Raw genomic sequence first — 57,671 nt, forward strand, 5'->3', positions numbered from 1 at the left:
GGCGCCGCCGGGCCCGCAAGCGCGGGCGAGCCAGGTCAACGACAAGCTCTATGACCTGCGCACGCGCATGCAACTGACGCCGGAGCAGGGCAAGCTCTGGGACAGCATGTCGGACCAGATCTGGGACATGACCGTGCACGCCGGCCCGGCACGCGCACCGGCAGAAGACGACGCGCAGTCCGCGCTGCTGGCCGTGCAACGACGCGCCGCCGACGCACAGGACCGCGCCACACGCCTGCAGAAGCTGGGCGACACGATCGGCAAGCTGTATTCGGCCCTGACGCCCGAGCAGCAACGCATATCGGACCAGTCCCTGCCGGCCCTGATCCCCTGAAGCTCAGGGCCGCGTGAATTCGTAGTTGAGCCCGACGAAGAAGGAATGCACACGGTCCGATCCGGTGCCGATGCGTGCCGCCGTGACATCGAGGCTGATCAGGGGCGTGAAGCTGTAGCGCACGCCGCCGCGCGTGGTCCACAGGTTGAAAGCCCGGTTGTGCTCGGCAATCACGGACCAGGCGGGGTTGAGCGCGTATTCGATCTGCGCACCACCGCGCGCGGTTGGCTTGCCCGTGATGGGCGCCCAGTCCATGCCAAGGTTGAAGTGAAACTGCAAGGGCTCCGTGACACGCCAGGTCACGGGCAACAGGACTTGGCCGCCGGTGCGCGCACCATCCGTCACGTCGAAGACCAGGTTGCCCTCCAAGGCGGCGCTCAGCGGCGCATCGGCCGCCTGGCCGTAGTACGTCCATTTCACCTGCGGCCCGGCGAACACCTGGCTGCGATCGCCGGAGCGTGCAAAGCGGTCCAGGTTCAGCCCCACCTCGACCGGGCCGACCCGGCAGGCCGGCCCCAGGTGCTGGCCGTTGAGCGCCGGGCTGGTGTCGGTGTGGCTGGCCCAGACCTCGACCAGGCATTGGCCAGGGTCCAAGGTGCCGGCGTCGTCCACGTCGAAGTGGCCGCCGGCCTGTACATGGCTCGCCAGCAATACACCCCCGCCAACCAGGAGAGCCCCGCCTCGGATCATCGTGCGCTTGTAGTTAATCTTCGCCTCCGTTTTTTTTCATTCTAGGGAGGAAGGATTGCAGAGCGATGAAAGGCGGCGCGTCCTGCGGAGCCGATTCCGCGTGCGCTCGAACGGGCCGCGCGGCAAGCTTGCGCGAGGTCATGCGCATCAAACCGGGCGCTGCCGACGGGGATCGGCCGGAGCAACGGCCTGCCCCGCGTCAGTCCGACAGAGTTCCCCTTAATCCGCCTTGATCTTCGCCCGTTCGATGACGGGCTTCCAGCGCTTCTTCTCGCTCTCGATGAAGCGGGCGAACTCGGCGGCCGTGCTGCCCACCGGAATGGCCGCTTCGGACTCCAGAAGCTTCTGCGCAGCCGGCTCCTTCATGGCTTGCGCGGCGGCGGTGGAGAGCTTGTGCGCGTGAGCCTGGGGCAGCGAAGCCGGCGCCAGCAGGCCGTACCACTGCGTCATCTCGAAACCGGGAAAGCCCTGCTCGGCGACCGTCGGCACGTCCGGCAGTTGCGCCAGCCGCTGGCTGGTGCCGGTGGCGATGCAACGCAGCTTGCCGGCCTTGATGAAGGCCATCACGGCCGGTGCGCCGACCGAAGCGGCGTCGACGCGGCCGCCCATCAGGTCGGCGAGTTGCGGACCGGTGCCGCGGTAAGGCACGTGCAGGAGGAAGGTGTTGCTCACCATCTTCAGGTATTCGAAGGCGAGGTGTCCCGCGCTGCCGTTGCCGGCGGAGCCATAGTTGAGCGTGCCCGGTTTGGCCTTGGCGAGCGCGATGAACTCGGTGAGGTTCCTGGCGGGGAGGTCGTTGCGCACGACGTAGAGGCTGGGCACTTTGGACAGCAGCGAGATCGGACGGAAGGCCTTGTCCGGGTCGTAGGGCAGCTTGGCGAAGATGAACGGGTTCACGGCGATGGTGCCGATGTGCCCCAGCACCATCGTGTGCTGGTCTTCGGCCCGCGCCACCTCGCTCATCGCGACGTTGCCCGCGCCGCCGGGCTTGTTGTCGACGTAGACGCTCTGGCCGAGCAGCTTGCTCATCTCGCTCGCCGCGGCGCGGGCCACGATCTCCGAACTGCCGCCCGGCGCGAAGGGCACCACGAGGCGGATCGACTTGGCGGGCCAGGCGGCCTGCGCCCTGGCCGCCAGCGGCAGCATCGACGCGGCGGGCAGTGCGACACCCACGCGCACGGCGCTGCGGCGGGTCATGGTGAAAGTGTTCAATGCATTTCTCCCTGGGTTGGTTTTCTTCAAGCGACGCTGGACGACGTCGCGGCGGGCAAGGGCATGGCAGGTGCCGCTGCGGCGTCTCGGGACTGGCTGCGTCCCATCCACGGGACGATAACCGCGCCCAGCCCCGTCAGGAGCGCCAGCGGCAACAGGGCGAGCGGATAACTGCCGGTCGCGTCCTTGATGGCGCCCAGCATCCATGTCGCGCCGGAGGTGCCGATGTGGGCCAGCATGTTGATGGCTGCGATGCCTGCGGCGGCGGTGCTGGCCGACAGCCATTCGGTCGACAGGGCCCAGAACGGCCCCTTGATCGAATAGGTACCGACGAGGATGAAGGTCAGCAGCACCATGGTGAATGCGAGCGAGCCGCCGACCAGTTGGGTCGCGAGCAGGCAGCCGGAAGTCAGCGCCAGCGGCAATGCCGTGTTCCAGATGCGCTCGCCCGACTTGTCGGCGCGGCGGCCCCACAGCACCATGACGATGGACGCGATGGCAAAGGGAATGCCGTTCATGAGGCCGGTCTCCATGGTGGTGAGCCCCAGCGACTTCAGGATCTGCGGCTGCCACAGCGACAGCGCATTGCTGGTCGCAGAACTGCCGGCATACACGACGGCGAGCGCCAGCACGTACTTGTTCTTCAGGATCTGCAGGACCGACATGTGGGCCACCGGGCCGGCCTGCCGCGCTTCGGCTTCGAGGCGCTGCTTGAGCCAGTCGCGTTGCTCGGGGGTCAGCCACCTGGCGTTGTCCGGGCGGTTCGGCAGGATGAAGAACACCGCCACACCGAGCACCACCGCGGGAATCGCCTCCAGGATGAAGAGCCATTGCCAGCCGCGCAGGCCGAGCCAGCCATCCGTGCCGAGCAGCGCAGCGGAGATCGGCGAACCGAGCAGGCTGGAGATCGGGATCGCGACCATGAACGTGGCCACGATGCGGCCGCGGTACGCCTTGGGAAACCAGTAGGTCAGGTACAGGATGACGCCCGGGAAGAAGCCCGCCTCGGCGGCGCCGAGCAGGAAGCGCCCCAGGTAGTAGCTGTACGGTCCGACCGCAAAGGCCGCCAATCCGCCCACCACGCCCCAGGTGACCATGATGCGGGCGATCCACAGCCGTGCGCCGAACTTCTGCATCGCCAGGTTGCTGGGTATCTCGAACAGGATGTAGGCGATGAAGAACAGGCTGCCGCCCAGTCCGAACATGGCTTGCGACAAGCCGAGGTCATGGTTCATCTGCAGGGCCGCGAAGCCGGCGTTCACGCGGTCCACGTACGCGATGAAGTAGCACAGCATCAGGAAGGGCAAGGTGCGCCAGGCGACCTTCCGCATCGTGGCTTTTTCGAGCGCCGACTTTTCAGCAGGCTGCGCGGAGGGAGTGGAAGGGGTGTTCATCGAAGTCTCCAGACAATCAGGAATCGGTCACATCACGAAGGAACACGACGCCTCGGGCGTGCGCGTGTCCATGTTCCGGCCACGGTTGAGGTGGTCGTCGATCTCGGCGGCGGCGCCGATCATTCGGCCGTAGAGGAAGACCGTGAAGGCAGCAGCCTCCAGGTCGCGCTCGGTCAGCGCGCCGGCCTTGTAGTCCTTCCACAGCAGCGCCAGCAACAGCGCCGCGATGACCGCGTCGACGTTGACGCAGAAGACGTAGGGCGTGGCGCCGCAGGCATGCAGCGCCTGTACCAGTTCGAGGTAGTAGGCGTGGAAGATGTTGTAGTCGCCACGCTTGGCCATGTAGCTCGCGATGAAGCGTTCGCGCGGGTCGTGGTTGACCGGCTTGCCCTTGAACACGGGGTGGTGCACGCCCGGCAAGGCGGGCGTCTCGCTGCCCAGTTCCTTCGCGGCGCGCTTGTCGGCCTTGTACGACCTGGCGAAGGCCGCCGCCATGGCCTTCAGGTCGATGCCGTGCGAGGCATCGGTCGGGTCGGTCAGCCCGCTGTCCTTGAACTGCTTCAACAGGAAGGCCATGCCTTCGAAGCCGTTGCCACCGTGGCTGTAGCCGGTGTGCGTGAGGAAGCCGGCCATGGCCTTGTTGATCTGCACGCGGCTCGGTGTCTGCGGACCGTCCGCGGCCACTGCACACTTGGCGCCCTGCGCGGAGATGGAGCCCGGGCCGTTGGAGATCAGCAAGCCGATCAGCATCTGCAAGGGCCGCGATTCGTCCTCGGTCGGCTTCTTGCCGGTGATGGCCAGGAAGCACAGGTCGGCCATGGTCCAGCGGCCGAAGCGTTCCTCGCGCGAGATGCCGCAGAGCGACCCGGCCTGGTGCTGTTCGCCCGGGATCGAGGCACCGACCATCACGCCATAGAGGCGCAGGTACCACGGCAAGGTTTCCGCCGTGAGGCGGCTGATGCGCTTGCGCACCAGCGGGCCCCAGGCGATGGTCGTGGCGATGGCGGCCAGCAGCGCATCGCGCGAGGGACGTCCGCCCAGCGACTGCACGAAGCGCAGGAAGGCCGACTTGGCGCCGCGCTGTCGAACGGCTTGCAGCATTGCCTCGGGACGCGGGTCGTCGGCCTCCTCTGGTCCGGCCATGAACAACTCGCGCACGGCCGCATCGACTTTCAGCTGGCCGATGTCGAAGCCCTCGTCGTTGCCATCCTTCAGGCCCGAGCCGGCGAACAGGTCGATCAGCGCGCGACTGCATGCGAGCGTGCGCTGCACGCGGCGCGGTCCGACGATGGCCACCGCCGCCGCCATGACGGTGTTGGGCGAATTGCCGCCGTCGCGCGCCGCATCGGCAGCCACCAGGATCGGGTCGCCCACCAGGTTCACTTCGGCCGCGACGGCAATGTCGAGCAGGGCCCGCTCATTCGGCCCCGCGACCTCGTGCACCAGCGGCAGCGCGAAGTTGGCCTGCAGCGGCTCCAGTGCGAGTTCGAGCACCGAGCGGCCATGCACCGAGGTCACCTGCGTCTTCGCATCCATCACCGACGCGCCGGACCGGTCCTTCATGTTCTGCCGCGCGATCACCGCGCCCACCTGCGCGCCGATGTCGGCGATCTGCGCGGCATAGGGCGCGGGCGCGGTGACGGGCTTGAGGGCCAGCGCTTCGGGCAGCGTGATGCCCTGGTCATTGGCCATCCACGGCTTCAGGGCCAGGCTGCCGCGCCGCGCGAAATCGGGTTGCGCGCCGTTGAGCTTCATCACCGCCGTCAACGCGGCGGGGATGTGCGCGATGTTGGTCACCACCGCGCCCTTGCCCGAGACGACCGGGTTCTCCGGCGTGTAGAGGCCATCGACACCGAAGGCGTCCATGAACCAGCGCTCCTTGTCTTCCGCGCGATCGCCCGAACCGGCCATGGCGCCGGCATGGCCGACGGCGCGGCTCAGCCTGGACTTCCAGCGGCCGACGACGCAGGCCACCACGGGCTTGCCGAAGTCGATGTCGTGCTCGTAGTAGCCACCCGGCTCGGCGTACAGCACGGCGGCGCGCGAGCGGCCGTCGTTGCGGAAGGCATGGGCGAAATCGCGCGCGGCATAGTGGATGTAGACATCCTTGCCGGAGGAGACCAGCGTGGTCGTCCCCCACCCTTCGGTGCTGAGGTACTGCGCGATGGTGCTGGTGAAGCCGCCCGAGTTCGAGAAGATGGCGACCGTGCCCTGCACCAGCGATTCGTCGGGATGGTCGCCGCCGAGCGCGCCGCCGATGCGGGTGCGGCTCCAGGAGTCGGCTACGCCAAGGCAGTTGCCGCCGATGATGTCCACGCCGCGCTGCTGCGCCATGGCGCGGATCTCGCGCGCATCGTGCACGGAGATCTTCTCGGTGATGATCACGACCTTCTTCAAGTCCGGATTCACCCGGATCAGCTCGGCCACGCCATCGCGCACGCCCGAGGGCGGCAGGTAGACCACGCCGGTGTTGAAGCTGTGCCCGGCGTCCAGCCCTTCGCGCACGTTGTTGAACACGGGGATGTTGCCGACCGGCGTCTTGAGCGACTGGCCGCTGCGCCCGGGCGAAGTGCCGAACACGACGTTGCCGCCAGAGAAGGCATGGCTGGTGGGCGTGACCTGGCGCGACTCGCCGCCAAGGATGTTGAGCACGCAGACGCGATCGCCGCGCGTGGCGAGGTCGGCGAGGGAGTGGATGCCGAGGTAGTACGGGGATGCGGTGGTGGTTTGGGTTTGCATGGTGTCGTGTCTCTCAGACTGGGGCGTAGGCGGCGGGCTGGGTGATGGCACGGGCAGCGTGGTGTTCGGTGGCCTCGTCGGCGGCTTGGGTGGCGTGGTGGGCGACGGTCTGGCCCGTGGCTTGGACAGTGGCGTGCGCGGTGGCAGGCGCCGGCGTGGCAATGCCGAGGTGCGCGGCGATCTGCGCGCGTCCTTCCGCACGCATCCATTCGTCGACCTTCTTCGCATAGTTCACGACCTCGGAGATCGCGCTGTCGAAGCCGAAGAAGCGATAGGGCACGCCGAGCGCGTCACAGGCCTCGGCCAGCGCGCCGAAGCCGCGCACCAGGTTCGGCCCGCCACGGCCCACGACAACGTAGAGGGGCGTCGGCCCGTGCTGCGAGAAGTGCTCGCGCAAGGCATCGCCCATGGCGCGCAAGGTCTCGTGGATGTCGGTGTTGTTCGACTTGCCGCCGATGATGAACAGCACGTTCGACTGCTTGAGGAAGTGGCGATAGCAGATGCGCGCAACCTCCTTCATCTTTTCGTAGGGCGGGTTGCCGCCGAAGTCGGAGGAGATGCTGGCCGCTTCGCCCAGCACTTCGGTCACCAGGCTGTTCGCGCCGCCGCCGAAGGTCGGGGCGAGGATGGTGCCCTTCTCGTTGATGACGAACACGTCCGACTGGCCCTGGTGCGTGCGCAGTTCGTTCACTTCCTGTTCGAAGGCGGAGACGTCGGCCGCGAACAGGTGGTCGGGCAGGTTCAGGCGCGCGACGCGCGGGTCGTCGCGGTCGAAGCCGCACTTGAAGTCACAGGCCACCGGCGTGAGGCGGCCGTTCTTGTCGGCGCGCATGCGGATCGGGTTGAGCTCCAGCGTGGTCATGCCGTAGTGGTGCATCAGCTCCCACAGCTTGGGCAGGTGCTGCACCAGCGGAGAGATGATTTCGCGGGGCGCGCCGATGTCGGTGAGCGCGTTGGCGATGACGAAGGCCTTCAGGCCAGTGAGCGCATCGAAGGGCACGGTGCGGATGTCATCCTTTCCAAGCTCCTCGATGTCGACGCCGCCCTTGTGCGTGATGGTGATCGTCGGTGCGCGAAAGCGCGTGTCGTCGGTGATCGAGAAATAGATCTCGTGCTCGGCCGGCACACCGCCTTCGAAGGTCACGCCGTTGGCCTTGGCCGTCACGTTGCCATGCCTGTGTTCCGCGAAGTAGAGGCGCTCCTTCTCGGCCAGCGCGGTCTTCAGGTCGCCGGCCTTGCCGATGAGGCCCGACTTGCCCTTCTTGCCCACGCCGCCGCGAAACAGCGGCTTGATGAAGACCTGGCCATGGCGCTTGATGAGGTCCTGGATCTGGCCTTCGGAGGCCTCGGGGCCGAGCACTTCGGACGTCGGGAACTCCACGTGTTCGAGCAGCTTGGCGCCGTGCAGCATGCCGGTGAGTTGCATGAAAAATCTCCTTTGAAGTTGAAAAGACAAGGCTTCGCCCGGGCGGGTGCAAGGCGCACCTGCCAGTGGCAATCAGGGGTGGGTCGAGTGGCGGCCGCCGTCTATCGCGGGGCGACCTTGAGGCCGAATTCCTCGGCCACCTTGCGATAGCCGTCGACGCTGCGCTTCACATACGCTTCGAGCTCGGCGCCGGTCATCGCGAAGGCGTACAGCCCGCGTTCGTTGCGCAATCGCTCGTAGTCCTTGGTGGCCAGCATGCGGGCGAACAAATCGCTCCAGGCCTTGTAGTCCGCGTCGCTGACCTTCGGCCCGACATAGAAGCCGCGGATGATCGGCCACACCAGGTCGAAGCCGGCTTCGCGCGCCGTCGGCACCTGCGCCAGCGGACCCGGCAGGCGCTGCTCCGACATCACGGCCAGCACGCGCACCGGTGCGCCATCCTTCAGCTGCGTCCCCGTCTCGGAGGCATCGCCGGTGTAGACCTGCACATGGTTGCCCTGCAAGGCCCGCAGCGCCTCGCCCCCGCCCTCGAAGGCGACCAGGCGCATGTTGCGGTGATGCACGCCGGCCGCCCGCGCCGTCATCGCGGCCTTGATCCAGTCCTGGCTGCCGACGGTGCCGCCGGCGCCGAACACGACCTTGGAAGGGTCGGCCTTGATGGCAGCCATCAGCTCGTTCAGCGTTTTGAAGGGCGAGTTCGCTGCCACCACGATCACGCCGTAGTCGGCAGCCACGCCCGCGACCCAGCGCACGCCGGCTTCGTCATGCGGGCCGAACTTGCCTTGCGCGATGTTCAGCAACGAACCGCTGGAGAAAGCCACCAGCGTCTGCGCCTCGGCCGGCCGCTGCGTTGCGAAGGCGTTGTAGGCCAGTGCACCGATGCCGCCGGGCAGGTAGCTGATGCGCATCGGCGCGGGAAGGTACTTGCCTTCCAGCAGGCCGGCCTGCGCCAGCTTGCAGGTCAGGTCGAAGCCGCCACCGGGCTTGGCGCCCGCCACGCACTGGGTCTTGTCGAACTCGACGGCGAGTGCCGGCGCAGGGCCTGCGCACAGCGCGATCAGCAGTAGCAGCAGGTGTCTCATGGGGCCTCGTGTTCCGGCGTTGTCTCGGGGTGTGAGCCCACTGTAGCCAGCGGCGGCTGTCAGGGCGCTTTCAGGGAATCGGCCAAAACCTCAGGGAAAACCCGTGTCAGAACCGCGTCAGGAAACCAGCGGCAGTTCGATCGAGACGACAAGCCCCCGACCGCCCCCGCCCGCCGCGAGGCGCATGCCGCCACCGTGGCGCTGCGCAATCGAGCGCACGATCGCAAGGCCGAGGCCGGAGCCCGGCAGCGTCATGTTGCTGGCCCGGAAGAAGCGCTCGCCGGCGCGCGGCATTTCGTCTGCGGGGATGCCCGGTCCGGCGTCGATGACATCGATACACGCGATGGCATCCATGCTCCGCACGGCCACGGTGACTTGCCCGCCGCGGGGCGTGTAGCGGATCGCGTTGTGCAGCAGGTTCGACATCGCCTCGCGCAGCAGCGCCGCATGCGCGGGCAACTCGAGTTGTTCCAGGCCGCTGTCGAAGCCGAGGTCGATGCCGCTGTCGCGCGCGGCGGGCCACCAGTCCCGCGTGACCTGTCTGGCCAGCGCCACCAGGTCGATGCGCTCCAGTTCCAGTTCGGCCGCGTCCGTGCGCGCCAGGGACAGCATCTGGTTGGTCTGCCGCACGGCCTCGTCCAGTTGCGTCTTGACGGCAGACAAGGCGTCGCGCATGCGCCCGGCGTCGGGCTCGCGCAGCGCATAGCCGACCTGCGTCGCCAGCGTGGCCAGCGGCGTGCGCAGCTGGTGCGAGGCATCGTCGATGAAGCGCCGTCGCGCCTCGGTGAGCGCGCGATTGCGCACCACGTGGTGATTGATGGCGTCGACCAGCGGCCGCACGTCGGCCGGGATGCGCTCGGTGTCCAGCGGCGCGAGATCCTGCGGCGCCCGTGAGCGCACCTCGTCATGCAGGCGTCGCAGCGGCTTCAACGCCCAGCCGATGGCCGCGGCAAGCAGCACGCTCGCCAGCAGGATCAGGAGCAGGTCGCGCTGCACCGACTGCCACACGAGGCTGCGGGTGAAGGCATTGCGTGAGCCTAATGTCTCGGCCACCTGGATGATCACGCGCTGGTCACGCTGGCTGCCGCCGATGCGTTCGGCGAGGAGCCGGGCATAGGTGCCGACGCGCACCGGCTCGTCGAAGTACAGCGAGTCCGAGAAGCGCGGCTGGCCAGTCACCAGCGTGCCGGCCGGCGCGGGCAAGTCCGCGTTGCCGATCTCGACCAGCGCGTCGTCGGTCGCGACGCGGTAGTAGACCTGTCCGCTGGCGGTGAGCTCGAAGAACTCGAGCATGCGGTAGGGCAACTCGACCGACAGGCCGCCGCTCTCGGTGGAGATGTTGGCATCGATGGCCTTGATCGCGCCGAGCAGGGATCGGTCATAGGCCGCATTCGCGGCATCGAGCGAGGTGCGCCAGGTGAGCCACAACTCGGCCACCACCAGCAGCAGCATGCCGGGCAGCAGGACCATCAGCAGCGTGCGCCGCAGGCTGGCCCGGTGCCATGCGTCGAACCTCATGGCGTGGATTCGAGCACGTAGCCCAGGCCGCGCAGCGTGGTGATGCGCACCGGGCTGGCCTCGAGGCGCTTGCGCAGGCGGTACACCAGCACCTCGATCGCGTCCGGGCTCACGTCCTGTTCATCGGAAAAGACCCGTTCGACGATCTCCTGCTTGGACAGCGGCTGGCCGCTGTGCTGGATCAGCGTTCGCAGCACCGCATGCTCGCGTGGCGTCAGCGTCAACGCCTCGTGCGACAGCATGAATTGCTTGGCGCCCGCGTCGTAGGACAGCGGGCCGCAGGCAAAGCGCGGATGCTCGCTGCCGCGCGAACGCCGGATCAACGCGACCAGCCGGGCCTCCAGTTCGGCCAGCTCGAAGGGCTTGGCCAGGAAGTCGTCCGCGCCTTCGGTCAGGCTGCTCACGCGCTCCATCAGCGAGTCGCGCGCCGTGAGGATCAGGATCGGCATGCGCTGGTCGGCGGCGCGCAGGTCGGCGAGCACCTCGTGGCCGCCCAGGCCCGGCAAGCCCAAGTCGAGGATCAAGGCGTCGTAGCGCGTGTCCCTGACGGCCCGGCGCACCATGCGGCCATCCGCGACCCAGTCGACACGGAAATCGCTTTGCTCCAGCGCACGGGTCAGCCAGGTCGCCAGACCGGCTTCGTCTTCGGCCAACAGGATTCGCATCCGGCGATTCTGCATGCCGGCACGTCGAATTCAGACGGTGTGAAGATTTCGTAGCGAGGGCGCCGAGCTCGGGTTGAGGACCGGAACCGCACTCTCGTGCGGTGAGGACCGCAGACCCGAGATCGGTGGCCGCAGTAGAAAGATCCACACCTTCTTCAGATCTCGAATTGCGGCTGCAGCTCGCGGATGCGCTTCATGGCCACGCCGGCGGCCGCCGTGCGCGTCTCGACGCCGAGCTTCACGTAGACGCGCTCCAGGTGCTTCTTGGCCGTGGCCGGGCTGCTGCCGAGGATCTCGCCGATGTCGCGGTTGGTCTTGCCCTTGACCACCCAGTAGAGCACCTCGGCCTCGCGCGCGGTGAGCTTCAGGCTGAGGCTCATGGCTTCGATGACGGCGGTGTCGGACACCTCGCGCATGATGATCATCCACTCGGCGCCGTCGTCGTCATGGCCGGTCTGCTGGTGCAGCCGCAGGTTGAGCCGGGCCGCGCCGAGCTCGATGGACAGCACCGGCGGCTCGATGCGGTCGAGGGTGGCGGGCAGATGCTGGTGCAGCCACGCGAGCACGGCCGCAGGGGTCTCGGGCGCGCTGGTGCCGCAGTAGCGCAACAGCAGGTCGCGCGCCAGCGAGGTCTGCCAGATCAGCCGGCCCTCCGGCATGCGCACGGTGATGCTGGCGTAGCCGAAGGCATCGAGCGCATTGCGGGCCTGGCCGGCCTGCCGCGCCGCCTGCCGCGCCTGCCGCGCGCCCTGCAAGTGGACGTTCATGCGGGCCAGCACTTCCTTCGGCTTGATCGGCTTGGTGACGTAGTCGACGCCACCGGCTTCGAGCGCCGCGACGAGATGCTCGGTCTCGGTCAGGCCGGTCATGAACACGATCGGGATGTGGGCGGTGCTGGCGTCGGCCTTGAGCCGGCGCGCCACCTCGAAGCCGTCGATGCCCGGCATCATCGCGTCGAGCAGCACGATGTCGGGCCGCGCCTGCGCCGCACGCTGCAGGGCCTGCTCGCCGTTGGTGGCGATCAGCACGGTGTAGCCGGATTCGTCGAGCGCGTCATGCAGCACGGCAAGGTTGTCGGGCACGTCGTCGACGATGAGCACGAGGTCGCTGTTGGCGGCGTTGTCGCGCAGCGTGCGGGCCAGTGCGCTTGAATCAGTGTTCATTGCAGCCCCCACGCTCGGCACTACGTGCCCTCGCTGCCCCCGAGAGGGATTTCGCAACTTGGAGCGTTCCCGCGGCGCTCATTGCGCAATCACCCGGCCCATGGCCTCGAACTGGAATTGCCGCGCGAGCGCGCGCTGCGCCTCGGTCCAGCTTGCGCATTCGGGTTGCGCCGCATCGATGTCGTCCAACTGGTTCATGATTCCGCGAAAGTAGCCGAGGCCGACGGCTTCCTCGAGCGCCTTGAGGCGCGCGTCGGAGGGCCGCACCCGTGCCGCCGCCACCGCGGGCGCAGCCTTGGGCGCGGCGGCAGTGCTGTCGGTCCATTGAAGCGAAAGCCGGCGCTCGAGCCAGTCGAGCAAATCGCTGTGGCGCACCGGCTTGACGAAGAAATCCTCGGGCGTGATGCCCACGTCGTTCTGCAAGCGCTTGTCGAAGGCGTTGGCCGAGACGATGGCCACCGATGCCTGCGTCAGGCCCAGCCGATGTGCGCGGCGGATGGTTTCCCAGCCATCGATGCCGGGCATGGCCAGGTCGACGAACATCGCATCGGGCCGGTAGCCGGCCGCGATGAGGTCGAGCGCATCGTGGCCGCTGGCGGCGGTGCGCAGCTCGAAGCCCAGCGGCGTGAGCACATGGGCCAGCAGGTCGCGGTCGGCCTCCTCGTTGTCGACCACCAGCAGTCGCCGCCGGGCGCCTAGATAGCCGCGGCGCACGCGCGGCGTTGTCGGGGGCGCCGGCTCGGCAACGGGCAGGGCGTCATGCACCCGCGGCAGGAACAGGCGCAGCCGGAACACCGAGCCCTGCCCCGGCGTGCTCTGGACCTTCATCTCGCCGCCCATCAGGTCGGTCAGCATCTTGGCCATGGTGAGGCCGAGGCCAGCGCCCGGCACACCGGTGGCGCCATGCGATTCACCGCGCGAGAAAGGCTCGAAGATCACGTCGAGTTCGGCTTGCGACATGCCGGGGCCGGTGTCCTCGACCTCGACCGCGGCGAACTCGCGCGCATAGCGCAGGCGCAGGCTGACCTGGCCGCTGCGGGTGAACTTGATCGCGTTGCCGAGCAGGTTGATGAGGATCTGGCGCACGCGCTTCTCGTCCGCGCGCACCACGGCGGGCAACTCGCCGCTCGGCTCGAAGCGGAAGGCCAGGCCCTTCTCCGCCGCCTGCAGCTCGAACATGTCGGCCAGCTCCTGCATCGTTTCGGCGAAGGGCATGGGCCGGGGGTTGAGCGTGAGCTTGCCGGCCTCGATGTGCGCGATGTCGAGCGTGCCCTCGATCAGTGTCAGCAAGTGCTCGCCGCCGCGCTTGATGACGGCCACGGCCTGGCGCCGATGCGGCGGCACCGAGCCATCCTCGCCCATCAATTGCGCATAGCCCAGGATGCTGTTCAGCGGCGTGCGCAGCTCGTGGCTGATGGAGGAGATGTAGCGGCTCTTGGCCTGGTTGGCCTGGTCGGCCGCGAGCCTGGCTCGCTCGGCGGCCCCACGGGCCAACTCGGCGGTCTGCTTGGCGTCCTGCAGCGCGCGGTCGGTCTCGCGGTGCAGCGCGATCTCGCGTTGCAGCAGATGGGTCTGCCGGTTGGATTCTTCCTGCGCCACCTTGCGGCTCTGGTGCGCGAGCACCAGCCACCAGGCCACGATGCCCGCAATGAGCAGCAGCGCCATGTAGGCCTTGAGGAAGCCGCCGCGCAGCGACTGCGCGCTCGCGTCGGCCGCGTCGCTCAGCAGCAATGCGCGAAGCTCCTGCTGGTACAGCACGCCGAACACCGCGGCCAGCAGCGGCACGATGATCATCATGAGCAGCAGGAAGTGGCCGAGGCCCGTGTCGAGGTAGCGCCAGCTGCGGCGCGGCAGCAGCCAGCGCAGCACGGCGGACCATTGCGCGGAGAGCGCCGCATGCGGCTTGCAGAGGTCGCCGCAGCGCGCATCGAGCGTGCAGCACAGCGAGCAGATCGCGCCCTGGTAGGCCGGGCAGTGGGCCAGATCGGGGCCTTCGTATTCGCGTTCGCAGATGACGCAGCGTTGCAGCGTCAGCCGTTGATAGCTGCCTGCGTCCGACCCCGGGGGCGTCTCCACACGCGCCCACAGCACCGTGCTGCGCTGCGCATGCACCGGCCCGCGCGCCAGGTAGTACTTGCCCTTCGTCGCCCAGGCCAGCAAGGGCGTCGCGACGAAGGCGGTGCCCAGCGCGATCAGCGCCGAGAAGGCCTGCGCCATCTGGCCGAACATGCCGAGGTGCGCGCTGATCGACAGGCCCGAGGCCAGCGCCATCGCACCCACGCCGACCGGGTTGATGTCCCACAGGTGCGCCCGCTTGAACTCGATGCCCGGCGGCGACAGGCCCAGCGGCTTGTTGATCACGAGGTCGGCGACCACGGCCATCATCCAGGCGATGGCGATGTTGGCGTACAGGCCGAGCACGTCGCCCAGGGCCTCGAATACGTTCATCTCCATCAGCATGAAGGCGATCAGCGCGTTGAACACCACCCACACCACGCGGCCCGGATGGCTGTGCGTGACGCGCGAGAAGAAATTGCTCCAGGCCAGCGAGCCGGCGTAGGCGTTGGTGACGTTGATCTTGAGCTGCGAGATCACCACGAACACCGCCGTCGCCACCACCGCCCAGACGTAGTTGGGAAACACGTACTCGTAGGCGGCGAGGTACATCTGGTTCGGGTCGACCGCGCGCTCGGGCGGCACCATGTGGGTGATGGCCAGGTAGGCCAGCAGCGCACCGCCGAGCATCTTGACGACGCCGAGCACCACCCAGCCCGGCCCGCCCGCCAGCACGGCTGCCCACCAGCGCCCGCGCGTGGCGGGGGTGCGCACGGGCATGAAGCGCAGGTAGTCGGCCTGCTCGCCCATCTGCGTGATCAGCGCGATGCCCACCGTGAGGCCGGCACCGAACAGGTGCATGTTGAAGCCCGCAATGTCCGATTTGACACCGCTGTAGTGCGCAATGCCGGAGAACGCACCAGGATCGCGCGCCAGCACGTAGCCGAAGGGCACCACCAGCATGATCAACCAGATCGGCTGCGTCCAGAGTTGCAGGCGGCTGATGACAGACACCCCATGCGTCACCAGCGGAATGACCACCAGTGCGCAGACCAGGTAGCCCCAGGCCGGCGGAATGCCCAACGACAGCTCCAGCGCATAGGCCATCACCGCGGCTTCCAGCGCGAAGAAGATGAAGGTGAAGGAGGCGTAGATCAGCGAGGTGATGGTCGAGCCGATGTAGCCGAAGCCGGCGCCGCGCGTGAGCAGGTCCATGTCGACGCCGTAGCGCGCGGCATAGACGCTGATCGGCAGGCCTGCGAGAAAGATGATGAGGCCGGTCGTGAGGATGGCCCAGAAGGCATTGAGGAAACCGTACTGCACCAGCAGGGTGGCGCCGACCGCTTCGAGGATCAGGAAGGAGGCGGCGCCGAAGGCCGTGTTGGCGACGCGCCATTCCGACCACTTGCGGAAGCGCTGCGGGGTGTAGCGCAGGGCATAGTCTTCCAGCGTCTCGCTCGCGACCCAGCTGTTGTAGTCGCGGCGCACCTTGACGATGCGCTGGGGGGCATCGTCGTCGGTTTCCGCGGTGACGGCTTCAGGCGGGAGGATGGGCGGGGCGAGACTCACGCAGGGTCCGTGCAGCTTTCATGCCCGAAAACATTTGGCTCGCCCCCATGTCGCTGCGCACTTCGTGCGCGACCCCCACCCCCTGCCGGGGGCAACGCCAGAGGCCCGGCAAAGCCTCGGTGTTCCTGGGAAGGAAGCACCGGGAAGACGGTGCCCGGGGGCGCGGCACGACTGTTGCAATGTGACCTGCCCGCACATCATCCGCCGCGTCCACGCCGCCAGATCCAACCATGGAATTGACTCCCCGCGAAAAAGACAAGCTGCTGATCTTCACGGCGGCGCTGCTGGCCGAACGCCGCCAGGCGCGCGGGCTGAAGCTCAACTACCCCGAGGCCGTCGCGCTGATCTCGGCGGCCGTCATGGAAGGCGCACGCGACGGCAAGAGCGTGGCCGCGCTGATGAGCGAAGGCCGCAGCGTGCTCACCCGCGCCGACGTGATGGACGGCGTGCCGGAGATGATCCCGGACATCCAGGTCGAAGCCACCTTCCCCGACGGCACCAAGTTGGTCACCGTGCACCAGCCGATCGTCTGACCCCCCCTTTACCCAGCCCCAGCGGAGAACTTCATGCGCCTGTTGTCGCGTTCCACTTTCCTTGCCTTGCTCGTCGCCCTGCCGCTCGCGGCCGCGGCCCATGTCGGCGTCGATGGCGCTGCGCACCACGCGGCCGGCTTCGCGCAGGGCTTCCTGCATCCGTTCACCGGCATGGACCACCTGGCCGCGATGGTCGGCGTGGGTCTCTGGAGCGCGCTGGCCGCACGCGGCGCGCGCGACCTGGCCTGGGCGCCGCTGGGCTTTGCGGCGATGCTGCTGGCCGGTGCGCTGCTGGGGCTGGCGGGGGTGCAGGTGCCGGCGGTCGAACCGATGATCGCGGCGTCCTTGCTGGTGGTGGGGCTGCTGGTCGCCACGCGCTTGCGCCTGCCCGGTCCGGTCGCGGCGGCGGTGGTCGGGGTGTTCGCCGTCTTCCATGGCGTGGCGCATGGCTACGAACTGTCGGGTGAGACCGGCGCCGCTGCGGCGGTCGCCGGCATGGTGCTCGCGACGATTCTGCTGCACATCGCCGGCATCGCGGTCGGCTGGGTCCTGCGCCGACGCGGGACCTTGCTCCCGCGCATTGCCGGCGCCGCTGTCGCGCTGTTCGGCGTGACGCTGCTCGCGCAGGTGGCCTGAACATGATTCCCGGCGAACTCATCACCGACGAGGGCGAACACGTTCTCAACCCCGGCCGCCGCACCGTGACGATGGTCGTGCAGAACACCGCAGACCGCCCGATCCAGGTCGGCTCGCATTATCACTTCGCCGAGACCAACGGCGCACTCGGCTTCGACCGCGAAGCCGCGCGCGGCATGCGGCTGAACATCGCATCGGGCACGGCCGTGCGTTTCGAGCCCGGACAGCAACGCAGGGTCGAGCTGTGTGATTTCAGCGGCGACCGCATCGTCTACGGCTTTCGCGGCCTTATTCAAGGAAAAGTCTGAAGATGAAGCCCACCCCCGAATGCGCCTGCGGCGCCACGGGCGGCCGCCAGAGGCGGCTGCTCTTGCGGGCCGTCCAAGCCTGCGCAGGCAGGCTTGGAGCCGCGGCCCTCAGCCCCTCAAGGGGGCGATACCAGCGGCCCGGCAAAGCCGGTTCCGCGGTATCCCTGGTATCTGGCCGCGCCAGTTTCACGCGTCGCGGGTCGCGCGGTAGCACGGCGGAAAACTGAAATGGCAACTATTGGAAGACGCGCCTACGCCGAGATCTTCGGCCCCACCGTCGGCGACCGCGTCCGCCTCGCCGACACCGACCTCGTCATCGAAGTCGAGGCCGACTACACGCTGCGCGCCGGCGGCTACGGCGAGGAAGTGAAGTTCGGCGGCGGCAAGACCATCCGCGACGGCATGGCCCAGTCGCAGCGCACGCGCGCCGACGGCGCGGTCGACACCGTCATGACCAACGCGCTGATCCTCGACCACTGGGGCATCGTCAAGGCCGACATCGGCCTGAAGGGCGGGCGCATCGTGGCCATCGGCAAGGCTGGCAATCCCGACGTGCAGCCGGGTGTCGACATCGTCATCGGGCCAGGCACCGAGGTCATCAGTTGCGAAGGCAACATCGTCACGGCGGGTGGCATCGACAGCCACATCCACTTCATCTGCCCGCAGCAGATCGAGGAGGCGCTGAGCTCCGGCGTGACCACGATGCTCGGCGGCGGCACCGGCCCGGCGACGGGCACCTTCGCCACCACCGCAACGCCAGGACCGTGGCACATCGAACGCATGCTGCAAGCGGCCGATGCGTTCCCGATGAACCTCGGCTTCCTCGGCAAGGGCAATGCAAGCCTGCCGGCCGCGCTGCACGAGCAGATCGACGCCGGCGTCATCGGCCTCAAGCTGCATGAAGACTGGGGCACCACGCCCGCCGCGATCAGCAACTGCCTCGATGTGGCCGACGCCACCGACACGCAAGTCGCCATCCACAGCGACACGCTCAACGAATCGGGCTTCGTCGAGAACACCATCGCGGCAGTGAAGGGCCGCGGCATCTGCGCCTTCCACACCGAAGGCGCGGGCGGCGGCCATGCGCCCGACATCCTGCGCGTGGTCGGCGAGGACAACTTCCTGCCCTCCTCCACCAACCCGACGATGCCCTACACGGTCAACACGCTCGACGAGCACGTCGACATGCTGATGGTCTGCCACCACCTGGACGCCGGCATCGCGGAAGACCTGGCCTTCGCCGAATCGCGCATCCGCAAGGAGACCATCGCGGCGGAGGACATCCTGCATGACCTCGGCGCGATCAGCATGTTCAGCTCCGACTCCCAGGCCATGGGCCGCGTCGGCGAAGTCATCATCCGGACCTGGCAGACGGCGCACAAGATGAAGGGCCAACGCGGCAAGCTGCCGGAAGACGGCACGCGCAACGACAACTTCCGCGCAAAGCGGTATGTTGCCAAGTACACGATCAACCCGGCGATCTCGCACGGCATCTCGCATGAGGTGGGCAGCATCGAAGTCGGCAAGTGGGCCGACCTGGTGGTGTGGAAGCCGGCCTTCTTCGGCGTCAAGCCCTTCACCATCATCAAGGGCGGCACCATCGCGATGGCCGCGATGGGGGACCCGAGCGCATCGATCCCGACGCCCCAACCGGTGCACTACCGGCCCATGTTCGGTGCGTATGGCGGCTCGCTGGCACGCAGTTCGCTCACTTTCGTGTCGCAGGCCGGTTTGGCGGCGGGCATCGGCCAGCGCTATGGCCTGTCCAAGACATTGAGCGCGGTGAAAAACATCCGCGGCGTGCGCAAGCAGCACATGGTGCACAACGGCTACGTGCCCCGGATGGAGATCGATGCGCAGACCTATGCGGTGCGCGCCGACGGCAACCTGCTGACCTGCGAGCCGGCGGTCTCATTGCCGATGACGCAGCGTTACTTTTTGTTCTGAAAGACCGTGCCGCGACAGTGTCTTGTCGAAGCCCCACAATCGCGCCCCCTCCTTTCGACAAGACACCGTCATGCGACAACTCTCCCCCGCCGGCCAGCAGGTCATCAACGACATCGCGCAGCGCAATGGCTTCAGCGTGGACGCGACGCTCAGCATGCTGGACTCGGTGATCAACGGCAACGGCAGCCAGGCCCAGTTCAACCATCCCGAGTTCTCCGGCTCCGGCCAGTGGATGCGCGGCGGCATGATCATGCTGTCGGACATGTTCAACAATTACCTGAAGGGCCGCGTCGACGGCCTTTGCAACGACCTGTCGAACCTGGTCGCGAGCCAGCCCGACCTGGTGCGCAGCGGCAGCTTCCAGTCGCAGAGCCAGGGCAACGGCTACAACAACGGGCAGGCGCAGACGAGCTACGGCGGCTACAACCAGAACAGCCAGCAGCAAGGCAACGGCGCCTTCGGCCAGAACAGCCTGTTCGTGCCCGGCACCAGCAACGACTGGTGGCCTTCCGACCTGCGCTTTCCGAACAGCACCGGCGCACAGAACGGCGTGCGCTATGCGTACTTCGCACAGGCGCGTCGCCTGGCCATCGAGGTCAATGGACGCGTGACGGTGTACGACACGCTGGACCACCAGATCGGCGGCTTCGGGCAGCAGCAGTCCTATGGCGGGAGCCTGAGCTTCAACAGCCAGTACGGGCTGATCGACGTGGCGAGCCTGCCGGTGATCTCGGTCGATGGCGTGGCGCCTTATGTGGCACCTTATGCGGCGCCGCCCGCGCCTGCGTACGTCGAGCCGGTCAATTCGGGCGCTGGCTTCGGCAACGGCAACGGCTTCAACAACAGTGCCCCCTTGGGCAACCAGCAGGACATCTTCGCCACCATCGAGCGCCTCGCCGACCTGCGCGCCAAAGGCATCCTCAGCGACGATGAATTCGCCAGCAAGAAGGCGGAGTTGCTCAGCCGGGTATGAGGCCCGGCGATGCGTCAGCCGGCGTGCGGCGCGATGTGCTCGCGGATCCAGTTGGAAAGCGCAGCCTCTTCGAGCCGACCCGCTGCCAGATCGAGGATCGTCAAGACGCATTCCGCATCAGTCGCGATGAGTTCATGGCCATTCAGCCAAAGGAACAATTCGATGGCCACGAATGCGGTGCGCTTGTTTCCATCGATGAACGGATGATTGCGTGCGATACCGAATCCGTATGCGGCAGCAAGATCGGCGACATCCGGCGCGCCGTAGTTCGCCAACTGCTGCGGTCGGCCAAGCGCAGAGGCCAGAAGATTCGGATCGCGTATGCCGGAAGGGCCACCATGCTCGGTGAGTTGCTCGTCGTGCGCCGCTCGTACCACAGCGGGATCCAGCCAGACCCACCCCTGGTTGGCCGCGCTCACTTGGCGAGTTCGCGCAACACATTGCGCCGCTTCTTCATGATGCGACGAGCGGCTCCCATCTGCGCCTCGAATTCCGGACTGTACGGCGTCAGCGTGTACCCGCCGTTGGGCGCTTCGCTCACGAACAGCGTGTCGCCCTTCTCGACCTTCAGGTACGCGAGCATTTCCTTCGGCAGGATGACACCGACGGAGTTTCCGATTTGCGTGAGTTTGAGAGCGGACACCAGCATCCCCTGAAGTTATAACGGTTGTTATATTATCCAGCCTCCGCCCATCGATCAAGTCCCATGCTCACCGCCAACAAACTGATGCCGCAAGGCAAGGGCCTCGCCCCCGTCCTGCTCAGGCGCGCCGCCACCATCGAACTCGACTGGGACGTGCGCCAGAAGAGCCGCTTCGACGCGACCGACTCGCAGGGCCGCCAGATCGGCGTGTTCCTGCCGCGCGGCACGGCCGTGCGCGGCGGCGATATGCTGGTCGCGGAAGACGGCTCGCTGGTGCGCGTCATCGCGGCGCCGCAGTCGGTGCTGGTCATCACGTACTGCACGGCGCACGGCACGCCCTTCGACCTGACGCGCGCGGCCTATCACCTGGGCAACCGGCATGTGCCGATCGAGCTCAAGCCCGATCACCTGAAGATCGAGCCTGACCACGTGCTGGCCGCGATGCTGCGCTCGATGCACCTGATCGTCCACGAGGCCAATGAGGCCTTCGAGCCGGAAGGCGGCGCATACGGTGCACAAGGCGCCGGGCATGGCCACGATCACGGCCACGCGCACGACCATGACCATGACCATTCGCACGGCCATGACCATTCGCATGGCGGGGCAACGCCGGTCGGCCCGGTGCTGCATCCGGATGCCTACGGCGGCACGCCTGCCCACGATGACCACGCACACGGCCACGACCACGACCACGATCACTCCCACGGCCATTCGCACTGATGCCCGACGCTCCCCCCGCTGACCCTGCGGCACTCCCCGCAGCCAGCCTGCTGCAATTGATCTGGCTCGCCTCGCCCGCGTTGCCGATCGGCGGTTTCTCGTATTCCGAAGGCCTGGAAGCCGGCGTGGAATGGGCAGGCTTGACGACCGAAGCACGAGCCTCCGACTGGATCGTCGACCAGCTTCACCTGAGCCTCGCACGCGGCGATCTGCCCGTCGTCGCGCAGGCGATCGCGGCCTGGCGCGCTCATGATGCCGACCGCATCCGCATGCTCAATGCCTGGGTGCTGCAGACTCGCGAGTCCGCCGAATTCCTGCTGCAGTCCGAGCAGATGGGCCGCTCCTTTGTCGAGTGGCTCAAGCTGCATCACGACGACATTGCAAGCAACTTCGGTGGCTTGCCCGTCACCTACCCCGTGGCCTTCGCCTTCGCGGCCAGCCGTACCGATGCCACCGTGCGCGATGGCTGCCTGGCCTTCACCTTTGGCTGGGCCGAGAACATGACCGGCGCGGCCGTCAAGTGCGTGCCCCTGGGCCAGAGCGCAGGCCAGCGCATCCTCGGCCGCCTCGCCCGGGAAATCCCCCAAGCGGTCGATGATGCGATCACACTCACGGACGACGACCGCCAGGCCTTCTCGCCGATGCTCGCGGTCTATTCCGCCCGGCACGAAGCCCAATATTCCCGCCTCTTTCGAAGCTGACTTTCCTGCGAGCAAACACCATGGCCTCCGCACTGCACCACATCGCCAACCGCACCAAGAAACTGCCGCCGCTGCGCGTGGGCATCGGCGGGCCGGTGGGTTCCGGCAAGACCACGCTGCTCGAAATGCTCTGCAAGTCGATGCGCGACAAGTACGACCTCATCGCCATCACCAACGACATCTACACCAAGGAAGACCAGCGCCTGCTCACCGTCGCTGGCGCCTTGCCGGCCGAGCGCATCATGGGCGTGGAAACCGGCGGCTGCCCGCACACCGCGATCCGCGAGGACGCCTCCATCAACCTCGAGGCCATCGACCGCATGCTGGGCGAGTTTCCGGATGCCGACGTGGTGTTCGTGGAGTCGGGCGGCGACAACCTGGCCGCCACCTTCAGCCCCGAGCTGAGCGACCTCACCATCTACGTGATCGACGTCGCCGCCGGCGAGAAGATCCCGCGCAAGGGCGGCCCCGGCATCACGAAGAGCGATCTCTTCGTCATCAACAAGACCGATCTCGCACCCTACGTCGGCGCCGACCTCGGCGTGATGGAGGCCGACACCAGGCGCATGCGCAAGCAGCGGCCCTACGTCATGACCAACCTCAAGACCAACACTGGCCTGGCCGAGGTGGTGGCCTTCATCGAACAGCGCGGGATGCTGCTGGAAGACTAGAGTTCAGCGCCATCCTTCAGCACCCGCGCCTTGTAGACCAGCCGCACGCTGGCCCGGTGCGTATCGCCGACGCGCTGGACATAGACGTCCATGCCGCCATCGACCCACGACGCGATCTCGCTGCCGCTGTCGCGCGACGCCAGTTCCGGGCCGAACGCGCCGCGACCCCATGCGACGATTTCATTGAAAGCGTCCGCCCCAAGGTCCGCCCGGTCCTGGATGTTGGCACTGAACTCCACGCGCTTGAGCTGCGCGCCGCCGAAGTACCAGGTCGTCTCCAGGGGGAGTCCGCTGACCAGGCCCGGCGCACCGTGCCAGGCGCCGGCCAGGCCGCCCGCCAGCCGCTGGGGCCGGGGCACGCGTTCCAGCGTCGGCAGCACGGCCTGCAACTCAGCCGCCGTCATCCCAAGGCGCACGCCGGCGGGCAAGGCTTGCGCGTGCGCCGCACCCGTGGCGGCCAGGAAGATGACGGGAATCAGGCAGGCAACGGGACCAGGAAAGAAAGGGCGGAAAGGCATTCGCAAGACGGCGCAGCGGCAGGGACAAGGACTCCCTCTGAACACCCCATGCCGCGAAAGTTCCACCTCACGCCGTCGCGCCCGCCTTGCGGCTGCGCAGCCCCGCCAGCAGCAGGATCAATCCGAACGCCACGCCATAGACGCACGCCACGAGACGCCGCTCACCGCTCCCGACCGGCCCCAGCAACAGGCCCATGCCGAAGAGCGCCGTGCACACGCTGGACGCCACCACCGGCCATAGCAGGGACTTGTCGACTTCGGCCTCGCCGCGCTGCCGCAACGCCCGCATCAAGGCATAGATCACGCCGGTGATGCCCAGCGCGATGAAGACGGTGACGACCGCGGTCGTGAAGAAGGCGCCGGTGAACAGGTTCGACGTGATGTTGGGGTTCAGCAGGATCGTGCCGCCGAACACCAAGCGCACCATGGCATCGAGCAGCGTCACGAAGAACAGCCATTGCCCCCGCACGCTGCGAAACAACGCAATGGCAAGGCCCAGGCCGAGCAAGCCGTCGCCCACGCCGTAGTAGCCGCCGAGCGGCATGTCGTTCGGCGCCAGCAGAAGGCAAGCGCCGAAGAGCAGGTTGAAGGCGCCACGAAGCAGAAGCAGTTGTCGCATGAGCATGTGCCCTGGCAGGCGAAGCGAACCACCTTACTAGCTTGCATACCCGCATGCAAACGCACGTTGGGGAATGGCCCTGTGCACTTTGGTGCAACGAGGCGTTACCGGGTGCGTTGCGCTCAGGTCTTTCAGCTACATTGGCCCGCGGCAGCTTGCCGAGTTGGCCCGGCCAGCGCCGGGACTGCCAACCCACAATCAACAGGGAACACCTCATGCGTTACTTCGCAATCGCGCTGGTCTGCGCGCTATCACTGTCTCAGGCAGCGCTTGCCAAGGATCCCCCGAAACCGGCCAGCACGGGCATCGGCGTCGCGGGCGGAGAACTCGAGGTGCGCGCCACCGTGGTCGAACTCGACAAGGCCCATCGCACCCTCGTGCTGAAAGGCCCCAAGGGCAAGATCGTGACGCTCTCGGTCCCTGCCGAAGTCAAGAACTTCGATGAGATCCGCGTCGGCGACCAACTCGTGTTGCGCTACGCAGCCGCGGTCGCGGCCCAGCTGGAACCCGTGGCCCACAGCGATGGCATCCGCGAGCGCGTGGAGACTGCCAGCAGCGGCACCGCCCCCGCCGGCTCGCTGCCAGCGGCCGGCGCAACAAACACGGTCGAGGTCCTGGCCGTCGTTCAAGCCATCGACCGCAAAGCCGGCACCGTCACGCTGCGCGGCGTCTCGCGCACTGTGACCGTCAGGATTCCAGAGGGAATGGACACCAGCAAACTCAAGGTCGGCAGCGAGGTGCGTGCAGTGATCACGGAAGCCGCCGTCCTGAGCGTCGAGCGTTCGGCGAAGAAGTAGCCGGGCGTCCTGCTCGCGCAGGTCTCTGCGCACCGGTTTTTTTCAAAGGGAGGAAGCATGACATCCAGAAGCAAGCTCACGCTGCTTGCGCCCGCGGCGTTCGTCGCGATGATCGGGCTGGCCGCAGTGCCAGCCATGGCGCAGCAACAGCAATCCAGACCGAACATCATCCTGATCGTCTCGGATGACACCGGCTACGGCGACCTCGGCCCCTACGGCGGCGGCGCCGGGCGCGGCATGCCGACGCCGAATATCGACCGGCTCGCGAACGAAGGCATGACGCTGTTCAGCTTCTATGCGCAGCCAAGTTGCACGCCCGGTCGCGCGGCGATCCAGACCGGCCGCATCCCCAACCGCAGCGGCATGACCACCGTGGCCTTCCAGGGCCAGGGCGGCGGGCTTCCCGCGGAAGAATGGACACTCGCCTCCGTGCTGAAGAAGGGCGGCTACAAGACCTTCTTCACCGGCAAGTGGCACCTCGGCGAAGCCGACTATGCCCTGCCCAATGCGCAGGGCTACGACGAGATGAAGTACGCCGGGCTCTATCACCTCAACGCCTACACCTACGCCGACACGACCTGGTTCCCCGACATGGATCCGGAACTGCGCAGCATGTTCCAGAAGGTCACCAAGGGCGCGATGTCCGGCAATGCCGGCGAGAAGCCGTACGAGGAATTCAAGGTCAACGGCCAGTACGTCGACAAGCCCTCCATCGACGGCAAGCCGGGCGTCGTGGGCATCCCCTTCTTCGACGGCTACGTCGAGAAGGCATCGCTCGACTACCTCGACCGCAATGCCAAGGCCAACACGCCCTTCTTCATGAACATCAACTTCATGAAGGTGCACCAGCCGAACATGCCGCATCCGGACTACGTCGGCAAGTCGATGTCGAAGAGCAAGTACGCCGACTCGGTGGTCGAGCTCGATTCGCGCATCGGCCGCATCATGGACAAGGTGCGCGCGCTGGGCCTGGACAAGAACACGCTGGTGTTCTACACGACCGACAACGGCGCCTGGCAGGACGTCTACCCCGACGCCGGCTACACGCCTTTCCGCGGCACCAAGGGCACCATCCGTGAAGGCGGCAACCGCGTGCCGGCCATTGCGTGGATGCCAGGCAAGATTCCGGCTGGCAGCAAGAGCCACGAGTTGACAGGCGGCCTCGACCTGATGTCGACCTTTGCCAATGTCGCCGGCGTCAAGCTGCCGGAGAACGACCGCGCCAACAAGCCGATCATCTTCGACAGCATCGACATGTCGCCGGTGCTGTTCAGCGAGAACGGCAAGTCGGCACGCAAGTCCTGGTTCTACTTCACCGAGAACGAACTCTCGCCAGGCGCCGCGCGGGTGGGCAACTACAAGGCGGTGTTCAACCTACGCGGCGACAACGGCGCGCAGACCGGCGGCCTGGCCGTCGACACCAACCTGGGCTGGAAAGGACCCGAGTCCTATGTGGCGACCGTGCCGCAGGTGTTCGACCTGTGGGCCGACCCGCAGGAGCGCTACGACATCTTCATGAGCAACGTCACCGAGCGCACCTGGACGCTGGTGACCATCAATGCCGCCGTCAAGGACCTGATGAAGACCTACGTGAAGTATCCGCCGCGCAAGCTGCAGAGCGAGACCTACAGCGGCCCGATCACCTTGTCGCAATACGAGCGATTCCAGCACCTGCGCGAAAGCCTGGCGAAGGACGGGTTCAACTTGACCATGCCCGGCGGGAACTGACGCGAGCTTCGACATCCATGGCCCCGGCTTGTCCGGGGCTTTTTTTTCTGCGACAAAGACTTTTTCGCGATCGATCATGAGCAAGCAGCAACGCACCAAGCGCAAGCCCACGCGTCCCCCGGCAGGTGCCACGACGACGGTGCCGGTCGCCGGGCCCGTGAAGGCCGCGGCCCCGCCCTCCTCGCGCAGGACCTTCCTGGCGGCACTGGCGGGCGCCGCCGCCGTGGGTGGCGCAGCCTACGGTGGCATGGCCTGGTGGCAGGCCCGCGAGGCAGCGTCGAACCAGGTTGCCGCGCCCGGCAATGCAGCGCAAAGGGCGCATCCCACAGTCATCCAGGGCGACGGAGTGCACGGCCCCAATGGCATGGTCTGGGTGCCCGGCGGCGAATTCGCCATGGGCAGCGACAGCAAGCTGGCTCAGGCCAATGAAAGGCCGGCCCATCCCGTCCGGGTGCACGGCTTCTGGATGGACCGCAGCCACGTGACCAACGCGCAGTTCCGCGAGTTCATCAAGGCCACCGGCTACGTGACCACGGCAGAGCGCAAGCCGGACTGGGAGACCCTCCGCGTGCAAAGCCCGCCCGGCACGCCGCGCCCGCCGGACAGCGTGCTCGTGCCCGCCGCCATGGTCTTCGTCGGCACGGATCGCCCGGTGAACCTCAACGATTGGTCCCAGTGGTGGCAACTGGTGCCCGGCGCATCCTGGAAAGCGCCGCAAGGCCCCGGCAGCAGCATCGAAGGCAAGGACGATCACCCGGTGGTGCAGGTCAGCTACGAAGACGCCGAGGCCTTTGCCAAATGGGCCGGCAAGCGCCTGCCGACCGAAGCCGAATGGGAGTTCGCCGCGCGCGGCGGCCTCGAGCAGGCCACCTATGCCTGGGGCGACGACTACCAGCCCGATGGCCAACCCATGGCCAACATCTGGGACAAGACGGCCAAGGGCCGCTTTCCGGTGCTTCCGAAGGTGAGCGCCAAGGCCGGCGGCGCGATCGGCACGCAGCCGGTCGGCACCTTCCTGCCCAACGGCTATGGCCTGGTCGACATGACCGGCAATGCCTGGCAATGGGTCGCGGACTGGTATCGCTCCGACTACTTCCAGCTGGAGGCCAAGGCGCAAGGCAACAAGCCCATCGACAACCCCGCGGGTCCGCAGGACAGCTGGGACCCGGACGACACCGGCGCCCCTCCGGCCGCGCCCCGGCGCGTGACGCGCGGCGGCTCCTTTCTCTGCAACGAGGACTATTGCCTGAGCTATCGCCCGAGCGCGCGACGCGGCAACGACCCGTTCAATCCCATGAGCCACATCGGCTTCCGGCTGGTGAGCGATGCGCCCAGGCCCGCCGGCACCTGACGCGGCCGGCATGCAGCGCTTCGATCCGGACGGGGTCTGGAACAAGGCAAAGTGAGGCCGCCGGACCAACGGGCCCTCCGCCCGTCACCCGGTCGGGACGACTTGCCCCGCTTTTCCGGAAGCTCTTGAGTCGATGTGGCTTCGCCATCTCGACTCATATCAATCCCCCGCGGGGGGGCGGGCCGGGCTTCGCCCGGTCCTGGGGGCCTCTTACTGCCCGGCCCCCAGCCGCTTCGCCTGCCATTTCACATACGGCACCGTGGCAGCGAGGCTCACCAGCAGGTACAGCATGATCGCGGCGGGCACCTGGTGGTCCGCGGCGCTGGTCGCGTTGGCGGTGGCCAGCGCAATGGCGATGCCGGGATGCCGGCAGGCCGACGACAGCGCCAGCACCTCACGCGTCTCGGGATCCGGGCCGCCCAGCCAATGACCGACGGCCAGCGCGATGGCCACGAACACGACGATCGCGATCAGCGTGCCGTCGCCGAGCAAGGCGCCCAGCGCACGGTGCGCGGCGATCAGGATCGCAATGCCCGCGAGGGGCAGCAACCACTTGCCCACCAGGATGGCGGGGGTCGCGATGCGTGCGGCCAGCTTCGGTATGAAGCGATTGCAAAGCATGCCCGCCAGCAAGGGCAGCACCGCCGCGGTGAGGACGATCTTGGCGATGGCGATGGGCTTGATCGTGAAGGTCTTGTCGTAGAACGCGTCGATCAGGTGAACTTCCAGCGGAATGATGAGCACCGACAGCAGCGCCATCGTGACCATCAGGCCCAGGCCATAGGACGCGCGCCCGCCCGCCTTCTCATGCCGGCGGGGCAACAACGGCGGCACCGGCGAGATCGAGAGCGCGACCAGCGCGGCCTCGACCGAATGGCGGAAGTCGAAGGCCTGCGCCAGCAGCACGGCCACCACCGGGATCACCACGAACATCGCAAGCAATGAGCGCAACAGCAGTGACGGCCGCTTGAAGACGTACAACACGTCTTCCCTGGTGGCGCTCAGGCCGAAGCCGAACACCGTCACGATGATGCTCGCCTTCAGGGCGAGGATGACCACATCACGAGCTTCCATCGACAGTCCTTTCTAGAAACCACTTTCGCGCCGCACCACCGCCAGCAGTTGCGTGGCGCCTTCGCCCAGCAGGCTGCGGCGCGCGCCGTCGATCTGCAGGTGGCCGCGGAGCTCCTGCATGCCCGGCGGCGGCGCATCGAGTTGAACCAGCACGTGGAACAGCGCCGGCGTCGGCACCAGTGCCTCGCCCTGCTTCGAGGTGGCCAGCGGCCCGCCGAACCTGGAAGCCAGCTGGCGATGTTCGAGCTGTGCGACGCGCGTGCTGCCGATGGCGACGACGCGGCCTTCGATAGGCGTGAAATGCCCCTCCGGATAGAAGCGCACGCCGGCGCCGCCTTCGATCCGATGCACCTCGTCCGGCCTCACATAGGCATCGACCTGCCAGGTGCGCGGGTCGACCAGCACGCCCAGCGCTTCCTTGGTGCCGGCCCATTGCCCGGCCTGCCAGTTCGGGTCGACGTCGCGCCACTGGCCGTCGAAAGGCGCTTGCAGGTTGAGGCGGGCGATCTCGGACCGGGCCGCGCTCTGCTCCTGTATCTGCACGTCGAGGCGCTGCCGCGTGGCGGCCTCCTCGCTCAGTCCGGCCGGTTCGGCCAGGAGGCCGGTGAGGCGCGCATTGAAGCTGCGCACGCCCGCTTCGCTGCGCGTCACGCGCTCGGCGATGTCGGGTTGCTCCAGCATGACCAGCGCGTCGCCAGCGCGCACCGTGCCGACGGCATGGATGTCGCGGATCAGCGCGGGGAACGGTGCGAACACGCGAAGCTGGTGCTCGGCCCGCGCCACGCCATACGAATGAATCTGCGTCTGCCACGGCATGGCCAGCAACGCCAGCAGCCCGGCCAGGAAGGCGAAGACGAGGAACTTGCGCCGCATGGGAATGCCTGCCCTTCGGGACCACCAGTGCCCCAGTTCACGATAGATGGGCCGCACGATGAACCATGTGACTTCGACCGCGAACAGGAAGATCCCGAGCAGCTTGAAGAACATCAGGTACACCGCCACCGCGATGCCGGCGAACAGCACCAGGCGATACGCCCAGGTGACCATCGCAAAGGCGATGAGCGAGTTGCGCCGCGCCGTGCTGAAGGACTCGGGCCATTCGTCCGGCAGGCCCAGCAGCCCTCGCCGCAAGGCGGTGCGCGCGAGCCGTTGCGAGCGCTCGTGCAGGTTCGGGAAGTCCAGCAGGTCCGACAGGATGAAGTAGCCATCGAAGCGCATGAACGGACTGGCATTCAGCGCGAGCGAGAGCAGCCAGGCGGTGGTCGCCAGGTAGAAGAACCCGTCGCGCAATGCGCCCGGCTCGCAGACGGCCCAGCCCAGCGTGGCGAGCCCGGCGATGGCCAGCTCCGTCAGGATGCCGGCGCTCGCGATGGCCAGGCGCTGGCGCGAACTGCGCAGCTTCCAGGCCTCGCCGGTGTCGGTGTAGAGCATCGGCCACAGCACCACGAAGGCCACGCCCATGTGCGCCACCTTCAGGCCCAGCCGCGTGGCCACCAACGCATGCCCCATCTCGTGCAGGGCCTTGCCGAAGGCCACTGCGACCGCGAAGCCGACGATGCCTTCGGCCGAGAACGATTCGACGATGGCGCTGCGAAACGCGTCCCACTGGTGCGCCACCAGGACCAGCCCCAGCAGGCTCAACGCGAGCACCAGCAAGCCCGTCAGCGGATGGAACAGCCAGCCGAGATACTTCGATAGCCACCGAAGCATGCGTTGCGGCCGCACCAGCGGAATCCGGAAGAAGAGGTAGTGGTGCAGCCAGCCCTTCCAGGTCAGCCACGGGTTGCCCTCGCTCTGTGCGCGCAGGCGGTCGACGGCGTCCGGGCCGGGCCGCAGGAGCTGGTTCTGGTCGAGGAAGCGGCGGAAGTCGAGCACCTGTTCGGCGTCGGGCTTGAGCGCGGTCTGCCGCGAGATCTGCTCGCTGATGGCGCGCGGCGTCTGGCCCCAGCGCAGCAGGCATTCGAACTCCAGCCAGCCAATGCGGTAGAAGCGGTTGATGACCGTGTCCTGGATGACCCAGCTCGGCTCGCCGCCGCGGTCTGCCGCGGCCTCGCTCAGCCGCAGGTCCTCGCGCAACGGTGGCAGCGGCAGGTCTTCCAGTTGCAGCGGCGCCGGCATCACCAGCCCAGCCAGGCGCGCGCCGACGCGATCGGCCGGCGCAGCAGGTAGTAGCCCAGCGCGACGCGCTCGCCGTACAGCTTGGCGGTCCCGTGCAGGCCCAGGCGGCGATGCTCGCCCTCGCCTTCGATGCTCGCCAGCAGCCGGTAGGCCACCACGCTTTCTTCCGTGCTGCGGGCCTGGTAGCTGGTCTCGAGGATCTTGCCCTCCAGCGGCTCCAGCGGGTAGGCCGTGAGGTACAGCGTGACCGGCGCGCCCACCTCCAGCGCGATCGCGTCGGCCACCGGCAACTGCACCAGCATCGCAGGCTGCGCCGGATCGGCCACCTGCAGGATGCGCTCGCCGGTCACCACCGGCTTGCCGATCCAGTCGTTCGGGTCGCTGAACACCGCCACGCCCGCGCGCGGCGACAGCACGTTGGTGCGCGCCAGTTGCGCCGTCACCGCCGCCCATTCCGAGCGGCGCTGTTGCGCCTTGCCGTTGAGCACCGTCAGCTCGCTCTTGCTCTGCGGGTTGTCGAAGGCGCGCTGGCTGGCCGCGAGCAGTTCGGCGTCGGCCACGGCGACCTCCTTGCTGAGCACTTCGGCACGGCTGCGCAGCGTGGTCTCGTCGAGCGTGAACAGCGGCGTGCCCTCCTGCACGGCCTGGTTGGGCCGCACGTGCACCTGCGCGATCACGCCGTCGATGGGCGAGCTGATGATCTTGGCCTCGCGCGAGACGATTTCCGCGGGTGCCAGTGCGGTCTGCCGCACCGGCAGCAAGGCCAGCGCGCCCAGCAGCGCCAATGCCAGCAACGCGTGCCGTCGGCCCGGGCGCCAGCCCGCGAGACGCCGCTGCCCGGTCAACGCCGACCAGCAATAGGCCCAGGTCTGCCACAGGCCCTGCAGCAGCGGCTGCAAGGGTTCCAGCGGCGGCGCATCCATGAGGAACAGCACCAGGCCCAGGCGCTTGCCGTTCCGGCCATGCAACGGAACGCACCACACGCCGGCCGGCCACCACTCGGTCCAGCCGTCGGCCACCTCGGTCGGCGGCTTCAGCGCATCGCGCGACAGCCACTGCGGCTCGCTGCCGTGCAACTGCTTCGCCAGCCAGCGCGAGGCCCGGCGCAACCACACCAGGTAGGGCGAGTCTTCCTGCGGCTTGGCCAGGCCGGAGACGCACAGCACCTCGAAGGCCTCGCCGCGCTGCGCCAGCACCAGCGCCTGCCGGAACTGCAGCAGCGGATAGAGGTCGTTGGCCATCGAGAAGGCCAGCGTGTTCAACGTATCGGCGGCCAGCGCCTTGTCGCGCAGCGCGCCTAGGTTGAGCAGGAGTTGCGCAGGGATTTGGGCGCGGTCGTTCACGGAGAGGTCGGGAAGCTCGCGATGCCGCTCATGCCGGCGATCAGGTCGGGAAACTTCTCATCGAGCTTGCCTTCGAGTTCGACGGTCTGCGCCACTGCATCGACGCGCGCGTTGATCGCGCTGATGCGGGCCGGATAGGTCTTGCCGGTCTCTGCAATGGTGACCTTGAACGGCTGGCCCGACTGCAGTCCCTTGAACAGCGTCGACGGCACGTTCAGCCGCAGCTTCAGGGCGCTGTCGCTCACGATGTCGAACAGCGGCGTGCCGGCGCTCACCGTCTGGAAGGACTTGGCATAGACCTTGGCGATGCGTGCCGCGAACGGCGCGCGCACCGCGCAATAGCCGGCCTGCGTCACGGCGAGCGTGCGCGAGCCGGCGGCCTTTTCGGCTTCGGTGTTGGCCATGGAGACTTCGAGGTCGCCCACGGCGTTGAGTTCGCGCAGGCCCTTCTTGGCGTCGAGGTTCTGCCGGGCCTGGGCCAGTTCGGCCTCGGCCACCTTGGCGCGCGCGATCTGCTCGCCGCACTGCAACTGCACCAGCAACGCCCCCTTGGGCACCTGCTTGCCAAGCGAGCCGTTGATCTCGCCCAAGGTTCCGTTCATCTGGGCCGACAGCGTGGTCTCCAGTTCCGGCACCAGCAGCACGCGGATGGCGGAGGGGTCGATGACGACGGGCTTGGCGGCGGGCGATTGCGCGAACACGGGCATGGCGATGCCGGCGCCGAGGACCAGCAACACCGACAACCACTTCTCACTGTGCGGAAGGATTCGCACCAGCACCTCCGCCTGTGGTGTTGCGCAGCAGCGCGGATTGCTCCATCTCGGTGGTCACGCGCTGGATCTCGCCAGCGAGCGTCTTGATGTCGTAGCTTTCGATGGCCGGCGGAAACACGTCGAGGCCGACCGAGTTGTACAGGCGGCCCCAGGCGGCCTCCGCGTTCGCAAAGGCAGCCTCGCGCTGGTAGCCCGACAACAGGTAGCGGCCCTCGGCGCGGATCACCTCGAGGTCCGAGCCCAGCGTCGTCTTCTTGGCGGCGCGCGCATAGTCGAGCAGGCTGGCGTCGACCCGCAGGCTCTCGTTGGCGAACTGCACCTCCTGCAGCGTCAGCTGGTAGCGCAGCGCGCCCACGCGCACCTGCGTGAGCACGGCCATCGACAGCGCGATGCGCCGCGAGTCGTCGGTCTCGCGCTGCGACTGCTGCGTGGCGTTGAGCGAAGGCAGCGCCAGCAGCTTCAGCAGGTTGATCGACACGTCGATGCCGGTCGCGTTCCAGTAGTTGTTGTAGAGGTAGGCGTTGGAGTCGTAGTTGCGCCCGACGTTGAGGCTGACGTTGGGCCAGAGTTGCGCCTTGGCAATGTCGATGTCACGTTCGTTCGCGCGCTTGCGATACCACTCCTCCATGATCTCTGGCCGCCGCACCAGCGCAAGCTCCTCCAGTTGCCCGATGTCCGGGCCGAGGGTCGGCAACAGCGGGTTGGGCACGTCGACCAGCTGCATCGGCGCATTGGCCGGCAGCGACATCAACGCGCGCAGCTCGGCCTGCGAGAACTCCAGGTCTTGCCGGCGAATGGTCAGCAGCGACACCGAGTCGAGCAATGCGCGCTGGTAGGCCAGGATCTCCTGGCGCGGCAGCAGGCCCTTGTCCTGCGCCTCGCGCGCCTGGCGCAGCGCGTCGTTGGTGCGCGCCAGCAGGCCGTCGACCTGCGGCAGCAGGCGTTGCGCGCCGAGTGCGCGCCAGTAGGCATTGCGCACGTCCTGCAGCACGTTCTGCGCGACCTTGCGACGGCGCTCCTCGGCCATCATGATCTGGTCTGCCTTCTGCGCGGTGCGGTAGTAGGCGATGCTGAAGTCCAGCGTGCTCCAGCTCAGGCCCAGGCTGCCGATGTAGCGATAGCGCTCCTCGGACGTCGATGCGCGCAAGCTCACCTGCCGGTCCTCGATGCCGATCGAGGTGCCGCCCGAATCGTTGTTGCGGCCCAGGTGGCCGGCCGACGCCACCAGGCGCGGCAGCATCTCGTAGCTGGACACGTCGCGCAGGTTGGTGGCCAGCGCGCTCTCCATGAGCTTGAGGCGGTAGTCGAGGTTGTATTTCAGCGCACGGGCCGCCGCTTCGTAGAAGGTGATCGGGCCGGTGACGGGCTCCTGGTCCGAATACATCTTGACCTGGTCGGCCTTGGCCCGGTCGACGGTTTCTTCCTGCGTGTAGGGCTGTTGCTTGACACCCGAGCATGCCGCCAGCGCGAGCGCCAGCATGGCCGTGCCGGGCGCCTTGATGGACCAGTACCCCATGCCGGCGCTACTGGAACCAGGAGAGGTTGAGCCGCTCCGAAGCCAGCCTGAGTTGCTCGGTGAAGGCGGTGGCGGTCTGCCCTTCCCCGAAGGTACTGTTGCCATAGGGTTGGTCTCCGTTGTTGTCGTTGCTGCTGACACGTTGGGCTGGACCGAAGGTGAGACTGCCATCGGTATCCGAGAACAGGGATGGATCGCTGAGCAACCCGTCCGCCGTGAGGTCCACGCGGCCATGGCGCCCGAGCAGGCGGGCCAGGTCGATCTGGCTGGCAATGGCGCTCTGGCGCACCGCGGTGTGGACGTACTGGCCGCCGACGTCGGTCAGGCGATCGCCCAGCGCCTGGTCGCGGCCATCGCCAAGGCCGTCGCCGATCGACGTGCTCCGGATGCCGCCATCGAACACCATGGCGACATCGGTGCCGTCGACCGACAGGCGCGAGAGACGATCCACCAGCGAGGTCGCCTCGACCACGGGCGCGATGAAGATGGCCGGCTGGACGTTCACGTTCAGCAGTGGCTGCTGCTCGCGATCGAGGCCGCCGAAGTGCGGCGTCGGGCCGGCCTGGATGAAGGGCGCCGCAATGTCGAGCCCGATGCGGAGTTCGGCCTGGTCGGTGCCGCCAGTGCGGTCCGAGACGGTGTAGGTGAACACGTCCGTCAGCACTTGGCCCGCGCCGGCCTGCGCCAGCACGTCGGGGTTGCTCTGGTCGATGGTGTAGGTGTAGCTGCCGTCAGCGTTGATGACCAGCGTGCCGTAGCGGCCCTGGAGCGACTGGCCGACCACGCCCGCGGTGCCGGTCCCGGTCTCGGCACCGGGACGGATGCCCGAGACGTGCAGCGCATCGCCGCCGTCGATGTCCGCGTCGTTGGGCAGCACGTTGCCGGTGGCTTGCGGCGCCGGCGTCTGGTCGGTCGCGACGTTGCTGTCGTCGAGCGCGACCGGGTTGTCGTCCGCGCCGCGCACGACGACGACGAGGCGTGCCGTCGACTGCGCGCCGGCGGTGTCGACCATGGCGTAGGTAAAAGCTTCGGTGAGCGTCTCGTCGCTGGTGCGCAGGGCCTGCACCGCGGGGTTGTCGTTGTCGACCGTGTAGCTGTAGCTGCCGTCGGGGTTGAGCGCGAGGCTGCCGTACAGGCCGGCCAGCGACTGGCCCGCGACGGCCTGGGCGCCGGCGCTGTTCGTGAAGCTGTCCACATGCTTCGTCTCGCCGTTGGCCACGCTGTCGACGTCGGTGTCGTTGTCGAGCACGTTGCCGGTCGGGTTGAGGCCCGGCGTGGTGTTGAAGGTGCCGCCGGCTTCCAGCGCGACGGTGGCGTCGTCGTTGGCGACGGGCGTGTCGTTGGCGCCCTCGATCGTGATGTGCAGCGTCGTCTTGTTGGACGCATCGAGCGGATCGGAGACGGTGTAGGTGAAGTCCTCCGTCAGCGTCTGGCCCGAGGTGCGCAGCGCCTGCACCGCCGGCAAGGTGTTGTCGAGTGTGTAGGTGTAGCTGCCGTCCTCACGGATCACGATGTCGCCATACGTGCCGCGCAGGGACTGCCCGACCACGCCTTCGGTGCCGGTGCCGGTCGCGGCGCCGGTGCGGAATTCGCTCACGCGAATCGGGTCGTTGTCGGGGTCGAAGTCGTTGCCCAGCACGTTGCCGCTGGGGTTGACGCCCGGCGTGCCGTTGCCCACGCCGCCCGCCTCGACCGCCGTGTCCATGTCGGGAATGGCCTGCGGCAGGTTGTTGAGGCCGCGCACGACGATGGTCAGCTGCGCCGTGTCATCGAGAGCGCCCAGGTCCGTGATGCGATAGGTGAAGACATCGAGCACCGTCTGGCCCGGCAGGAGCGCAAGCACCGCTGGCGAGAAGGAGTTGACGTGGTAGACGTAGTCGCCGTTCGCCCCGATGACAAGCTCGCCGTAGAGCCCCTCCAGCACCGCCCCGGTGACGCGATCCGAGCCGAGCGGGATGGCCGTGAAGTCCGGGGAAGCACCCACGCCGAGGGGGTTGATTTCGGCTCCCGTGCGTATGCCCGTGCCGATGTCCACGTCGCTGCGGTCGACGTCCGTGTCGTTGGCCAGCACATTGCCCGTTGGATCGATGCCGGCGCCAGCGAGCAGGCGGGGCACGGCCAAGGCAATGTCGTTCGTCGCAACCGGCGCATCCCATGCGCCCTGCACCACGACCGTGATCTGCGCCGTGTCGCTGGCGCCCTGGGTGTCGTGCATGCGGTAGGTGAAGGACTCGGTGAGCGTATCGCCCGCGCGCATGCGCTGCACGAGGAGTGCGTTGTTGTCGACCACGTAGTTGTAGCTGCCGTCGGCATTGACCGTGAGCGTGCCGTACTGGCCGACGACGACCTGGCTGCCGGCGACCGCGGTGAAGGCGCCGCCCGCGGCTTCGGTGCCGCTGCGGATGCCGTCGACCGTCTTGGTGTCGTTCGCGTCGACGTCGGTGTCGTTGGCCAGCAGGTTGCCGGACGGGTCGATCCCGGGGGTCCGGTTGAGCGTGCCGCCAGCCTCCTTCGCGATGAGCGGGTCGTCGATGGCGATGGGGTTGTCGTTGCGGCCGTGGATGGTGACCGTCAACGTCGCGGTGCTGGTCGCGCCGTTCGCGTCGACAAGGGTGTAGGTGAAGGCATCGGACAGCGTATCGGTCTCGATGCGCAGCGCCTCGACGGCCGGATTGGCGTTGTCGACGGTGTAGCTGTAGCTGCCATCGGCATTGAGCGTGAGACTGCCATAGGCGCCGGCAAAGGGCGTGCCGAGCGTGCCGATGGCAAGGCCCTGCCGGAAGCCCGCGACGGCCAGCGTCTCGCCGTTGGCGCCACTGTCGACGTCGGCGTCGTTGGCGAGCACATTGCCGGTCGGATTGACGCCCGGCACGGCATTGCCGATGCCACCGGCCTCGACGGCCCGAGCGGTGTCATCGACCGCGCCAGGGGTGTCGTCGGTGCCCTGGATGGTGATGGCCAGCGTCGCGCGATCGTTCAGGCCGGCGGTGTCCGCCACGGTGTAGCTGAAGTTGTCGGTGAGCGTCTGTCCATTGGTGCGCAGCGCCTGCACCTCGGCCTGGTTGTTGTCGAGGCGGTAGCTGTAGCTGCCGTCGGCATTGAGCGTGAGCCAGCCGTAGCTGCCGCGCAGTTCGGTGCCCAGGATGCCGGCGGTGCCGGTGCCCGCCGCCTCCGTGCCGGTGCGAACGGTCGACACGGTTTGCGTCTCGCCATAGTTGATCGGGCCCGCCACGCCGCCGTCGACATCGGTGTCGTTGGTGAGCACGTTGCCGGTTGGGTCGATGCCCGGCGTAGCGTTGTTGACGCCGCCTGCTTCCACGGCAGTCGCCGCGTCGTCCACCGCGACGGGCGTGTCGTCGCTGCCCCGGATGGTCACGGTCAGCGTGGCGGTAGTGGTTGCGCCGAGGGCGTCGGTCAGCGTGTAGGTGAAGACTTCGGTCAGCGTATCCGTCGGCGTGCGCAGCGCCTGCACCGCGGCATTGCTGTTGTCCAGCGTGTAGCTGTAGCTGCCGTCGGCGGCCAGCGTGAAGCTGCCGTAGGCCGTCGCGAGCGGCGTGCCCAGCGTGCCGTTGCTGGCACCCAGGGTGTAGCTCGCGATGCTGAGCGCCTCGCCGCTGGCGTCGACGTCGCTGTCGTTGCCGATGACGTTGCCGCTCGGGTTGGTGCCCGGCGTGCCGTTGGCGATGCCACCGGCTTCGACCGCGATCGCGGTGTCGTTGACGGCCACCGGCGTGTCGTTGGCGCCGTGGATCGTAATGGCGAGCGTCGCGCGGTCGGTGGCGCCTGCCGTGTCGATGACGGTGTAGCTGAAGTTGTCGACCAGCGTGTCGCTGGCCTGGCGCAGGGCCTGGACCGCCGCATTGGCGTTGTCGACCGCGTAGCTGTAGCTGCCGTCGGCATTGAGCGTGAGCGTGCCATAGCTGCCGGCCAGCGCGGTGCCCACGGCGCCGGCGGTGCCGGTGCCGGCCTCGGTGCCGGTGCGAACGCTGGACACGGCCTGCGTCTCGCCGTAGTTGACCGGCCCGGCCACGCCGCCGTCGACATCGGTGTCGTTGGTGAGCACGTTGCCGGTGGGGTCGGTGCCGGGCGTGCCGTTGGCGATGCCGCCCGCCTCGACGGCCGTGGCCGTGTCATCGGTGGCGACGGGCGTGTCGTTGGTGCCCTGGATGGTGATGGTGAGCGTGGCGGTGGTGGTCGCGCCCACGGCATCGCGCAGCGTGTAGGTGAAGACTTCGGTGAGCGTGTCGGTTGGCTGCCGCAGCGCCTGCACGGCCGCATTGTTGTTGTCCAGCGTGTAGGTGTAGCTGCCGTCGGCGTTGAGCAGCAGGCTGCCATAGGTGGTCGTGAAGGCCGTGCCGACGGTGCCGGCGGTCGCGCCTTCTGTGTAGCTGGCGATGCTCAGCACTTCGCCGTTGGCCGCGCTGTCCACGTCGCTGTCGTTGGCGGTGATGACGTTGCCGCTCGGGTTGGTGCCGGCGGTGCCGTTGGCGATGCCGCCCGCCTCGATGGAAACCGCCGTGTCGTTCACCGCCACCGGCGTGTCGTTGGCGCCGTGGATGGTGACGGCGAGCGTGGCGCGGTCGGTGGCGCCGGAGGTGTCGGCGGTGGTGTAGCTGAAGCTGTCGACCAGCGTGTCGGTCGTCAGCCGCAGGGCCTGCACCTCGGCCTGGTTGTTGTCGACCCGGTAGCTGTAGGTGCCGTCGGCGGCAATCGTGAGCCAGCCGTAGGTGCCGCGCAGCTCGGTGCCGAGGATGCCGGCCGTTCCGGTACCAGCGGCCTCGGTGCCGGTGCGCACGCTGGCGACCGAGATGGTTTCGCCGTTGGCCACGCCATCCACGTCGCCATCGTTGGTGAGCACGTTGCCGGTGGGATCGACGCCGGCGGTGCCGTTGAGGACGCCGCCCGCCTCGGTCGCGCTGGCCGTGTCGTCGACGGCGGTCGGCGTGTCGTCCGCGCCGTGGATGGTGACCGTCAGCGTCGCGGTGGTGGTGGCGCCGACGGCATCGCGCAGCGTGTAGGTGAAGACTTCGGTGAGCGTGTCGGTGGGCAGGCGCAGCGCCTGCACCGCGGCATTGTTGTTGTCCACCGTGTAGACGTAGCTGCCGTCGGCATTGAGCACGAGGCTGCCGTAGGTGCTGGTGAACGCCGTGCCCACGGTACCGGCGGTCGCACCCTCGGTGAAGCCCGCGATGCTCAGCACCTCGCCGTTGGCATCGACGTCGGTGTCGTTGGGCGTGATGACGTTGCCCGTGGGATTGACGCCCGGCGTGCCGTTGGCGATGCCGCCGGCCTCGACCGCATCGGCCGTGTCGTTGACGGCCACCGGCGTGTCGTTGGCGCCCTGGATGGTGACGTTGAGCGTCGCCCGGTCGGTGGCGCCGGCCGCGTCGGTGACGGTGTAGCTGAAGCTGTCGACCAGCGTGTCGGTGGGCAGGCGCAATGCCTGGACCGCCGCGTTGGCGTTGTCGACGACATAGCTGTAGCTGCCGTCGGCATTGAGCGTGAGCGTGCCGTAGGTGCCGGCCAGCGCGGTGCCCACGGCGCCGGCGGTGCCGGTGCCGGCCTCGGTGCCGGTGCGAACGCTGGACACGGCCTGCGTCTCGCCGTAGTTGACCGGCCCGGCCACGCCGCCGTCGACATCGGTGTCGTTGGTGAGCACGTTGCCGGTGGGGTCGGTGCCGGGCGTGCCGTTGGCGATGCCGCCGGCCTCGACTGCCGTGGCCGTGTCATCGGTGGCGACGGGCGCGTCGTTGGTGCCCTGGACGGTGATGGTCAGCGTCGCGGTGGTGGTCGCGCCCACGGCATCGCGCAGCGTGTAGGTGAAGACTTCGGTGAGCGTGTCGGTTGGCTGCCGCAGCGCCTGCACGGCCGCATTGTTGTTGTCCAGCGTGTAGGTGTAGCTGCCGTCGGCGTTGAGCAGCAGGCTGCCATAGGTGGTCGTGAAGGCCGTGCCGACGGTGCCGGCGGTCGCGCCTTCGGTGTAGCTGGCGATGCTCAGCACTTCGCCGTTGGCCGCGCTGTCCACGTCGCTGTCGTTGGCGGTGATGACGTTGCCGCTCGGGTTGGTGCCGGCCGTGCCGTTGGCGATGCCGCCCGCCTCGATGGAAACCGCCGTGTCGTTCACCGCCACCGGCGTGTCGTTGGCGCCGTGGATGGTGACGGCGAGCGTGGCGCGGTCGGTGGCGAGCTGCGAATCGGCGACGGTGTAGCTGAAGCTGTCGACCAGCGTGTCGGTCGTCAGCCGCAGGGCCTGCACCTCGGCCTGGTTGTTGTCGACCCGGTAGCTGTAGCTGCCGTCGGCGGCGAGCGTGAGCCAGCCGTAGGTTCCGCGCAGCTCGGTGCCGAAGATGCCCGCCGTGCCGGAGCCGGCTTCGGCGCCTGTCCTGAACTCGGTGACGGCCTTGGTGTCGCCGGCATCGACGTCGGTGTCGTTGGCGAGCACGTTGCCGGTCGGGTCGGTGCCGGCGGTCGCGTTCGCAATGCCGCCGGCTTCCGTGGCGCTGGCCGCATCGTCGACCGCCACCGGGTTGTCGTTGCGGCCCTGGATGACGATGTGAAGCTGGGCCTGGTCGTTCAGCAGGGCCACGTCGTTCATCTGGTAGGTGAAGAATTCGTCGAGTATCTGGCCGGCCTGCAGGGCTTGCACGGCCGTGTTGGTGTCGTCCGGCGCGTAGGTGTAGTCCCCCGCCGCGCTGATGTGCAGCGAGCCATAGGTGCCGGCAATGGTCGTGACGCCGGTGGCCGCCACGGCGGTGAGCGCGCCGCCTGCGGCCTCGGTGCCGGTGCGGATGCCGCCGACCACGTCCACTTCGCCGTTCGCCGGGGTGTCGACGTCGGTGTCGTTCAGCAGCACGTTGCCCGCCGCGATGGCACCCGCAGTGGTGTTGTTGACGCCGCCGGCCTCGATGGCCGTGCCCGTGTCGTCGGTCGCAACCGGCGCATCGTCGGCGCCCTGGATAGTGATCGCGAGCGTCGCGCGGTCCGAGGCAGCGCTCCCGTCGGTCACCGTGTAGCTGAAGTTGTCGGTCAGCGTGTTGGCGCTGGTGCGCAGGGCCTGCACCTCGGCCTGGTTGTTGTCGACGCGGTAGCTGTAGCTGCCGTCGGCATTGAGCGTGAGCCAGCCGTAGGCGCCGCGCAACTCGGTGCCGAAGGTGCCGGCCGTGCCGGCGGCCGCTTCGGCGCCGGTCCTGAACTCGGTCACCGTCTTCGTGTCGCCGGTGTCGGAGTCGGTGTCGTTGGCCAGCACGTTGCCGGCCGGGTCGGTGCCGGGCGTGGCGTTCAGCGTGCCGCCCGCCTCGACCGCCGTGGCCGCATCGTCGACGGCCACCGGCGTGTCGTTGGCGCCCGTGATGACGATGCGCAGGTTGGCCAGATCGTTCAGGCCGCCGGTGTCGGTGTCGGTGTAGCTGAAGATCTCTTCCAGCGTCTGGCCTGCCCGCAGGCCCTGCACCAGCGGGTTGTTGTCGTCCGGCGTGTAGATGTAGTCGCCGTTCGCAAAGACGAGCAGCGTGCCGTAAGTGCCGGCGATGGATATGCCTCCGGACGGGGGCACCGGCGTCATGGGGCCACGGTCGCCTTCGGGCAGGGCGCGGATGCCGGTGTCGTTCTTGGTCTCGCCGTTCGCCACGGTGTCGACATCGGTGTCGTTGGCGAGCACGTTGCCGGTCGCGACCGATCCGGGCGTACCGTTGTTGACGCCGCCCGCCTCGACCGCGCCGCCTTCGTCGTTGAAAGCGACCGGCGTGTCGTTGGCGCCCTGGATGGTCACCGTGAGCGTCGGTGTCGCGGTGGCCGTGTCGGTCGCGCCGGCCTGGTCGGTCATCGTGTACTGGAACGACTCGGTGAGCGTCTGCCCGTTCAGGCGCAGCGCCTGCACCAGCGGGTTGTCGTTGTCCACGGTGTAGCGGTAGCTGCCGTTCCGGTCGAAGGTCAGGGTGCCGTAGAGGCCGACGAGGTCGACCGTGCCGGTCGGCGTCGGCGTGGCGACGTTGCTCGTGCCCACGCTCGTCACCGTCAGCAGGTGCAGCGTGTCGGCGTTGGTCGCGATGTCGACATCGGTGTCGTTGGCCAGCAGGTTGCCCGTCGGGTTCACGCCCGGCGTGCCGTTGAACGGCCCGCCCGCCTCGATTGCGGCGGCAGTGTCGGGGAAGCTCTGCGGTGGGTCGTTCACCGGCGCGAGCACGATCTGCACCGTGTCGCTGTCCTGCAGCTGGTCTTCGACCGGCTCGGCCGGGATGCCGTCGCCATCGGCGTCGCCGAAGTTGCCGCGGTCCTTCGTCAGCACCGTCAGGGTGTCGTTGCCGTTGAAGTTGAGCGCCCCGAGGTAGGTGATGCGGCCGAGCGCAATGTTGAGGTCCGCGAGCGTGCCGCTCAGCGTCACCGTGGCCGTGCCGGTGCCGGTCGCGGTGACGCCCGGCGTGGCCTGCGAGAAGTTGAGCACGCCCTTGGTCACGGTCAGCGTGACGTCCAGCAGTCCGCTGCCCGCATCCACGTCGGCGATGGTGATCGGGGCGATGGGCAGCAGCACGTCTTCCAGGCCGTCCTGCGTGCCGGGCACGGTGTTGACCGGCGCGTCGTTCTGCTGCACGTAGCCCACGTCGGCGCGTGTCGCCTGGCCCTCGCCGAGGTTCGAGACCACCTGGCCCAGCGGCGTGGTGGTGTCGGTGTCGATGCGCGGGCGCAGCAGGCCCACAGGTTGCGCCAGCGTGACCGTGGCGGGCGCATCGACGCGGAAAGGCCCCGCCGCCAACGCGCTGAAGTTGAAGACGCCGGCCGCATCGGTCACGGTCGTGAAGGTCAGGTTGTCGGCCGTCGTCGCCAGGTTGCCATCGGCGCCGCCATAGGTGAGCGTGACCGTCTGGCCGGCCAGCGCCGGGCCGTCCGCCGTGGTGCTGGCGGTCGGCGTGCCGGAGTCGTCCCACAGCGTGCCGGTGATCAGGCCGAGCCCCGCGCCCTCGGTCAGCAGGTAGGTGTTGGGGGGCGAGCCGGTGCCGATGCGCTCGCCCGCGTCGGTGCCGTCGGTGCCAACGGTGGAACCGCCCCAGGTGGTGAACGTTTCGGGCAGGCTGCTCCAGGTCAGCGTGGCATCGGTGTTCGCATAGGCCGCGCTGGCGCTGACGTCGACGCTGTAGAGGACCACCACCGCAACGCCCGGGTCGAGCCGGTCGAAATGGACCGTCACCCCACCGGCTGTCGCCACGAAGGTCACGCCGGCCGGCAAGGTGGCTGGCGTGTAGACCACGCCGCCGATCGACACGCTGGTGGGCGTGTATGACGTGGCGCCGGCAAAGGCGTCGACCAGCTGCACGTCGTAGGCCGGCGCGCTGCCGTTCTGCGTGAAGCTCACCGAAATGTTGGCCTGGCTCGTGGTGGCGGTGGCGTTCGGCGTGAAGCTGTCGACATGCTTGACGACGCCGTTGAAGCTCGGCTCGACAATCGTTTCGGAGACCGTATCGCTGGTCGAACGCACGATCGTCCCGCCGGCACCGTCGCCCACCAGGTTGGAAGACGTGACGCCCAGGCTGGCTCCCGCCTTGTTGCCGCCGACGTTGGCGACCCGCGCCGAGAACTCGATCGCCATGCCTTCGAGGTCGGCATCCTGGTCCCCGTTGACAAGGGTGCCGAGATCGAAGGTGACGACGGTGCGTCCATTCGCATCGGTGGTGATCGTGATGCGCGAAGGGTCGAGCGTGGCATCGGGCGCGGCGCCGCTCAGGTCCGCGGTGATGGCCTGGCCGATCGCACTGCTGCGATTGCCGACGACGTTGAGCGTGCCGTCCAGCGTCAGGCCGGGCACGGAGCTGCTGATGTCCGCGCCGGTCGATATGAAGGCGAGCTTGATGGTGCCGTCGTCCAGGAACTCCAGGCCCGGGTCCAGCGTGACCTGGATACGGTAGTCGCTGGTCTGGCCTTCGCCGACCGCCGCCACGACGCGATAGCGCACGAGTTCGCCGACGGCCACCTGCTCGGTCGGACCTGCGGTGCCGCCGGTCGGTGGCGGCGTGTCCGCCATGCCGCCGATGCGCGAGGTCTCCATGCCACTGAGTACGTCGATGCGCGTGCTGGCCTCGCGGCGATAGTCGTTCAGGCTGCCGCTGTTGAGCAGCCCGTCCGCGCCGGTGCGCTCGCCCGGCTGCGCGATGCTATCGGCTCCGTTCAGGCTGGACCACCGCACGCTGGCCGTGTTGTCGATGCTGGGTGTGTTCTCGGCCGTCGCCCCGACGGTGCCGGTGACCCGCAGGACGATGCTGCCGCCCTTGGGAATGTCGATGTTGGCGCTGGCAGCGCTTTGCAGCACGCCGCCCACGATGGCAAAGTCGGCGCCGCCGCTGTTCGACGCGCCTCCTGCGTAGGTGACGCCGGCGAGCGTGAGGCCGGTCAGCTGGGTCGGCAGGGTGTCGGTGAAGCTGATGTCGTAGGCATCGAAGTCGGTGCCGCCGCTGCCGTTGCTGATGGTGATCGTGTACTCGACCGGATCACCGAGATCGACGCCGAGGGCCGGGATGGCGTTGGTCGTCTGCGTGATGGCAAGCGTCGGCTCGCGCACCGTGACGGTGGGCGCCGGGTTCGAGCGCGGGATGACGCGGTCGATCGGCGTGGCGCCATTCGGCGTGTCGCTGTCCGGGTCGCTGTAGACCGCCTGCGCGCTGTTGACCAGCGTCGTGCCCGCCTGGTTGCCGCTGACGTCGTTGGCGATCAGGCGCACGCGGATCACGAAGCTGTTGTTGCCGGTGACGTTGTCTGCCGCCGTCGAGTTGGCCGTGAAGGTCATGCGCGCATCGACGCCATCGGCGCCCACCGTGCCGCCGATGCCCGTCACCGAACCAATGGTCAGCGTGCCATTGAAGTCCGCCGTGAGCGCGGCGCTGCCGGCCACCGTGGTGATGAGCTGGTACCCGGTGCCGTTGAAGCTCGGGTCCAGGCTCATGCCGGGCGGCACGAGATCGTCCACGCGCAGGTTCTGGGCGGTGCCTTCCGGCAGCGTGACGACGATGTCGTAGAGCATCGATTCGCCCACCACGACATCGGCGCCGGCGGTGCTGGCCGAACTGGAATCCGTCGCGTCCACCGAGCCACCGGCGAAGACCTTCGTGACGACCGGCACCGCGACCTGTTCCAGTGCCACATCGGTGAGGTCCGCCGGCGTGAAGTCGCCGCCGCCGGCTGCGCCCGCGTAGTTGCTCAGCGTGGCCGTGCTCTGCAGGGTGCTGCTGGCCGGTATGGCGGCATTGGCCACCACGTCATAGGTGATGACGACCACATTGGCGCCGCTGGTGTCATTGGCCGTGCCGGCACGTCCCGGCAGCAGCGAGGGAAAGCCCACCGGGTCGAGGAAGGTCACGGTGGTGCCCGTGACGCTGTAGTCGGTGCCGAGCACGAGCTGCGTGCCATCGCCACGATAGACCTTGATCGTGTTGGTCAGTGCACCGCCCACGAAGCTCAGGCCCGCCGGCAGGTCGATGGACGTGGTGACGTCGAACGCGCCGCCGCCGCCGGTGTTCTCGATGGCCGTGGCCATGCGCAGCGTGTCGCCGCCGTCGAAGCCCTGGACGTCCCCGTTCACGGCCAGCGGCGAGGTCACGCTGCCGGTGAACGGCACGCCGGTGGTGCCGGGCGCGGCCCAGGTGCCGGTGGTGCCGGTGATGCTGCCGCCCGTGCTCGACACCACGCCGTGCGAGATACCGAGCACCGGCTCGGCCACGGACTGGATCACGACCGCGTCCTGCGAGATCAGGTGCGTCAGGTCGATGGACGTGAGCTGGTCGGACTGCGCCTGGGCGGTCACCGAGCGCTGGTCGCCGAACGGGACATCGCTGACCTGCAGCTTGACCTGCACCTCGATGCGCGTGCCGTTGATGCCGGGGTTTTCGTTGTCGCCGAAGTCGAAGACGATGGAATTGCCCGCGCCGGTGGTGACGGATGCAAGCGTGTCGGGTGTGTTGTGGCCCGGGCCGAAGACAAACTGGTTGACGCCGGTGCCCTGCGTCCAGGTCACGCCGGACAGGTCGAACAGGGGCAACGGCAAGTAGCCCGTCAGGATGAACTGCTCGTAGTCGCCCGTCACCAGGTCGTAGCTCATCTGGAAGGTGACGATGTCGCCGGGATGCAGTTCCACGGTGCCCGTCGGCGTGCTGCCGTTCACGTCCACGATCTCGATGTCGACCTTGCTCGGGGTGACCTGGATGCCGGCAGTGTCGCTGTCGGTCGCCGTACCGCCCGTGAGATTGACGCGGTCTTCCAGCAGCGTGGCCGTGATGGTGGCGTTGTTGCTGACCGAGTCGCCTTCATTGATCGGGTCGGGGTTCGGCACGGTGATGTTCTGGCCGATGGTGGTCCGGTAGGTCACCGTCATCGTCGTCGCACCATCGCGCACCGGGTCGAAGGCCAGGTCGCCGGCCAGCGCGCCGGTCACCTCGCCGGCATTGCGCAGCGTCTGGCCGATATCGAGCGTCAGCGTGGTGGTGCCGTCCGCGTGAGGGGTCACGGTGGCCACCATCGGCGCGGTCTTGGTGACGCCGCCCACGGTGTAGCTGAGCAAGCCGCTGCCTGGCACGAAGGTCTGCCCGTCGCTCAGCTCGTCCACGCCGGCGATCTGCCCTTGTGTCAGCACGTTCTCGCCGAAGGCGAAGTAGTCCGACATCTGGATCGACAGCGTGTAGGTGAGCGTGTCGCCCGGCGACGGTTCGGCGCTGCCGACGTTGGTCGTGACCGCGACGTCCTTGTAGACCGCGATGGGCTGCGCAGTGAAGCTGGCAGTGCCGCCGGTGCCGCTGGCCGTGATGGTGCCCGACGAGACATCGCGCGGATCGAGCGGCGTCCAGCTGGCGGTGGCGTCCGGCGGCGTCACCGTGATGGTCACGGGCGCGCCGCTCACAGGGTCGATCACCGGCGCGCCATTCGCATCCACCTCCGGCACGTAGAACGTGACCGTGCTGACGGCCGTGCCGGTCAGCGTGGCATAGGTGACCGTGTAGTTGGCGATGTAGCTGCCGGCCGTGAACGCGGCCTGGATGTCCGCAGGCGCGGTCAACACGGCGCCGGCCGCCGTCGTCACCGAACTCAGCACGCCGCCCGCGCCTGGCGTGATGCCCGTCACCATGACGTTGCCGGGCAGGTCCTGGCTGATCACGACATCGGTCACCGTCTGGCCCGGGGCCGCGCTGGCCGTGACGTCGATGGTGTGCGGGTAGTTCGGGCCGGTCACCGTTTGTCCATCGGTCATCGGCACCGATTGCGACAGGCTGACCACGGTGGGGTGAACGTTGAAGTTGTGCGTGCCCGCCTCGATCAGCGGCGGGTCGATGGTCGGATCGTCGGCCGACTCGTTGCCGAACTGGAAGCCACCACGCGCCTTCACCAGCAGGTCCGGCGCCGGGTCCGACGCGGTGGTGTCGGCCAGGTTGCTGAGCTGCATCGTGACCACGATGTCGACGGCGGGCTGCCCCTGCGTGATGCTGGCATTGGGCAGTTGCAGCACGACCAGCTGGTCACCCGCGCGCATGCCGTAGTCGGCCGCATGCAGCACGAGCGGCGCGCCGGTCGAATCGCGCGCCAGCGGGTGCGTGGCATCGCCATTCGCGTCAAAGGTGACCGTGAAGGTCTTGATCGCCTGGCCCAGGTAGGTGGCCGAGGCGAAGGTCACGCCGTCGTCGCCGTCCTTGCCGGTGGCCGGCAGGAACAGGTCGATGTAGGGCGCGAAGCCCACTTGCGTCGATGGGTTGGTGAAGCTCGCGGTGAAGCTGAACTGGCCACCCAGCAGCACGTCCGTGCCTGCCCCGGACAAGGACACGGTGGGCCTCGCATCGGCCAGCAGTCCGCTGAAGCTGGCCAGCGCGGCGGCGTCGATGGCGATGGGCTTGTCGATCACGCCGACGCTGGTCTCCAGCGTCCAGTTGCCGCCCGCCGACGGACTGCCGGTGGCGTCGTTCGACGCAGCCACGTCAGCGCCAGTCCAGCGCGCGATCTCGTTCACCAGCGTCTGCCCGACCGCGCCCGTGCCGACGTCGCAGCCGTAGAGCTGGATGTCCGCACCGGCCTTGAGCGAGCCCTGCCACGCTTGGAGCTTCGATGCGAGTTGGTCGACGTTGTCGCTGGAAATCGTGCGATTGCCCAGCGTGAACTGTCCCTCCGCGCCGTGCGAGAAGATCTGGATCGAATCGACCTGGCCCAGCTTGCCGAGCTCGGCCGTGATCGCCGCCAGCCCATCCTCGTTGCTGTTGACGACCAGCACCGTCACGCCCGGGTCGGGGTGCGCGCTGAGCTGGCCCAGCGGGTCGACCCGGCTGTCGACGACGAGCAGGGTGCGCGGCGGCGCAGGCGTGCGCGTGGCCTCGACCGCCGGCCTGGATGCCAATGCCGCATGATCGTTGGCGCTGTCGGCGGGATGCGTGCTGTCTGTGTGATGCTGGTCGACCGCCGTGGCGGCCGCACCGTCGAACATGATCCGGGGCTCCAGCGCCATCGCCTGGCTGCGGGGCTTGAAATGTCTCATGTTCATGCGCGAGTACCCCCACTGATGGCGGCTTGCGCCACCGGACCCCGTCGATCTCGAAGCCTCGCAATGCCCGGCGCCCTGGAGGCCGGGTCTACGCCAACAGGATGAGCTCGCGCAGGCATGAACCAAATTCTACGTTTCATTGACAATTGAAGATAGTCAACGGCGGGCCGGCCCACCAGCGGCCGGGCCCGATCGACGAGGCTGGATACCGCGGGCCGCCGGGTGCGCCACCCGGCGCACCCGCGCCGCGGGATGCACGCGACAGAAGCTCTCGCCGCATCAGGGGCAGCAGCCAGCTATGGATTGACCACCACGTAGTTGACTTCGGAACCCACGTATTGCGGCTGGTAGTACGCCCCGCCGCATTGCTGGTATGTGATGCCGTTCATCATGACCGGCGTGCACGCGGGGGGCAGCGAGTACACCACCGAACCGACGACCGCCGCAGTCACCGCGACCGTGGCCGTCACGGCCGCCGCGGTCGCGACCGGGTGGTAGTTGTCGTAGTAGCCGCCGCGACCGCCGACCACGTTGACGTTGTTGTTCACGTTGACGTTGCGATTGACGTTGGCATTGACGTTACGGTTCACGTTGGAATTGGCGTTGCGGTTCACGTTGGCATTGGCGTTGCGGTTCATGTTGGCGCCGCCACCGTGGTTGACGGACGTCCGGGCGCCGCCGCCGCCGGCATGGCCACCCCCACCCCCACGCGCATCGGCATCGCCCGCGACACCCAGGCCGGCGCATGCGACGGCCACGGCCATGGCGCTGCCGGCGGTGAACGAGAAGAACCTGCGTGCTGAATACTCTTGCTGTTGAATCATGGCGCGTCCTTGCTTTGAATGTTGATCGGGTCCATCGGGCCTACTTGCCCGGGTTCTCGACCGTTCCATCGGACTTCTTGATCGCGATGCGATGGCTTCCGGAAGGCGCCTTGAAATCGAAATCGCCGGCCGGGAAGCTCGCCCCCGTCTTCCAGCGCATCACCACGGTGTGCTGCGGCCGGGCCGGGTCCGAGGTGGTGACGATGGACAGCTTGCGCGGCAGCGGCGTGCTCCCGCGCTGGATCCAGATCTGCCAGTCGACATCGTCCTGCCGGAGCGCGAACTGATCGGTCAGGTCGCCGTCGACGGCGCTCACGCCGAGGTAGCTGGCCGACTTGATCGCCGAGGGGTCCATCTTGCCGCTGTCCCACCAGAACAGGTCGGCCGCCGGCACGTCGATGTCATAGGTATCGTTGAGCACGGTGACCACTTCCTTCAACGTCGGTGGCGCCTGCACGGTGGCGTAGTACTTGGTCCGCGGGCTGTAGATGCTGGCGGTCTTGCCGTTGTAGTAGAGGATGTTGCGGTCGCCACGATCGTTGTGCATGTCGACCTGCAGGCCGTCCGGACGGCGCACCTTCAGCCTGGCGGTGCGGCCCAGCTGGGCCAGCTGGCCGTTGTCCAGGGTGTCGTCGGTCAGCGAATAGGTATCGAGCTGGAAGGACTGCAGCGTGCGCAGGTAGGCCGCCATCTTGTCGAGCGCCTTGAGCACCTCTGGATCGACCGCATCCGCGGCTGGCGCGGCTGCCGCGCCGCCGCCAGAACTCGCCTGCGCCGGTGGCGGCGCGGTCGTGCCCGATGCAACGGGCGCAGTGGGCTGCTGCGCGCAGGAGGCCAGCACGATGCAGGCCGCGGCGCCCAGGACCGACAACTTCAAGGACTCGAAAGTGCGAATCATGGAACTTCCCTTCAGGTGATCGTTTCGACGACTGACGGATCACCATACGATCCATGACTAGCAGGCGCAATTGCCCCCTAGGGCAATCTCGGGACCGTCGTGCGTAAACAACCAGTCGTTCGATATTGCATCGGCACCCCAGTCCATGCGGATTTGCCGCTCGACTGGATCGCCGTTCACACAGGCAGGCGGCGGCGCCGGCCGTTGCCGCATTGCCCAACGCCACCAATGCCCATGGACGGACGCGCCATGCACGGCCGCTGCGTTGCCTTGCGCCGTCCCTGCCGGTGCAGCCGACGGTGATCGAGTCACTCGCAGTGCAGCGCTCGATTGCCCTACTTGGTTGGCGCCGACCCCGGCGGAAAATCCGCGAACATCTTGTCGAGCGAGGTCTGCAACAGCGCGGGCAGCTTGTCGCTGTTGTCGGGCAAGGTGCCGCTCGCACTGCCGCGCCAGATGGCCCGCTTGGTCTTCGCATCGAACATGTCGACCACCAGCGTCCCCACTTCATAGGTGTACGAACTGGTCGTTGCCACGCCGGGCCCGAATCCGCCCCAGCCCACGCCGTAGCCCACCCCGCTGTAGTAGGTGGTGTAGTCGCGCCGCTCCTGCGTCGCGACGTTGGCGCCGACCCGCACGTCGCCATCGGCCGCGAGCGTCCAGCCCTTGGACCGCAGCTTGGCATCGATGCCGTCGGCGATGCGTTGCTGGTTGAGGGGATCGCTGCCCGTGGGCTTGGCGATCCAGGTGTAGGTGCGATAGCTCGCGAATCGCGCGGCCGGATCGAAATCCGTCTTGACGGTCGGCGTGCTGCAAGCCGCCAGAAGGCTGGCGATGGCCAGGATGCTGAACCGATGAACCATTGGAACTCCTTGTGATGCATCAAAGGATGGAATGGCTGGCGATACCTTCGCGATGGAAGATCTGGCTGGCTGACGAATTCTAGGGTTGCATCGCCCTTCAAGGCGCGGCGCGCAACGCCGCTGCGCTTGTGACGTCTCCGACTTATCCGGTGAGTTTTTAACTGGGGTTGGGCTGCGTTCGGTTTGTTGATCTGACCTCTTCTTGACGAACTCGCTCGGGGTCAGACGGCCGAGTGAATAGCGCTTCTGCATCCAGGCTGCTCGATCCGCTTGTCAGCTTTCAGAGTTTTTTTCGAACGACCCCCTGCAGGATCTGCTTGTCCAGCGTCAGGTCGGCCACGATGCGCTTCAAGCGGGCATTCTCATCCTCGTAGCATCTTCAGGCGCTTGAGCTCGGTGACGCCCAGGTCACCGAACTTCTACTTCCATGTGTAGTACGTCGCCTCGGACACGTCGATCTGGCGACACACGTCCACGACAGGCGTCCCGACGCGGCCAGCCTCAACGCATACGCGATCTGCTCCTCGCTGAACCTCGACCTTTTCATTGCTTCTCCTTGCGCCCCTTCGGGCGCTACCGGAAGCAACCGTAGCTCTAGATTTGAAAAGTCCGGAATTCGGGGGAGACGTCAGGCGGAGCTTTGAACCCAAAGCGGTCATGCTGCCTGCGCTTAGCCCAGCGGCGGAATCGCTCCCAGGACGTCGCTGAAAACGCTGAACTGCGTTTTGAACGCCTGCGGGCTGTAATCCTGGTAGTAGCCTGCGGTCACCACGACAACGAGGTCGAGCTTGGGGACGATGCGAATGTACTGGCCGCCTCGACCCAGTGCGCCAATCCACTTGACCACGTGCGCGTTGGCACGGGCGCGGCCGAGCCACCAGAGATATCCGTAAGATTGATCGCCAGTCGCCTTGAGCTTCGGTGACGTCGAGGCCTCGACCCAGCCATTGGAAACGACTTGGCGATCGTTCCAGCGACCGCCCGCAAGGACAAGTTGGCCGATCTTCGCCATGTCGCGTGGTCGCATGCGCAATCCGCCTCCGGCATCGGAATCCCCCTTGACCCGGCTCCACTCGAAGTCGGTGATGCCCAGAGGCTTGAACAACTCTGTTCGGGCAAATTCGTCGAGAGGGCGTCCGGTGGCCTTGTGGACGATGGCGGAAACGAGGGTGAGCGCGCCGGTGTTGTAGAAGAACTCCTGGCCTGGCGGCGCGGTCGGCGCGAGACCGAGGACGTAGCGGGACGGATCTGCTGCCCTGTGCATGCGCGACTCGTCGTTGTTCTCGCCGGTGGCCGGGGTTGCCTCCACCCACGTCAGGCCCATCGTCATCGTGAGCGCGTGCAGCAGCTGAAGGCGATCCTTGTCAGGCGTACGCAAGTCCGCGCACTCGGGAAAGAAGTCAAAGATCGGCTGGTTGATGCTGCGGATGAGCCCCTGATCAATCGCGATCCCGACGGCGAGCGACGCGACGCTCTTGGAAGCCGACTTCAAATTGTGCAGGGTGTCCGCATCGAATACGACATCTTCCACCCGGCTGCCGAAAAAGAGGTCGGGGATCTGGTCGGGACCTCTGAAGTACCGCTCGAACACCAGCTTGCCGCTGCGGACAACCAGCACTGAATGTATGTTCGACGAGACCGCGAGTTGATCAGCCATCCTGCACAGGGCGCCGCGGTCAATGAGCTTGTCGTCACCGTTGGTCGAGATACCCCAGCCGTCCGATCGCGTACTTGGAACACCGCAGCCACTAGACGGCTCCGCAAGCGCGCGCAATCCATAGAGCGATGCCAGCGCCGCTCCGCCGAGATGTAGGGAAAACCGGCGACGCCTCATGTCGGACCTATAGCACACGAAGCCTCGACGGGGAAGAGCGCACTACCACGACCGACCTACAAACCGCTGTTGGCCGACTGCTGAAGGTGACCCGCGTCATTCACCCTCAGACGCCATCACACAATCGCACTGCCGAAGGATGAGTACATGGAGGGGTAAAGTTATCGAACTGGCCGAGCGTCGATGAGAGACATCGATGGCTGGCGGAGAGTGTGAGATTCGAACTCACGGACGGTTTCCCGTCGGCAGTTTTCAAGACTGCTGGTTTAAACCGCTCACCCAACTCTCCAATGAAGACATGCACCGCTCGCCCTGGGGCGGCAGGCAAGAGGCGGGAGGGATTCTAGACGGTGCTGCCTTCAGAGCGCTGCGCATGGCTGGCTTCGGGCTCTTGCGACGCCTTCCGCGGCGCCAGGCCGCCGAGCACCAGGTCCAGCACGCCCTGCGCCCATTCGCGGCGCTCCACCGGCCCGCCAAGCGGCCTGGAGATGAAGAAGCGAACTCCGCCGAAGGCCAGGTTCGAAAGCTGCACAGCGGTGAGTTCAGGATTGGGCACATGCAATTGGCCGTTGCGGTGCGCCTCTTCCAGGTAGGCGACGACCGGGCCGAGCACCCAGCTGTTCTCCGTATAGACGAGCTTTGCGAGTTCAGGGAAGCGCGTGGCCTCGGCAATCACCAGGCGCAGCAGCCCCAGCGTGCGCGGCTCGGTGGCCCCCAGGTACATGCCTTCGATCAACTCGAGCAGGCGCTCCTCGGTGTTGGTCTGTTCGCCCTTCAGCGCCGCATGCATGTCGGTACGCGCCTTCTCGACCGCCCGATGGATCACTTCGTGGAACAGCGCCTGCTTGTTTTCGAACTGGCGATAGATCGTGATCTTGGCAACGCCGGCGTCACGCGCAACAGCCTCGATGCTGGTGCCGGCATAGCCCTTTTCCAGAAACGATTGCGTCGCGGCATCCAGGAAGGCCTCCCGCAATTCGGCGGCCTGCACCACGCTGGGACGCCCGCGCGCGCGGCGCTTCGGTTCAACGGCTTCCGCGGAGGGCGAAAGTTCGGTCACGGGGTCGAGCAGTGTGATGGTCATGAATCTGGTAGGAACAATGTCTGGAGGTCGCTCAGGAAATCGAGTCCCCTTGCAGTAGGCCAAACGTGTCGAAGATCGCGAGAAAGTAACCCATTTTGCTCCGCTTGGGCCAGTCCGCGTTGAATTGCGGTGATCGAAAGGCCAGTCCGTTCGCCATATTGCGACAGAGTGAACCCTTCCTTCAGTCGCAAGACATTGAGCATGTATTCGAAGGGCAACTCGGCCAGCGCCACGTCATCGCTCTGTGATACCGCTACCCCGGCCAACGCCTGGTCCATGTATTTCTGGGGCTCCCGGAAACGCACCTGCCGCACGATCCGGTGCGCAAAACTCAGCTTGCTGTGCGCGCCGGCGCCAATGCCAAGGTAGTCGCCAAACTGCCAGTAGTTCAGGTTGTGCTGGCACTGATGGCCCTCGCGGGCAAACGCCGATATTTCATAGCGGGCCAGTCCGGCTGTCGCCGTGCGCTCGGTGATGCGGTCGAGCATGGCATAGGCGTCATCGTCTTCCGGCACCTTGGGCGGAAACTTGGCGAAGTAGGTGTTGGGTTCGATGGTGAGGTGGTAGATCGACAGATGCGGCGGGGCCAAGGCCAGCGCCTGCGCCAGGTCCGTCTCCAATTGCGCGGGCGATTGCCCTGGTAGCGCATACATCAGGTCGAGGTTGAAGGTGTCGAAGGCGCTCGCCGCCTCCTCCACCGCGGCAATGGCCTGCGCCCGATCGTGCACGCGTCCCAGCGCCTTCAGGTGCTCGTCGTTGAAGCTCTGCACCCCGACGGACAGGCGCGTCACGCCCGCGCTTCGAAAGGCCCGGAAGCGGTCGCGCTCGAAGGTGCCCGGGTTGGCCTCGAGCGTGATCTCGCAGTCGGGCGCCAGTTTGACCCGTGCACGCACGTCGCTGATCAGTCGGTCGATCGCCTCGGGCGAGAACAGGCTGGGCGTCCCGCCACCGATGAACACGGTGTGGATGGTGCGGCCCCAGATCAGGGGCAGCGCCGCATCGAGGTCGGCCACCAATGCCTCGAGGTAGCGCTGCTCAGGCAATGCGCCTGCCTTTCCGTCGGACCATTCATGCGAGTTGAAGTCGCAGTACGGGCATTTGCGAAGGCACCAGGGCAGATGGACGTACAGCGAGAGCGGCGGCAGCGCGGACAGTTGCAAGGGCCCGGGCCGCATCATGTGCAGCACGTCGTTGGCGTTCGGCGCACCGGCCTGCACCGCGGGCGCGATGGGGACGATCGTGTTCATTGGATAACCTTCGCGCCGCGCGCTGCGGTGCGAGCACCTTCGGGCGGCCGGGCGGTGCTCATTGAGTAACCTCCGCGCTGCGCGCTGCGGTGCGAGCACCTTCGGGCGGCCGGGCGGTGCTCATGGAAACCAACGCTCGCGCATCATCGCCAGCATCGCGCGCGAGGCCTGGCCCCGGTGACTGTTCGCGTTCTTCACCTCGGGCGGGAGTTGGGCGAAGGTTTTGCCGAACGCCGGCAGGAACATCACCGGATCGAAGCCGAAGCCGTTCTCGCCCACCGGCTCGCGCGTGATCCGCCCGGCCGCACGTCCGACCGCGATCAGCGGTTCCGGGTCTTCGGCACTGCGCAGCGCCACCAGCGTGCTGACCAGCGCAGCGCGGCGGTCCTCGATGCCGGCCATCTGTTCGAGGAGTGCACGCACGTTGTTCGCGTCGCCCTTTTCATAGCCGAACCGGGTCGCATAGTAGGCCGTGTCCACGCCGGGCAGGCCGCCGAAGGCCTCGACGCAAAGCCCCGCGTCATCGGCAATGGCCGGCAGGCCAGTGGCGGCGGCCGCATGCCGCGCCTTGGCCAGCGCGTTCTCCACGAAGGTGCGAAACGGCTCGTCGGCCTCGCCCACGCCCAGTTCCGACTGGCGCACAAGGGTCACATCCAGCGGTGCGAGCAACAGTTGCAACTCGGCCAGCTTGCCGGCGTTGTTGGATGCGAGAACCAGTTTCATAAGCGATGCGCGCCCGCATGACGGGCATTGTCAGAAGTTACTTGGCGAGCGCCTGCTGTTGCAGCACGACCAGTTCCTGGATGCCCTTGTCGGCCAGGCCCAGCAACAGGTCCATCTCGGCGCGGGTGAAGGCAGCCCCCTCGGCCGTGCCCTGCACTTCGACGAAGTGGCCGGCGCCCGTCATGACGACGTTCATGTCGGTATCGCAGGCCGAGTCCTCTGTGTACTCGAGATCCAGCAACGGCGTGCCTTGCACGATGCCCACCGAGATCGCGGCCACTGGGCCGAGGATCGGCGATGCCGGGAGGATCCCCGCGGCCAGCAGCTTGTTCACGGCATCCTGAGCCGCGACGAATGCGCCCGTGATGGCCGCCGTGCGCGTGCCGCCGTCAGCCTGCAGCACGTCGCAGTCGAGGTGGATGGTGCGCTCGCCCAAGGCCTTCAGATCGAACACGGCGCGCATGGAGCGGCCGATCAGCCGCTGGATCTCCTGCGTGCGCCCACTCTGCTTGCCACGTGCCGCCTCGCGGTCGCTGCGGGTGTGGGTGGCGCGCGGCAGCATGCCGTACTCGGCCGTGACCCAGCCCTCGCCGCTGCCGCGCTTGTGCGGCGGCACCTTCTCCTCCACCGAAGCCGTGCAGAGCACGCGCGTATCGCCGAGCTCGATCAGCACCGAGCCCTCGGCATGAATGGTGAAACCGCGCGTGATGCGGACCGGTCGCAGTTGGTCAGCCGCGCGGCCGCCGCTTCGTGTGTATGTAGTCATGGGTTGAATTGGCAGTGATGAGAAAAGCGCGGACACCATAGCGCGCCCTGAGGGCAAGGAGATTTTCGCAGCGAAGGCGGCGAGGGACATCGCCGCCCCGAGATCGGCGACCGCAGTAG

At 67.5% G+C, this 57,671-nt stretch carries 40 protein-coding genes, 1 tRNA gene and 1 pseudogene (1 of these 42 running past the window's edge); 12 read left to right on the top strand and 30 right to left on the bottom strand.

Annotation, left to right across the window (positions count from 1 at the left end; genetic code table 11):
• Window positions 1-334: the 3' portion of a Spy/CpxP family protein refolding chaperone gene (locus HB681_RS12005; protein WP_213955053.1), read on the top strand. Its footprint begins 164 nt before the window's first position; 334 of the gene's 498 nt are visible here — the last part of the coding sequence; its start codon lies beyond the left edge, outside the window; its stop codon occupies window positions 332-334.
• Between the two features lie 3 nt (window positions 335-337).
• Here the strand turns inward: HB681_RS12005 and HB681_RS12010 are convergent, their stop codons facing one another.
• The 10 genes from HB681_RS12010 to HB681_RS12055 all read right to left on the bottom strand — a co-directional run bounded on the left by HB681_RS12010 (window position 338) and on the right by HB681_RS12055 (window position 15,847).
• Complete coding sequence (locus HB681_RS12010; protein WP_256353884.1) at window positions 338-1,024, bottom strand: hypothetical protein; 687 nt, start codon at window positions 1,022-1,024, stop codon at window positions 338-340.
• 219 nt (window positions 1,025-1,243) lie between these two features.
• Complete coding sequence (locus HB681_RS12015; protein ID WP_213955213.1) at window positions 1,244-2,221, bottom strand: tripartite tricarboxylate transporter substrate binding protein; 978 nt, start codon at window positions 2,219-2,221, stop codon at window positions 1,244-1,246.
• Between the two features lie 41 nt (window positions 2,222-2,262).
• Window positions 2,263-3,630: an MFS transporter gene (locus HB681_RS12020; RefSeq protein ID WP_213955054.1), complete on the bottom strand. Its 1,368-nt coding sequence runs from the start codon at window positions 3,628-3,630 to the stop codon at window positions 2,263-2,265.
• A 27-nt stretch (window positions 3,631-3,657) separates the two neighbouring features.
• Window positions 3,658-6,369 carry a CoA-binding protein gene (locus tag HB681_RS12025; protein ID WP_213955055.1) on the bottom strand — a complete coding sequence of 904 codons (2,712 nt, stop codon included), beginning with the start codon at window positions 6,367-6,369 and terminating at the stop codon, window positions 3,658-3,660.
• A gap of 13 nt (window positions 6,370-6,382) precedes the next feature.
• Window positions 6,383-7,795 (bottom strand): ATP citrate lyase citrate-binding domain-containing protein, encoded by a 1,413-nt coding sequence (locus HB681_RS12030; RefSeq protein ID WP_213955056.1) that lies wholly within the window; start codon window positions 7,793-7,795, stop codon window positions 6,383-6,385.
• A gap of 101 nt (window positions 7,796-7,896) precedes the next feature.
• A complete protein-coding gene (locus tag HB681_RS12035) occupies window positions 7,897-8,877 on the bottom strand; it encodes a tripartite tricarboxylate transporter substrate-binding protein (protein ID WP_213955057.1) in 981 nt (326 codons plus the stop codon).
• 117 nt (window positions 8,878-8,994) lie between these two features.
• Window positions 8,995-10,395 (bottom strand): sensor histidine kinase, encoded by a 1,401-nt coding sequence (locus HB681_RS12040; RefSeq protein WP_256734919.1) that lies wholly within the window; start codon window positions 10,393-10,395, stop codon window positions 8,995-8,997.
• Window positions 10,392-11,060, bottom strand: a complete 669-nt coding sequence (locus HB681_RS12045; protein WP_213955058.1) for a response regulator — start codon at window positions 11,058-11,060, stop codon at window positions 10,392-10,394. Before HB681_RS12045 ends, HB681_RS12040 begins: the two co-directional genes overlap by 4 nt.
• 155 nt (window positions 11,061-11,215) lie before the next feature.
• The gene (locus HB681_RS12050; RefSeq protein ID WP_213955059.1) at window positions 11,216-12,223 is read right to left on the bottom strand and encodes a response regulator transcription factor; all 1,008 of its coding nucleotides are present in this window, start codon (window positions 12,221-12,223) and stop codon (window positions 11,216-11,218) included.
• A 78-nt stretch (window positions 12,224-12,301) separates the two neighbouring features.
• Window positions 12,302-15,847 carry an ATP-binding protein gene (locus HB681_RS12055; protein WP_345944663.1) on the bottom strand — a complete coding sequence of 1,182 codons (3,546 nt, stop codon included), beginning with the start codon at window positions 15,845-15,847 and terminating at the stop codon, window positions 12,302-12,304.
• Between the two features lie 230 nt (window positions 15,848-16,077).
• Between HB681_RS12055 and HB681_RS12060 the strand changes: the two genes are divergently transcribed.
• The 5 genes from HB681_RS12060 to HB681_RS12080 all read left to right on the top strand — a co-directional run bounded on the left by HB681_RS12060 (window position 16,078) and on the right by HB681_RS12080 (window position 20,244).
• Window positions 16,078-16,380, top strand: coding sequence for an urease subunit gamma (locus tag HB681_RS12060; RefSeq protein ID WP_213955060.1), 303 nt, complete (start codon window positions 16,078-16,080; stop codon window positions 16,378-16,380).
• A 33-nt stretch (window positions 16,381-16,413) separates the two neighbouring features.
• Window positions 16,414-17,016, top strand: a complete 603-nt coding sequence (locus tag HB681_RS12065; protein WP_213955061.1) for a HupE/UreJ family protein — start codon at window positions 16,414-16,416, stop codon at window positions 17,014-17,016.
• Between the two features lie 2 nt (window positions 17,017-17,018).
• Window positions 17,019-17,324 (top strand): urease subunit beta, encoded by a 306-nt coding sequence (locus HB681_RS12070; protein ID WP_213955062.1) that lies wholly within the window; start codon window positions 17,019-17,021, stop codon window positions 17,322-17,324.
• 228 nt (window positions 17,325-17,552) lie between these two features.
• Complete coding sequence (gene ureC / locus HB681_RS12075; protein ID WP_213955063.1) at window positions 17,553-19,271, top strand: urease subunit alpha; 1,719 nt, start codon at window positions 17,553-17,555, stop codon at window positions 19,269-19,271.
• 70 nt (window positions 19,272-19,341) lie between these two features.
• Window positions 19,342-20,244 carry an SHOCT domain-containing protein gene (locus HB681_RS12080; RefSeq protein WP_213955064.1) on the top strand — a complete coding sequence of 301 codons (903 nt, stop codon included), beginning with the start codon at window positions 19,342-19,344 and terminating at the stop codon, window positions 20,242-20,244.
• Between the two features lie 14 nt (window positions 20,245-20,258).
• Here HB681_RS12080 and HB681_RS12085 read toward each other — a convergent pair whose 3' ends face one another.
• Both HB681_RS12085 and HB681_RS12090 read right to left on the bottom strand, forming a co-directional pair.
• On the bottom strand, window positions 20,259-20,663 hold the full coding sequence (locus HB681_RS12085; RefSeq protein WP_213955065.1) for a type II toxin-antitoxin system death-on-curing family toxin: 405 nt from the start codon (window positions 20,661-20,663) through the stop codon (window positions 20,259-20,261).
• On the bottom strand, window positions 20,660-20,887 hold the full coding sequence (locus tag HB681_RS12090) for an AbrB/MazE/SpoVT family DNA-binding domain-containing protein (protein WP_213955066.1): 228 nt from the start codon (window positions 20,885-20,887) through the stop codon (window positions 20,660-20,662). The genes HB681_RS12085 and HB681_RS12090 overlap by 4 nt, the downstream gene beginning before the upstream one ends.
• A 63-nt stretch (window positions 20,888-20,950) precedes the next feature.
• Between HB681_RS12090 and ureE the strand changes: the two genes are divergently transcribed.
• Genes ureE through ureG form a run of 3 tightly spaced genes read left to right on the top strand, consistent with a single transcriptional unit; the run spans window position 20,951 to window position 22,979 of the window.
• A complete protein-coding gene (ureE, locus tag HB681_RS12095; RefSeq protein ID WP_213955067.1) occupies window positions 20,951-21,607 on the top strand; it encodes an urease accessory protein UreE in 657 nt (218 codons plus the stop codon).
• Window positions 21,607-22,308, top strand: coding sequence for an urease accessory UreF family protein (locus HB681_RS12100; RefSeq protein ID WP_213955068.1), 702 nt, complete (start codon window positions 21,607-21,609; stop codon window positions 22,306-22,308). The genes ureE and HB681_RS12100 overlap by 1 nt, the downstream gene beginning before the upstream one ends.
• Window positions 22,309-22,328: 20 nt before the next feature.
• Window positions 22,329-22,979: an urease accessory protein UreG gene (gene ureG, locus HB681_RS12105; protein WP_213955069.1), complete on the top strand. Its 651-nt coding sequence runs from the start codon at window positions 22,329-22,331 to the stop codon at window positions 22,977-22,979.
• Here the strand turns inward: ureG and HB681_RS12110 are convergent.
• The gene (locus HB681_RS12110; RefSeq protein WP_256734920.1) at window positions 22,976-23,497 is read right to left on the bottom strand and encodes a hypothetical protein; all 522 of its coding nucleotides are present in this window, start codon (window positions 23,495-23,497) and stop codon (window positions 22,976-22,978) included. The genes ureG and HB681_RS12110 overlap by 4 nt on opposite strands.
• 67 nt (window positions 23,498-23,564) lie before the next feature.
• The gene (locus tag HB681_RS12115; RefSeq protein WP_213955070.1) at window positions 23,565-24,116 is read right to left on the bottom strand and encodes a hypothetical protein; all 552 of its coding nucleotides are present in this window, start codon (window positions 24,114-24,116) and stop codon (window positions 23,565-23,567) included.
• Between the two features lie 215 nt (window positions 24,117-24,331).
• Here HB681_RS12115 and HB681_RS12120 point away from each other — a divergent pair, with 215 nt between their 5' ends.
• The 3 genes from HB681_RS12120 (at window position 24,332) to HB681_RS12130 (ending at window position 27,992) form a co-directional block, all read left to right on the top strand.
• The gene (locus tag HB681_RS12120) at window positions 24,332-24,913 is read left to right on the top strand and encodes a hypothetical protein (protein ID WP_213955071.1); all 582 of its coding nucleotides are present in this window, start codon (window positions 24,332-24,334) and stop codon (window positions 24,911-24,913) included.
• A gap of 57 nt (window positions 24,914-24,970) precedes the next feature.
• Window positions 24,971-26,641, top strand: a complete 1,671-nt coding sequence (locus HB681_RS12125; RefSeq protein WP_213955072.1) for an arylsulfatase — start codon at window positions 24,971-24,973, stop codon at window positions 26,639-26,641.
• 76 nt (window positions 26,642-26,717) lie between these two features.
• On the top strand, window positions 26,718-27,992 hold the full coding sequence (locus HB681_RS12130) for a formylglycine-generating enzyme family protein (protein ID WP_256734921.1): 1,275 nt from the start codon (window positions 26,718-26,720) through the stop codon (window positions 27,990-27,992).
• A gap of 210 nt (window positions 27,993-28,202) precedes the next feature.
• On the opposite strand, the gene HB681_RS12135 is transcribed toward HB681_RS12130, so the two are convergent.
• From HB681_RS12135 to rph, 16 genes and pseudogenes are all read right to left on the bottom strand, one after another.
• Window positions 28,203-29,066 carry a hypothetical protein gene (locus HB681_RS12135; protein ID WP_213955073.1) on the bottom strand — a complete coding sequence of 288 codons (864 nt, stop codon included), beginning with the start codon at window positions 29,064-29,066 and terminating at the stop codon, window positions 28,203-28,205.
• Window positions 29,067-29,078: 12 nt separating this feature from the next.
• Window positions 29,079-31,184, bottom strand: a complete 2,106-nt coding sequence (locus tag HB681_RS12140) for an HlyD family efflux transporter periplasmic adaptor subunit (RefSeq protein WP_213955074.1) — start codon at window positions 31,182-31,184, stop codon at window positions 29,079-29,081.
• Window positions 31,184-32,527, bottom strand: coding sequence for an HlyD family efflux transporter periplasmic adaptor subunit (locus HB681_RS12145; protein ID WP_345944664.1), 1,344 nt, complete (start codon window positions 32,525-32,527; stop codon window positions 31,184-31,186). Before HB681_RS12145 ends, HB681_RS12140 begins: the two co-directional genes overlap by 1 nt.
• Window positions 32,524-33,300 (bottom strand): HlyD family efflux transporter periplasmic adaptor subunit, encoded by a 777-nt coding sequence (locus tag HB681_RS12150; RefSeq protein WP_345944665.1) that lies wholly within the window; start codon window positions 33,298-33,300, stop codon window positions 32,524-32,526. The genes HB681_RS12145 and HB681_RS12150 overlap by 4 nt, the downstream gene beginning before the upstream one ends.
• Window positions 33,278-34,816, bottom strand: a complete 1,539-nt coding sequence (locus HB681_RS12155; RefSeq protein WP_256734922.1) for a TolC family protein — start codon at window positions 34,814-34,816, stop codon at window positions 33,278-33,280. Before HB681_RS12155 ends, HB681_RS12150 begins: the two co-directional genes overlap by 23 nt.
• A gap of 7 nt (window positions 34,817-34,823) precedes the next feature.
• The gene (locus HB681_RS12160) at window positions 34,824-49,313 is read right to left on the bottom strand and encodes a VCBS domain-containing protein (protein ID WP_213955075.1); all 14,490 of its coding nucleotides are present in this window, start codon (window positions 49,311-49,313) and stop codon (window positions 34,824-34,826) included.
• A gap of 296 nt (window positions 49,314-49,609) precedes the next feature.
• The gene (locus HB681_RS12165) at window positions 49,610-50,137 is read right to left on the bottom strand and encodes a hypothetical protein (protein ID WP_256354686.1); all 528 of its coding nucleotides are present in this window, start codon (window positions 50,135-50,137) and stop codon (window positions 49,610-49,612) included.
• 40 nt (window positions 50,138-50,177) lie between these two features.
• A complete protein-coding gene (locus HB681_RS12170) occupies window positions 50,178-51,035 on the bottom strand; it encodes a DUF2092 domain-containing protein (RefSeq protein ID WP_213955076.1) in 858 nt (285 codons plus the stop codon).
• 335 nt (window positions 51,036-51,370) lie between these two features.
• Window positions 51,371-51,898, bottom strand: a complete 528-nt coding sequence (locus HB681_RS12175) for a DUF4136 domain-containing protein (protein ID WP_213955077.1) — start codon at window positions 51,896-51,898, stop codon at window positions 51,371-51,373.
• 286 nt (window positions 51,899-52,184) lie between these two features.
• A pseudogene (locus HB681_RS38060) lies at window positions 52,185-52,445 on the bottom strand (transposase); the annotation flags it as partial.
• Window positions 52,446-52,568: 123 nt separating this feature from the next.
• A complete protein-coding gene (locus HB681_RS12180; protein ID WP_213955078.1) occupies window positions 52,569-53,555 on the bottom strand; it encodes a serine hydrolase in 987 nt (328 codons plus the stop codon).
• 378 nt (window positions 53,556-53,933) lie between these two features.
• Window positions 53,934-54,021, bottom strand: a tRNA-Ser gene (locus HB681_RS12185).
• Between the two features lie 54 nt (window positions 54,022-54,075).
• Window positions 54,076-54,816: a TetR/AcrR family transcriptional regulator gene (locus HB681_RS12190; protein WP_213955079.1), complete on the bottom strand. Its 741-nt coding sequence runs from the start codon at window positions 54,814-54,816 to the stop codon at window positions 54,076-54,078.
• On the bottom strand, window positions 54,813-56,063 hold the full coding sequence (gene hemW / locus HB681_RS12195; RefSeq protein ID WP_213955222.1) for a radical SAM family heme chaperone HemW: 1,251 nt from the start codon (window positions 56,061-56,063) through the stop codon (window positions 54,813-54,815). Before hemW ends, HB681_RS12190 begins: the two co-directional genes overlap by 4 nt.
• Window positions 56,064-56,183: 120 nt before the next feature.
• Entirely contained in the window at window positions 56,184-56,786 is a 603-nt protein-coding gene (rdgB, locus tag HB681_RS12200; protein ID WP_213955080.1) for an RdgB/HAM1 family non-canonical purine NTP pyrophosphatase, read from the bottom strand.
• A gap of 37 nt (window positions 56,787-56,823) precedes the next feature.
• Entirely contained in the window at window positions 56,824-57,552 is a 729-nt protein-coding gene (gene rph / locus HB681_RS12205; protein WP_213955081.1) for a ribonuclease PH, read from the bottom strand.
• Window positions 57,553-57,671 lie beyond the last annotated feature (119 nt).

Origin of the sequence: Variovorax sp. dw_954 (genome assembly GCF_018449755.1) — a bacterium.
Classification (GTDB): domain Bacteria; phylum Pseudomonadota; class Gammaproteobacteria; order Burkholderiales; family Burkholderiaceae_C; genus Variovorax.

Excerpts from the sequence above, each read along its gene's own strand:
- HB681_RS12010 (WP_256353884.1), bottom strand. The coding sequence starts at position 1,024 with ATGATCCGAGGCGGGGCTCTCCTGGTTGGCGGGGGTGTATTGCTGGCG.
- HB681_RS12015 (WP_213955213.1), bottom strand. The coding sequence starts at position 2,221 with ATGACCCGCCGCAGCGCCGTGCGCGTGGGTGTCGCACTGCCCGCCGCG.
- HB681_RS12020 (WP_213955054.1), bottom strand. The coding sequence starts at position 3,630 with ATGAACACCCCTTCCACTCCCTCCGCGCAGCCTGCTGAAAAGTCGGCG.
- HB681_RS12025 (WP_213955055.1), bottom strand. The coding sequence starts at position 6,369 with ATGCAAACCCAAACCACCACCGCATCCCCGTACTACCTCGGCATCCAC.
- HB681_RS12030 (WP_213955056.1), bottom strand. The coding sequence starts at position 7,795 with ATGCAACTCACCGGCATGCTGCACGGCGCCAAGCTGCTCGAACACGTG.
- HB681_RS12035 (WP_213955057.1), bottom strand. The coding sequence starts at position 8,877 with ATGAGACACCTGCTGCTACTGCTGATCGCGCTGTGCGCAGGCCCTGCG.
- HB681_RS12040 (WP_256734919.1), bottom strand. The coding sequence starts at position 10,395 with ATGAGGTTCGACGCATGGCACCGGGCCAGCCTGCGGCGCACGCTGCTG.
- HB681_RS12045 (WP_213955058.1), bottom strand. The coding sequence starts at position 11,060 with ATGCGAATCCTGTTGGCCGAAGACGAAGCCGGTCTGGCGACCTGGCTG.
- HB681_RS12050 (WP_213955059.1), bottom strand. The coding sequence starts at position 12,223 with ATGAACACTGATTCAAGCGCACTGGCCCGCACGCTGCGCGACAACGCC.
- HB681_RS12060 (WP_213955060.1), top strand. The coding sequence starts at position 16,078 with ATGGAATTGACTCCCCGCGAAAAAGACAAGCTGCTGATCTTCACGGCG.
- HB681_RS12065 (WP_213955061.1), top strand. The coding sequence starts at position 16,414 with ATGCGCCTGTTGTCGCGTTCCACTTTCCTTGCCTTGCTCGTCGCCCTG.
- HB681_RS12070 (WP_213955062.1), top strand. The coding sequence starts at position 17,019 with ATGATTCCCGGCGAACTCATCACCGACGAGGGCGAACACGTTCTCAAC.
- ureC (WP_213955063.1), top strand. The coding sequence starts at position 17,553 with ATGGCAACTATTGGAAGACGCGCCTACGCCGAGATCTTCGGCCCCACC.
- HB681_RS12080 (WP_213955064.1), top strand. The coding sequence starts at position 19,342 with ATGCGACAACTCTCCCCCGCCGGCCAGCAGGTCATCAACGACATCGCG.
- ureE (WP_213955067.1), top strand. The coding sequence starts at position 20,951 with ATGCTCACCGCCAACAAACTGATGCCGCAAGGCAAGGGCCTCGCCCCC.
- HB681_RS12100 (WP_213955068.1), top strand. The coding sequence starts at position 21,607 with ATGCCCGACGCTCCCCCCGCTGACCCTGCGGCACTCCCCGCAGCCAGC.
- ureG (WP_213955069.1), top strand. The coding sequence starts at position 22,329 with ATGGCCTCCGCACTGCACCACATCGCCAACCGCACCAAGAAACTGCCG.
- HB681_RS12110 (WP_256734920.1), bottom strand. The coding sequence starts at position 23,497 with ATGCCTTTCCGCCCTTTCTTTCCTGGTCCCGTTGCCTGCCTGATTCCC.
- HB681_RS12115 (WP_213955070.1), bottom strand. The coding sequence starts at position 24,116 with ATGCGACAACTGCTTCTGCTTCGTGGCGCCTTCAACCTGCTCTTCGGC.
- HB681_RS12120 (WP_213955071.1), top strand. The coding sequence starts at position 24,332 with ATGCGTTACTTCGCAATCGCGCTGGTCTGCGCGCTATCACTGTCTCAG.
- HB681_RS12125 (WP_213955072.1), top strand. The coding sequence starts at position 24,971 with ATGACATCCAGAAGCAAGCTCACGCTGCTTGCGCCCGCGGCGTTCGTC.
- HB681_RS12130 (WP_256734921.1), top strand. The coding sequence starts at position 26,718 with ATGAGCAAGCAGCAACGCACCAAGCGCAAGCCCACGCGTCCCCCGGCA.
- HB681_RS12135 (WP_213955073.1), bottom strand. The coding sequence starts at position 29,066 with ATGGAAGCTCGTGATGTGGTCATCCTCGCCCTGAAGGCGAGCATCATC.
- HB681_RS12140 (WP_213955074.1), bottom strand. The coding sequence starts at position 31,184 with ATGCCGGCGCCGCTGCAACTGGAAGACCTGCCGCTGCCACCGTTGCGC.
- HB681_RS12155 (WP_256734922.1), bottom strand. The coding sequence starts at position 34,816 with ATGGGGTACTGGTCCATCAAGGCGCCCGGCACGGCCATGCTGGCGCTC.
- HB681_RS12160 (WP_213955075.1), bottom strand. The coding sequence starts at position 49,313 with ATGAACATGAGACATTTCAAGCCCCGCAGCCAGGCGATGGCGCTGGAG.
- HB681_RS12165 (WP_256354686.1), bottom strand. The coding sequence starts at position 50,137 with ATGATTCAACAGCAAGAGTATTCAGCACGCAGGTTCTTCTCGTTCACC.
- HB681_RS12170 (WP_213955076.1), bottom strand. The coding sequence starts at position 51,035 with ATGATTCGCACTTTCGAGTCCTTGAAGTTGTCGGTCCTGGGCGCCGCG.
- HB681_RS12175 (WP_213955077.1), bottom strand. The coding sequence starts at position 51,898 with ATGGTTCATCGGTTCAGCATCCTGGCCATCGCCAGCCTTCTGGCGGCT.
- HB681_RS12180 (WP_213955078.1), bottom strand. The coding sequence starts at position 53,555 with ATGGCTGATCAACTCGCGGTCTCGTCGAACATACATTCAGTGCTGGTT.
- HB681_RS12190 (WP_213955079.1), bottom strand. The coding sequence starts at position 54,816 with ATGACCATCACACTGCTCGACCCCGTGACCGAACTTTCGCCCTCCGCG.
- hemW (WP_213955222.1), bottom strand. The coding sequence starts at position 56,063 with ATGAACACGATCGTCCCCATCGCGCCCGCGGTGCAGGCCGGTGCGCCG.
- rdgB (WP_213955080.1), bottom strand. The coding sequence starts at position 56,786 with ATGAAACTGGTTCTCGCATCCAACAACGCCGGCAAGCTGGCCGAGTTG.
- rph (WP_213955081.1), bottom strand. The coding sequence starts at position 57,552 with ATGACTACATACACACGAAGCGGCGGCCGCGCGGCTGACCAACTGCGA.